This is a genomic window from Citrobacter sp. Cpo221, from assembly GCF_030332345.1.
Lineage (GTDB): Bacteria > Pseudomonadota > Gammaproteobacteria > Enterobacterales > Enterobacteriaceae > Citrobacter > Citrobacter portucalensis.
Genome location: NZ_JAOWIA010000029.1, coordinates 115344 through 173014, shown reverse-complemented (window position 1 = coordinate 173014; position 57671 = coordinate 115344). Strand labels below are relative to the sequence as shown.

The following is a 57671-nucleotide window of genomic DNA, read 5'->3' as shown; positions in this document are numbered from 1 at the left end:
TCAGTCAGTTTAACCATCATTTCGATATGTTCCGGTGCGGCATTAAGCGCCGGAATATACTCATATTGCTTACCGCCAGCCTCAAGGAAAATTTCCCGGTTTTGTACCGCTATCTCTTCCAGCGTTTCGAGGCAATCTGCCGAGAAGCCCGGACACATAACCTGGATATGTTGTGTCCCTTTCTCCGCCAGCATTTTTAACGTTTCGTCGGTATATGGCGTCAGCCATGGTTCGCGACCAAAGCGAGACTGGAAGGTCATCATTACTTTTTCTGGCGGCAGGCCAAGCGCTGAAACCAACTCTCGGGTGGTATCACGACAGCGCTGCGGGTAGTCATCTCCTTCATCGGCGTACCGCTGCGGAATGCCGTGGTAGGAGAGCAGCAGCAAATCAGGTTCACCGTGTTGAGCAAATGAATCCCGGGCACTCTTCGCCAGCGCATCGATGTAGCTGCTGTCATCGGCGTAATCACGAATAAATGAAACGCCAGGAATACCGCGTTTACGCGCTAAGATACGCGCCAGTTCGTCCCAGACGGCCGCCACCGTCGAACAGGAATATTGCGGGTACAGCGGTAACACCACCATGTGTTCAACCCCGCTTGCCAACAGTTCATCGACCGCGCTTTCAAGCGACGGCGAACCGTAGCTCATTCCCAGCGCGACAGGGGTATTTGGTAGGCGTTCTGCCAGGGCCCGCTGTTGTGCCTTGCTATAAACCATCAGCGGGGAACCGTCTTCCATCCAGATTGACTGGTACAGCTTGGCTACGCGTGGCGCACGCAACGGTAAAATCACCCCACGCAGCAGCGGCCACCACAGTGCAGGTGACGTATCAACTACACGTGGATCGCTTAAAAACTGGCGCAGGTAGCGCTTAACGGCTTCGGGGGTTGGGGCATCGGGAGTGCCGAGGTTTGCCAGCAGGATACCGGTTTTCGTCTGACGCATTACCGCCTCTTATCGATTCAAATTGTTGATAATTGTAGCGGAAAAGCGATAAAGAAGAACTAATTGCTGTGAGAGGTAAGACGAGAATTTGCCTGATGGCGCTACGCTTATCAGGCCTGCGCGATAATGGCAGGCCTGATAAGAGGTTTATTACGCGAAAAATTAGCCGAGGATTTTTTCCAGCGCTGCGCGCACGTCAGCAACGGCCTGAGTGCCATCAACTTTCGCGTATTTGGTGTTACCCGCCTGCGCTTCTTTAGAGTAGTAGCCGATCAGCGGAGCTGTCATCTGATGGTATTCCACCAGGCGCTTACGTACAGTTTCTTCCTGATCGTCTTTACGGGTGGTCAGCTCTTCGCCGGTCACGTCGTCTTTACCTTCAACCTTAGGCGGGTTGAATTTGATGTGGTAAACACGGCCAGAAGCAGCGTGTACGCGACGACCTACAATACGGTCAACGATCAGTTCGTCAGGAACATCGAACTCCAGAACGTAGTCCACGTTGATGCCCGCTTCTTTCATGGCGTCTGCCTGCGGAATAGTACGCGGGAAGCCATCCAGCAGGAAACCATTACGGCAGTCTTCCTGAGCAATACGCTCTTTTACCAGCGCGATCACCAGCTCATCAGTCACCAGCTTACCGGCGTCCATGATGTCTTTCGCTTGTTTGCCCAGCTCGGAGCCAGATTTCACGGCGGCACGCAGCATATCACCGGTGGAGATTTGCGGAATACCATACTTCTCCATGATGAACTGAGCCTGAGTTCCTTTACCCGCGCCCGGAGCGCCAAGCAGAATGATACGCATTACGAAAATCCCCTTAAAGGTTGTCGATATTTTTTAAAAAGCGCTAAACGATACCACCATCACGCAATTGGCTCAAGAAAGACGCCCGACGCTGAAACGGTTAACGGTGGGAAAATTAAAAATAAGGCGAGAAAATGCCGGATGGCGGTGGAAACACCGTATCCGGCATACTATTACGAGATGCTGTAGGCCGGATAAGCGTTAGCGCCATCCGGCATTACATTACGGGTATCAGGACACCAGCAACTGGTTCATACGACGGATAAACTGGTTAGGGTCTTCCAGCGTGCCGCGCTCAGCAAACAGCGCCTGATCCAGCAGCAGTTCGACCCACTCTTTAAACTGCGCTTCATCCTGGGTATCCGCCGTGCGTTTTACCAGCACGTGGTCCGGGTTGAGTTCAAAGATATATTTCACTTCCGGTACGGCCTGGCCCGCAGCGGCAAACAGTTTCGCCATCTGGGTGCTCATTTCATCCGCATCGGTGGTGACGATGGCTGGCGTGTCGGTCAGACGGTGAGTCAGACGCACTTCTTTCACGCGGTCGCCCAGCAGGGTTTTCACGCGCTCAACGAACGGCGTCAGCGCTTTTTCCGCTTCTTTTGCCGATTCATCAACTTCATCCGCCAGCTTGTCGATGGACTCGTCAGCTTTAGCAACAGACTGGAATGCCTTACCGTCGAACTCGGTCAGGTAGTTCATCATCCACTCATCGATGCGGTCAGAAAGCAGCAGGACTTCAATGCCTTTCTTACGCAGCAGTTCCAGGTGCGGGCTGCTCTTCGCTGCCGCATAGCTGTCTGCGGTGATGTAGTAGATTTTCTCCTGCCCTTCTTTCATACGCGACACGTAGTCTTCCAGCGACACGGTCTGTGCGGAGGAGTCAGTGTGCGTAGACGCGAAGCGCATCAGCTTAGCGATCGTTTCCTGGTTGGCGTGATCTTCCGCCGGGCCTTCTTTCAGTACCAGGCCGAACTGTTTCCAGAAGGTCTGGTATTTTTCCGCGTCGTCTTTCGCCAGTTTTTCCAGCATCTGCAGTACGCGTTTGGTCAGCGCGCTGCGCAGGTTACGGGTGACTGTGCTGTCCTGCAGGATCTCACGGGAAACGTTCAGCGGCAGATCGTTGGAATCTATCAGACCGCGCACAAAGCGCAGGTAGTTCGGCATGAACTGCTCGGCGTCGTCCATAATAAACACACGCTGGACGTACAGTTTCAGACCATGCTTGTGATCGCGGTTCCACATATCCCACGGAGCCTGGGACGGGATGTACAGCAGGCTGGTGTACTCCTGCTTACCTTCCACACGGTTGTGGCTCCAGGTCAGCGGGTCAGTGAAGTCGTGGGCGATGTGCTTGTAGAATTCGTTGTACTCGTCGTCTTTGATTTCCGACTTGTTACGGGTCCACAGCGCCTGCGCCTTGTTGATCTTTTCCCAGGAAACCACGGTCTCGCCGTCTTTCTCTTCGGATTTTTCGATCTCTACCGGCAACGCGATATGGTCGGAATATTTGCTGATGATGGAACGTACGCGCCAGTCATCAAGGAACTCATCTTCGCCTTCACGCAGATGCAGGGTGATTTCGGTGCCGCGATCGTCTTTGGTGATGTCGGCAACGGTGTACTCACCTTCGCCCGCAGATTCCCAGAACACGCCGTTTTCCGGCTTATCGCCCGCAGCACGGGTACGCACGGTGACTTTGTCCGCCACGATGAACGCAGAGTAGAAGCCCACCCCGAACTGGCCGATCAACTGGCTGTCTTTCGCCTGATCGGAACCCATGGATTCGAGGAAAGATTTAGTACCGGATTTCGCAATGGTCCCCAGATGATCGATAACGTCATCACGGTTCATCCCCACGCCGTTATCGGCAATGGTCAACGTACGCTTATCTTTATCGAAGGAAACACGTACACGCAGTTCACCGTCGCCTTCATACAGGTCCGGGTTAGACAGGGCGCGGAAACGCAGCTTGTCTGCCGCATCCGAGGCGTTAGAGATAAGCTCACGCAGGAAGATTTCTTTATTGGAATACAGAGAATGGATCATCAGGTGCAGAAGCTGTTTTACTTCTGACTGAAAACCACGAGTTTCTTGTCCTTTCATGTAGATCTACCTCAACAATGCCATTTTCAATGGTAAAAACACGTTGAGGGTGAAATGGGGACAAGCGGGAAGGATTTCAAGCGGAAGCCGCCGTCGCGGCCTCCGTTTGTTCAGAATTTAATCTTGTGTCGTCCTGCCAGAGAGTGCGACAGCGTAGTGCCATCGACCATTTCCAGCTCGCCGCCTACCGGAACGCCATGGGCGATACGGCTGGCTTCAACGCCATATTGCATGCAAAGCTCAGCAATATAGTTGGCGGTCGCCTCTCCTTCGACCGTGGGATTGGTCGCCAGGATCAGTTCGTTGATTTGCTCAGACTCCAGTCGCTGTTCGAGACGATCCAGCCCGATATCATCAGGGCCAATACCGTCCAGCGGCGACAGGTGTCCCATCAGCACGAAGTAACGTCCGGAAAACTGCCCGGTTTGCTCAATGGCGTAGATGTCCGCCGGACTCTCCACCACACAAATCTGACCGTTTTCCTGGCGACGCGGGTTCGAGCAAATGTTGCAGACGTCTTGCTCTGTGAAGGTGCGGCAATCGGCACAGTGGCCGATTTCCGACATCGCCTTCGTTAACGCCTGTGCCAGACGCATCCCGCCGCTGCGATCGCGCTGAAGTAGCGTGAACGCCATGCGCTGCGCCGACTTCGGGCCAACGCCGGGCAGACAGCGCAGTGCTTCCATAAGCTGAGTTAACAGCGGGCTGGTTTGCATCAGAACGGCATCTTAAAGCCAGGCGGCAGCTGCATTCCGGAGGAAACAGAGGCCATCTTCTCTTTCTGCGTCTCTTCAATGCGACGCGCCGCGTCGTTGAATGCCGCAGCAACCAGATCTTCCAGCATCTCTTTGTCGTCTTCCAGCAGGCTTGGATCGATCTCCACGCGACGGCAGTTGTGCGCGCCGTTAATGGTCACTTTTACCAGACCCGCGCCAGATTCGCCGGTCACTTCCAGCTTGGCGACTTCTTCCTGCATCTGCTGCATTTTTTCTTGCATCTGCTGGGCCTGTTTCATCAGGTTACCCAGACCGCCTTTACCAAACATAGGCTTCTCTCTCAATCACGTTAAGGGATGACGACCGTCAAACCATTAGGCTGACGATCAAATGGGGCGAATACTCTCTTCGTCCAGCTCCGCATCGAAAAAACGACGCAGCGTCTGGATGTTATTATCCGCAATAATCGACTCACGCGCCTGCGCGAGCTTCTCTTCATAAATGGCCTGACGCCACTCCAGCGGCGTACGCACCGCTGGATTATCATCTTCAACGATGGTCAATTCAACCGTTGACCCAGTTAAGGAACTCAGAGCTTCGGCCAGTTTTTGCTGCGCACCGCTGGAATTTAGGTGTCGCTGCGTGGAACGCAGATGCAGGCAAACTACGTTGCCATTCTCTTCTTTCCAGGCATTAAGCGCCACCTGCTCCACCAGTTTAGGCAGCGAGAGCTGACTCACCTGGGCGGCCCACGGGTCGCGTTCAATGGCTTCAGCCGCAAGCTTTGCCGCCAGTTCCGGCGTTTTTTCATGCTCAAGCGCTTTTTTCAGCGCTTTCGGCGTGGCAACGACTTCTTTAACTTCTGCAACAGGATTGGTCGCTTTCCAGCGATACGCTTCTTTCTTCGCCGGTGCTTTTTCCAGCGCAGAGACCGCCGGACGCGCCTGAACACGTTCCGACACCGAAGCCAGTCTTTCCAGCGCAGCATTATTCACCGGCCGCGCGCGGGAAGCGGCTGCCGGTTCACTCTTTTTTGCTTTGGTTGCTCCCTGAGCGCGTTGCAACTGGCTACGCGCCGCCAACACCTGACTGGTGGCATCGGAGAGCGGCACATTCTGTTGCTGTTGTGCAGGCGCAGGCTGCTGCTGCACCTGCGTCGGGGTCATCACCGCAGTGGGTGCGACCGGGGCAAACGACTGTCGTGGAACTTCAGGTTCCGGGAGCGGCATGCGCGGATGAAAAGCCAGCGCACGCAGCAGCGTCATTTCGACGCCCATTCGCCTGTCCGGCGCATATGGCAGTTCCTTGCGCCCGATTAACAAAGTTTGGTAGTAAAGCTGCACATCGGTTGGCGGAACAATTCGCGCCAGTTCACGCATACGCTGTTCAATGGCGGCCATATCGCTGCCGAGCGCGGCAGGCGAAAGCTGAACCATGGCAATACGATGCAGCAAAGCCGACATCTCAACCAGCAGCGCTTCCCATTCGATACCGCGCGCGGCGGCGTCGTTTACCAGCGCCATCACGCGTTCGCCGTCCGCAGCAACAACCGCTTCAACGAGCGAGAGCGCCTGGTCGTCGTCCAGCGTGCCGAGCATAGTGCTGACCGCCTCGGTCGAGACCTGGCCATCGCCGCTGGCGATCGCCTGATCGGTCAGGCTCAGCGCATCACGCAGGCTGCCGTCCGCGGCGCGAGCCAGCAGTTGCAGTGCACGTGGTTCATGGGCGATATGCTCTTCTTTGAGGATATGCTCAAGCTGATGGCGAATCTGTTCGACATCCAACGCTTTAAGATGGAATTGCAGACAGCGCGACAGGATAGTCACCGGCAGCTTCTGCGGATCGGTAGTCGCCAGCAGGAACTTAACGTGCGCGGGCGGCTCTTCGAGCGTTTTCAGCAAGGCATTAAAACTGTGGCGAGACAGCATGTGCACTTCGTCGATCAAGTAGACCTTAAAGCGACCGCGCGCAGGCGCATACTGGACGTTATCCAGCAGGTCACGGGTGTCTTCGACTTTGGTGCGTGAGGCGGCGTCGATTTCAATCAGATCGACAAAACGCCCCTGCTCGATTTCCCGGCAATTATCGCACACGCCACACGGCGTGGCGGTGATGCCGGTTTCACAGTTTAATCCCTTCGCCAGCAAACGGGCGATAGAGGTTTTCCCGACGCCACGGGTGCCGGAAAACAAATAAGCATGATGAATACGCCCTAACGACAAGCCGTTCGCCAGTGCCGTCAGCACATGTTCCTGGCCGACGACGTCAGCAAAGGTTTGTGGGCGCCATTTTCGGGCTAAGACCTGATAACTCATTGGCAGGCTCTGAAAGGCTGGAGGGTGGATTCACAGGGGGATAATGCTAACACAACCTCGCAGCGACGGCGAGGTTGTGTGTCTCGGTATTCGTCTACCGAGATAAGATAGCCCGACTTAGTGGCCCGGGAATGGAACCAGGCTATAACAGGTCAGCCCCTGTTTTTCCAGACGCTGTTCGCCGCCCAGATCAAACAGGTTAATGATAAAAGCAGCATCGGTAACTTCACCACCCAGACGGCGGATCAGCTTCACAGTCGCTTCAATCGTGCCGCCAGTTGCCAGCAGGTCGTCCACAACCAGCACTTTATCGCCAGGTTTGATGGCATCAACGTGGATTTCCAGCTGATCGGTGCCGTATTCCAGCTCATAGGTCTCAGCAATAACTTCACGCGGAAGCTTACGGGGTTTGCGTACCGGAACAAAGCCGACGCCCAGACCCAACGCTACCGGCGCGCCAAACAGGAAGCCACGCGCTTCGGTGCCAACCACTTTAGTGATACCCGCATTTTTGTAGCGTTCAACCAGCAATTCAATGCTGAGGGCGTAGGCTTTCGGGTCTTCCAGTAAACTGGTGACATCACGAAAGAGAATGCCCGGTTTTGGGTAGTCGTGGATGCTTTTGATGCTATTTTTGAGAAACTCAAGCTGCTGTGCTGTCGCGGTCATAAGTTTGTGCCTGATTAATACAGTATTACTTCACGGCGCACTAAACACTTCATCCTCGACGTATCTTGAATGATTTTGTGTCTATATAAGAGCCAAGGTTACACTTGCTTAACCTTTGACCACCTGCGCCTGTGCTCGAAAACGGTCGAATTTACTGGCTGTGAGAGACAATTGCAACAGCGATTATTGCGCTTTACTGCTTTTGTTGTTTTTCATCAATCACCGGGATCCGCCACATAAAAATCAGTAAACAGGCAAGAATAACCAGCAGCAGGCCGCGCACCCACATCATATTGACCAGCCACAGTGAAATACCAAACGTCACCAGGATCAACAAAACAGCGCGCGGTTTTGCTCCCGGCGGCATCGCACGGTGTTTTTGCCAGTGGCGCAAATACCCGCCGAACCACGAACGGTAAAGCAACCAGTCGTGAAAACGCGGCGATGAGCGGGCAAAACACCAGGCTGCCAGCAGTATAAACGGCGTCGTCGGCAACAGAGGCAATACAACGCCCAGCGTACCTAGCACTACCGCTATCCAGCCAATGATGATTAGAATAATGCGTTGCATAATATGAGTACTTAACACAGAGAATCGCTACTTTAGCATAACGGTTCTCATTTTCATCGGAGTGTTGTTGTGAAAACCGCCATGCTGTTACAGACGCTCGAAAACCAGCTTAACCGCCTGCGACAGCGTTGTGCTCCGCTGGCGCATCACACAACGCTTAGCGCCCGCTTTGACAGGCATCTGTTTCACACGCGCAGCACGTTGCTGCAGGCTTGTCTGGATGAGGCTGACGATAATCTTACTGCCCTGCGCCGTGCCGTTGAGCAGCAGCAACTCCCGCAAATCACCTGGCTTGCGGAACACCTTGCCTCACAGTTAGAGGCGATTTCACGTGAAACCGCCAGTTGGTCCCTTCGAGAGTGGGACAGCGCTTCTCCAGGTCTGGCGCGCTGGCAGCGCAAGCGGGTCCAACATCAGGAATTTGAACGCCGTCTGGTTGAAATGACGCGTGAACGCAAAGAGCGTCTGGCTCAGGCTACCGGCTTTGAAGAACAGCAAAAACTGCATCGTGAAGTAGAAGCATTCGAGGCGCGACTGGCGCGCTGTCGCCATGCTCTGGCAAGAATAGAAAACGTGCTGGCGCGTTTAACCCGTTAATCCCCGGAGAATTTATGTCATTAGAGAACGCCCCGGACGAGGTCAAACTGGCCGTCGATTTGATTGTTTTACTTGAGGAAAATCAGCTACCAGCACGAACAGTGCTACGCGCGCTGGAGATCGTCATGCGTGATTATGAAAACAAACTTAAAACTGCGGAAGGCACCTCGCAAACTGATTAATTGCCCTCTGGTCTGCCATTGGCTTCGGTGTCAGAGTCGTCGCAACATCACGACGATAACGGACAGATCATGGAACGACTCCCCACCACACCCCACGACGCGGTCTTTCGGCAAATGCTGACGCAAAAGGAGGTTGCCCGAGATTTTTTGCAGATCCATTTGCCTGAAGCATTTCTCAATATATGCGATATGGATACATTAACGCTGGAATCAGGCAGCTTTATTGAGGACGATTTACATACCAGCTATTCAGATATCCTCTATTCCCTGCAAACAACACATGGACCCAGCTACGTTTACGCACTGATTGAACATCAGAGTAAGCCCGATAAATTCATGGCCTTTCGCCTGATGCGCTACGCAATTGCCGCCATGCAACACCATCTTAACGCCGGGCATAAGACATTACCTCTGGTCGTTCCTATCCTGTTTTACCATGGTATGGAAAGTCCGTGGCCTTATACCCTTAACTGGCATCACCTGTTTAGCGAACCAAAGCTTGCGAAAGCGCTTTACGGCAATGAATTTACACTGGTAGACCTGACCGTAATGCCAGATAATCAGATCTTGCAGCATCAACGGGTAGCGATGCTGGAACTCCTGCAAAAACATATTCGTCGACGGGATCTGAGTGAGCTATTGGATCAACTGGTCACACTCTTAACACAAGAGCATCTGACAGAATATCAAATCGACGTTTTGATTAATTACATGCTTAAAGCAGGAAATACCACGGAACCCGGCGTACTTGTCCGCCATCTGGCGCAGAGTGCGCCACAGTACAAGGAACAGCTGATGACGATTGCCGAATGGTTGGAAGAAAAAGGCAGAGTGGAAGGCATACAACAAGGGCTGGAAAAAGGGTTAGAAGAAGGTCGGCAGGTTGAAGCGCGTAATATCGCACAAAAAATGCTCGCCCGCGGCCTGGAACTGGAGCTGATTACGCACCTTACAGGCCTGACGCAGGAAGAACTGGTCGCGCTGGCGCACTAAATGCAATCAGGGCGGCAAATATGCCGCCCTGATTGCAACTTAGCCTACCGAAGGCGTCGGATCATCACCTTTAATGATGTCACGCTTAACCTCGGTCACGGTATCACCTTTCGCGTTATGCAGGTGCACTTCGAGCTGGTTAAAGGCGATATCAATGTCGTTTTCACGGCACAAACGATCGACCGCACGGTTCAGTTCATCAACCGTGTGGCTACGATCGCGCAGTTCACGCACGTATAAACGCAGTTCATGATCCAACGTGCTGGCGCCGAAGGCGGTAAAGAACACTGCAGGCTCTGGATCGTGCATCACTTTCGGGTGTTCCATCGCCGCCTGCAGCAGCACTTTCTTCACTTTATTCAGATCCGAACCGTAGGCCACGCCGATGCGGATCACCAGACGCGTGGTGGTATCGGAAAGCGACCAGTTGATCAAACGCTCCGTCACAAATGCTTTGTTCGGGATGATCACCTCTTTGCGATCGAAGTCGGTAATAGTGGTGGCACGGATACGGATCTTGCTGACCGTTCCTGAGAACGTACCGATAGTCACGGTATCGCCGATGCGGACCGGGCGTTCAAACAGAATAATCAGACCCGAAACAAAGTTACCGAAGATTTCCTGCAAGCCAAAACCAAGACCAACCGACAGGGCTGCTGCCAGCCACTGTAGCTTATCCCATGAAACACCGAGCGATCCGAAGACCGTCATCGCACCGATGGCGATGATCGCGTAGTTAAGGATCGTGGTGATCGCATACGAAGCACCCTGACGCATCTTCAGTCGCGACAGCACCAGCACTTCCAGCAGGCCGGGTAAGTTACGGATCAGCGCCCACGCGACCATTGAGGCAATAATCGCAAACAGCAGACTGCCCATGGTGACGTCTTTCACCACCGCAGCTCCCGCTTCGGTGCCGTTGTAATGCCAGAGCGTAATGCTATCGAGATAACTGAACACGGTGATTAGATCGGACCAAATTGCCCAGAACAGAATACCAAACAGGGCAACCATCACCAGCATTGTTATACGCAGCGTTTGCTGGTTAACCTGCTCAAGCGCAATGGTCGGTTCTTCCTGCGGCTCGGCTCCTTCCGCCCCTTCTTTCACCAGGTTCTGACGACGCGCTAAGGCACGGCGCCAGGCGATACGACGTGCCGCCACACTCAATCCACGCAGTACCGTCTGATACAGCAGGTTCCAAAGGATAACCAGATAGACCGTTTCAATCCAACGGCCGGCCAGGCGCAACGTGGTGTAGAAATACCCTGTCGCCGTCAGCACCATTAACGCGATCGGGATAATTGAGAGGACGGTAATAGTGACCAGACGCAGGCCATGTGACTCTTTGTCACGCCAGCTTTCGCGGCACATTGGCCATACCAGGAAGGCGATCAGCAGCAGGTTGAGGAAAATAACTACCTGACCCAGCACATCGTCCATCAAATTAAGCGGCGACAGTTCAGCAATGACCGACCAGAAGTTAAGCGGCAACAGCGCCAGGCTAATACGCACGATCTGGCGGCGCCAGTGGCTGGTCTGCTGCGCTGGCATGCCAAAATGACGTATCGCCACGCCATCTTTTTCCAGCACCTTCCAGCACAGACCAAACACCAGCCAGAAGACTGTCATCTTCTTACTGAACGCCCACAGCAGGTCGCTGATATTCAACTGCATGGTAAGCAGAATCAGGCCCACGGCGAGGATAATCAGGCACGCCGGCAACGCTCTGATCAGATCGATCAGTATCGCTTTTGGCGTATTGAGCTGACTGTCATTACGCAGATTCCCTACTGCGGCGGCTAATTTCGCCTGATACTCTTTCAGCCATTTCAAACGCCAGCGGATTAACCCGGCAATAAGCAGCAGCGGCAGGCCCGCCAGGAACGCAATAAAGACCGCTGGCCAGGCTTTTTCCCAGTTCACTGTGATTTTCATCGACTTAAACTGGTCTTTGAGCGTTTGCGGGAAGGCTTTGATCCAGTCCCAGTCCATCGGACGGTTACTATTAACCCAGAAGATTTGCTGCGTGAGGATCCCTTTCAGGTTCTTCGACACGCTCATTAGCTGCTGTTGATTGATTTGCAGGTTAATCGCCATCATCAACTGGTTGCCCAGCTGCTTGTTCAGCTGATCCAACAGTTCACGGCGCATATCCACAACCTGCAGCAGGGCATCATGGACTTCACCATTCACTTCGTTGCTGTGCCCTTCTTCCAGTTTGGCGACAAACGCATCGTTCTGGAATAGCGCATCGCGCTGCTGGTTAATCTCAAACTGTTCCAGACGCAAATCAGCGATCCGGTTAGTCATATCGGCAAGTTCATCCGCCGACGGCAGTGTTTGTTGTTGCTGATACAGAATACGCGACAGCAGCAGACTGCCTTTCAGGACGGCGATCTGTTCTTTAATATTGCGTTCGGATTGCAGCGCGCGGTCAAGCCAGTTTTTGACTTTGATATTCTGCTGCATCAGGTTGTTGCCGTTTTCGGTCGCGGCAATCAGGCGTTGACTTAGCTGATGGTTAACATCCAGTTCCTGCTTCACTAACGGATTTGACTGAATACGCTCGGCTTCATCCGGCGTTACCGCTTCCTGAGCCGTCTTTTCGGTTAACGTCAGTCGTTTGCTGTTCACCGCTTCTTGCAGAAGCTGGAGCTGATGTTCAAGCCTGTTACTGTTAGCTGTTACGTAGTCACGTTGTTTTTGCAAGGTATCCTGCAAAACAGTATTGCCTTCCAGGCTCTTACGCTGTTGGTCGATCTGCGCATTCAGCAGCGCCTGCTGCGCCTGCAGCAACACCTGCTGGCTGGGGCGTAACGCCGCCTCTCCCACATTGGTGCCATCGAGTCGATTGCGGATTTGCTGCATTTGCTGCGACGCGGTGTACATCGCATTCTGCACACGCTCTGGCTGCGTCTGGAGCGACACCAGTTGGCTGTTGTAAGCGGCAAGATCGTTTTGCGCACTTTGCAGGTCATCCAAAACCTGTGCCACGCGCGACTCAAGCTGTCGCAAGGAGAGTGTACTCAGCGTTTTTCGCGTTTCATCGTCGTTATCGACATCGCTGAGCGAATTTAACGCATCCGTCGCCTGACGCATTTTCTCCGGTGCCTGGGCAACTTTCTGGCGAAGCTGTACGGTCTCATCTTTCACGCGATCGATTTTATCCAACGTGGCGATGGTATCGATGAGATCCTGTTGGACCAGCTTATCCTGCGCGGAGAGATCTTTTTGTTTACTCAGTGCGTCCAGTTGGCTCTGAATATCCGCTTTCGTCGGCAGTTCACCACTCTGTTGCGCCCGCGCAAAAGCAGACGACTGGCAAGATAGCAAGAGAATGAAGAAAAGAATGGTAATAGCAATAAGATGCTGTGAACGTTTATAGAGCTGCAACATAGTCATGAGAATGAACGTTTCTGAACCGGAAAAGTGACCGAAAATAGTCAAGCGGCAAGAATATCACGGCTGTGACCGGCAGAATAGCAGCAGGCAAAACGACCAGGAGAATTCCTGGTACAGGCCCAAAACGTTTAGTGGATTTCCGCCACGCCAAGCCGCAGAGTTGGGCACATAAGGCACATCTCCAGCAGCACAGCCACGTATTCCCGAGCTTCTTTTTTCAGATCAAACGATTCGGGGGCAAATAACCAGTTTTCTATGATTCCGGTAATGTAGCTACGCAACAGGACCGCCACGCGACGGGTGTTCAGGTTTTCCGGCAGCATATTGGCATCCATACAGTGCCGCAATGTTTGTTCGATACGATCGTAATTTTCAATACAAAGATGGCGTTGAGCTAACTGAACAGAGGCCATTTCCCCGACAAATTCGCATTTGTGGAATATAATTTCCAGCAACAAACGTCGGCGTTCTTCTGTCACGGTAGCTTCAAGAACGTAAATTAAAATTTCTCTTAATACTGATAGTGGATCGTCGGGGAATTTTGCCTGATACTCAGTCTCTAACTCATCAATGTTAGGTTTTGCTAGCTCCCAGATTTCACTGAATAAATCCGACTTGTTTTTGAAATGCCAATAGATTGCTCCGCGCGTGACACCAGCGGCTTTTGCGATCTCCGCAAGCGAGGTGGATGATACCCCTTGTTGCGAAAACAAATGCAGAGCAACATCGAGAATATGCTGTCGTGTTTCCTGTGCTTGTTGTTTGGTTTTTCGTGCCATATGTCAGTGAATTTACAGGCGTTAGATTTACATACATTTGTGAATGTATGTACCATAGCACGACGATAATATAAACGCAGCAATGGGTTTATGGGCTTTAAGCCATTGATCAATTTGAAATCGGACACTCGAGGTTTACATATGAACAAAAACAGAGGGTTAACGCCTCTGGCAGTCGTTCTGATGCTCTCAGGCAGCTTAGCGCTAACAGGATGTGACGACAAACAGGCCCAACAAGGGGGCCAGCAGATGCCAGAGGTTGGAGTTGTTACACTCAAAACTGAACCTCTACAGATAACAACCGAGCTTCCGGGTCGCACCAGTGCGTTTCGCATCGCAGAAGTTCGCCCTCAGGTTAGCGGTATTATCCTGAAGCGTAATTTCACCGAAGGTGGTGACATCGAAGCGGGTGTATCTCTCTATCAGATTGATCCTGCGACTTACCAGGCCGCTTACGAAAGCGCAAAAGGCGATCTGGCCAAAGCACAAGCCGCAGCAAATATCGCTCAACTGACGGTTAAACGTTATCAGAAACTGCTGGGTACTAAGTACATCAGTCAACAGGATTACGATAGCGCGCTGGCAGACGCACAGCAGGCAAACGCCGCCGTTATTGCCGCGAAAGCCGCGGTAGAAACAGCACGCATCAATCTGGCCTATACCAAAGTGACGTCGCCGATCAGCGGCCGCATTGGTAAATCATCCGTTACGGAAGGGGCTCTGGTGCAAAACGGTCAAGCGACCGCACTGGCGACCGTTCAGCAGCTGGACCCGATCTACGTGGACGTAACGCAGTCAAGCAACGACTTCCTGCGCCTGAAACAAGAGCTGGCCAACGGCACGCTGAAGCAAGAGAACGGCAAAGCGAAAGTCGAACTGGTAACCAATGACGGCATTAAATTCCCGCAATCCGGTACGCTGGAATTTTCTGATGTGACGGTAGATCAAACCACCGGGTCGATTACGTTACGCGCAATCTTCCCTAACCCGGATCACACCTTACTGCCGGGTATGTTCGTCCGCGCACGTCTGGAAGAAGGGACTAACCCAACTGCATTACTGGTTCCACAGCAAGGCGTTACCCGCACACCGCGTGGCGATGCCAGTGCATTGGTTGTCGGTGCAGACAACAAAGTTGAAACTCGTCAAATTGTTGCCTCTCAAGCGATTGGCGACAAATGGTTAGTCACTGATGGACTTAAATCAGGCGACCGCGTGATTGTCACTGGGCTGCAAAAAGTACGTCCTGGTGCGCAGGTAAAAGCGCAGGAAATCACCGCTGATAACAACCAGCAAGCAGCGAGCGGTAGCCAGCCAGAACAGTCCAAGTCTTAACTTAAACAGGAGCCGTTAAGACATGCCTAATTTCTTTATCGATCGCCCTATATTTGCGTGGGTGATCGCCATTATCATCATGTTGGCAGGGGGGCTCGCGATCCTCAAATTGCCGGTAGCGCAATATCCTACTATTGCACCGCCAGCAGTGACGATCTCCGCGACCTACCCTGGCGCTGATGCCAAAACAGTACAGGATACTGTTACGCAGGTTATCGAACAGAATATGAACGGTATCGATAACCTGATGTACATGTCCTCAAACAGTGACTCCACGGGTACCGTGCAGATCACCCTGACCTTCCAGTCTGGTACTGACGCGGATATCGCACAGGTTCAGGTGCAGAACAAACTGCAGCTGGCCATGCCGTTGCTGCCGCAGGAAGTACAGCAGCAAGGGGTTAGCGTTGAGAAGTCATCCAGTAGCTTCCTGATGGTTGTCGGTGTTATCAACACCAACGGCACCATGACGCAGGAGGATATTTCCGACTACGTTGGCGCCAACATGAAGGACGCTATTAGCCGTACTTCAGGCGTGGGTGATGTTCAGCTGTTTGGTTCTCAGTACGCGATGCGTATCTGGATGGATCCGAACAAACTGAACAACTTCCAGCTGACGCCGGTTGATGTAATCAGCGCCATCAAGGCGCAGAACGCCCAGGTTGCAGCCGGTCAGTTAGGTGGTACGCCACCGGTTAAAGGCCAGCAGCTTAACGCGTCAATCATCGCGCAAACCCGTCTGACCTCCGCTGATGAGTTCAGCAAAATTCTGCTGAAAGTGAATCAGGATGGTTCCCAGGTTCGTCTGCGTGACGTGGCGAAAGTGGAACTGGGCGGTGAGAACTACGACATCATTGCGAAGTTCAACGGTAAACCGGCATCCGGTCTGGGTATCAAGCTGGCGACAGGTGCTAACGCCCTGGATACAGCAAACGCTATCCGCGAAGAACTGAAGAAGATGGAGCCGTTCTTCCCGTCAGGTCTGAAGATCGTTTACCCATATGACACCACGCCGTTCGTGAAAATCTCTATTCACGAAGTAGTAAAAACGCTGGCGGAAGCAATCATCCTCGTGTTCCTGGTAATGTATCTGTTCCTGCAGAACTTCCGCGCGACGCTGATTCCGACTATCGCCGTGCCGGTGGTGCTCTTGGGTACGTTTGCCGTCCTTGCGATTTTCGGCTTCTCGATAAACACCCTGACGATGTTCGGGATGGTACTCGCCATCGGCCTGCTGGTGGATGACGCCATCGTTGTGGTCGAGAACGTTGAACGTGTAATGGCTGAGGAAGGACTACCGCCGAAGGAAGCAACGCGTAAATCGATGGGCCAGATTCAGGGCGCACTGGTCGGTATCGCGATGGTACTGTCAGCGGTATTTATCCCAATGGCGTTCTTCGGTGGTTCTACCGGTGCAATTTACCGTCAGTTCTCCATCACCATTGTTTCTGCGATGGCGTTGTCTGTACTGGTGGCATTGATTCTGACCCCTGCCCTGTGTGCGACCATGCTCAAACCGATTGCTAAAGGCGATCACGGAGAAGGCAAAAAAGGCTTCTTCGGCTGGTTTAACCGCATGTTCGATAAGAGCACGCATCATTACACCGATAGCGTGGGCGGTATTCTGCGCAGCACCGGTCGTTATCTGGCGCTGTATCTGATCATCGTCGTGGGCATGGCCTATCTGTTCGTTCGTCTGCCAAGTTCGTTCCTGCCAGATGAAGACCAGGGGGTATTCCTGTCTATGGCTCAGCTGCCAGCGGGTGCAACGCAAGAGCGTACCCAGAAGGTGCTGGACGAAATGACGGATTACTACCTGACCAAGGAAAAAGCGAACGTTGAATCGGTGTTTGCCGTTAACGGTTTCGGTTTTGCTGGTCGTGGTCAGAACACCGGTATCGCGTTCGTTTCTCTGAAAGACTGGAGTGAACGTCCAGGTGAAGAGAACAAGGTTGAGGCGATTACTCAACGTGCGATGGGCGCATTCTCACAGATTAAAGACGCGATGGTCTTTGCCTTTAACCTGCCAGCGATTGTGGAGTTAGGGACCGCGACCGGTTTCGACTTCCAGTTGATTGACCAGGCAGGCTTAGGTCATGAGAAGCTGACTCAGGCGCGTAACCAGCTGTTTGGTGAAGTCGCGAAGCATCCTGATCTGTTGGTCGGTGTTCGTCCTAACGGTCTGGAAGATACGCCGCAGTTCAAGATCGATATCGATCAGGAAAAAGCGCAGGCTCTGGGCGTTTCCATTAGTGATATTAATACAACACTGGGTGCTGCATGGGGCGGAAGCTACGTGAATGACTTCATCGACCGTGGTCGTGTGAAGAAAGTTTACGTCATGTCTGAAGCGAAATACCGTATGTTGCCGGAAGATATTGGAAACTGGTATGTCCGCGGCAGCGATGGACAGATGGTACCGTTCTCCGCCTTCTCTACTTCGCGCTGGGAATACGGCTCACCGCGTCTGGAACGCTATAACGGTCTGCCTTCCATGGAAATCTTAGGCCAGGCCGCTCCGGGTAAAAGTACCGGTGAAGCGATGGCCATGATGGAGCAACTGGCCAGCAAACTGCCATCCGGTATCGGTTATGACTGGACCGGTATGTCCTACCAGGAACGACTGTCCGGCAACCAGGCCCCTGCCCTGTATGCTATTTCACTGATCGTCGTGTTCTTGTGTCTGGCAGCGTTGTACGAGAGTTGGTCAATTCCGTTCTCCGTAATGCTGGTGGTACCGTTGGGTGTTATCGGTGCATTGCTGGCGGCGACGTTCCGCGGCCTGACCAACGACGTTTACTTCCAGGTAGGCCTGCTCACAACCATTGGGTTGTCGGCGAAGAACGCGATACTTATCGTCGAATTCGCCAAAGACTTGATGGATAAAGAGGGTAAAGGTCTGATTGAGGCGACGCTGGACGCAGTACGCATGCGTTTACGTCCAATCCTGATGACGTCACTGGCCTTTATTCTGGGCGTAATGCCGCTGGTCATTAGTTCCGGCGCAGGTTCCGGTGCACAGAACGCCGTTGGTACTGGCGTAATGGGTGGGATGGTGACGGCAACTGTGTTGGCGATCTTCTTTGTTCCGGTGTTCTTTGTGGTGGTACGCCGCCGCTTTAGCCGCAAAAATGAAGATATTGAGCATAGCCACTCAGTAGAGCATCATTGATACATCTCTAAAGATAAGGCCGCGCAAGCGGCCTTTTTTCTGAAAAAATCATAAAAATCACTTATTGCCATTCCGTTTATTTTCTATCGGATAAATAAGCGATATAATCCTTGCAGCCTTAAAGGCTATTCTTAAAAAAACAGCGAGAGTTCTTATTTACTTTAATAAATATTAAGATTATTCCTATCCACTGGTTCACATTGTCGGTTGTTGCCTTTCGTTGCTAAACCTAAACAAGATAACCCGATGATTGCCCGAAGAATAAAGAAATTGTCCCATTTCGAATAGCGGCATTTATCTGTTAAAATGTAAAAATGACGTAGCATCATAATTTTACATAATTGTAATTTTTCGTGATATGACGATGAAATCTTTTTTAGAGTAGATTATAGTTAAATCATCAGGAGTCGCGGGCAAGTTCCAGGTAGTTGTTGTATCCATCCCGAAAGGTGTTCGGTTAGTTTAAGCCACTAAGAAGGGGATGCGTTATGGATGAATACTCACCCAAAAGACATGATATCGCGCAGCTTAAATTTCTCTGCGAAACTCTGTATCATGACTGTCTTGCAAACCTTGAACAAAGTAACCATGGCTGGGTTAATGACCCTACCTCTGCAACCAGCTTGCAGCTCAATGAACTGATAGAGCATATTGCAACCTTCGCACTTAATTATAAAATTAAGTACAATGAGGACAATAAGCTGATCGCGCAGATAGATGAATACCTGGATGACACTTTTATGTTGTTCAGCAGTTATGGTATTAATACGCAGGATCTGCAGAAATGGCGGAAGTCAGGTAATCGACTGTTTCGCTGTTTTGTCAATGCCACCAGGGCTAATCCTGTTAGTTTGTCTTGTTAAAAATTATTACAATCATAGGTAAGAGTTATGTCCGATAAACCATTAACTAAAACAGATTATTTGATGCGCCTGCGACGTTGCCAGACAATTGATACGCTAGAGCGCGTTATTGAAAAAAATAAATATGAATTGTCCGACAACGAACTGGCTGTATTTTACTCAGCAGCAGATCATCGCCTTGCTGAATTGACCATGAATAAGCTTTACGACAAGATTCCAACTTCTGTTTGGAAATTCATTCGCTAATTGCACTCAAGGGTAAGTCAGGTATAGCGGTACAGTTGTCTGGCTGACCATTTTCGTATTTACAATGGTTATTTAATTCAAATCACGTGACTATGATCACAGCAAAGAAGCGGGAACGTTCCCCTTTCTTGCATTACGTTTTACTGTGCTGAAATAACCTTCAGTACACAGGGAATTCGTAATGCGTAATGAAAAGCAAAAAATGATCGCCGGCGAATACTATCGCCCGGCAGATGAAACGCTGCGCAGTGACCGCCTACGCGCTCGTCAGTTGATCCATCGCTACAATCTCACCGCTCCCGATGAAAAAAATGAGCGTCAGGCAATCCTGCATAATCTGTTAGGTCAGAGTGAGGGGGCCTATATTGAACCCTCTTTCCGTTGTGATTACGGTTATAACATCTATCTTGGTAAAGACTTTTACGCTAATTTCGACTGCGTTATGCTCGACGTCTGTCCAATTCATATTGGCGACAACTGCATGCTGGCACCTGGCGTTCATATCTATACCGCGACCCATCCGCTGGATGCTACCGAGCGCAACAGTGGCCTGGAGTTCGGAAAGCCCGTGACAATCGGCAATAACGTCTGGATAGGTGGCCGTGCAGTAATAAATCCTGGCGTCACGCTGGGTGATAACGTGGTTGTGGCATCAGGCGCAGTGGTCACCAAAAGCGTTCCGGCCAACACCGTGGTTGGAGGCAATCCCGCAAGGATCATCAAAACGCTGTGATGTTAAATGTAACTGTTATGCTAAATTGTGGTTAATCTGTTACTTTCTTCAGAACGTATCCCCTTTTAAAATAGGGCGATCGCACCTGAATTTTGCAGATATCACGAAGGCAAGAGATGACAGAAATACAGCGCCTGCTTACTGAAACAATCGACGACTTAAATATTCGCGAGAAGCGCGACAACAAACCGCGCTTTAGCATCAGCTTTATTCGCAAACATCCAGGGCTGTTTATCGGCATGTATGTTGCGTGGTTTGCCACGCTGGCGGTGATGCTACAGTCAGAAACGTTAGTCGATTCAGTATGGCTGCTGGTGGTACTGTTCGTTGTGCTCAACGGCTTTTTCTTTTTCGACGTTGCGCCACGATACCGCTTTGAAGATATCGACGTTCTGGATTTTAGAGTTTGCTATAACGGAGAATGGTACAACACGCGCTTTGTCCCCTCCTCACTCATAGATACTATCCTGCACTCGCCGTCCGTGGACAGCGAACATAAAGCGCAGCTGCAAAAGATGATATCGCGCAAAGGCGAACTCTCGTTTTATGATGTCTTTACGCTTACCCGCGCCCAGACCAGCCAGTAACGACATCTCAGCACAGATAAAAAAAGTGCGTTCCTGCGAAGGTAACGCACTTTAATCCCTGAAATGCTGGCAAAGAAACTAACGTCTTTTTTTACGCCCCTGTACTGCTTTAAAGCGCGGATTCGTTTTGCAGATAACGTACAAACGCCCTTTGCGTTTTACTATCTGGCAGTCAGGATGGCGCTGTTTTGCGCTGCGAAGTGAATTGAGTACCTGCATTTTAACCCCGCTTAACGCCAATAAAATGACCAAAACGTTTTTGGAAACGTGCTGCACTACCTTCATTATCAAAGGTTTTTTGTTTCCCGGTATAGTACGGATGCGATTTGGAAGAGATATCGAGGGTCACGTACGGGTACATTTCCCCCTCAAACTCAATCTCACGCTCAGTCTTGATGGTCGAACCGACCTTAAAGAATTCATTGGCACTGGTATCGTGAAACACCACGGTACGGTAAAAAGGATGAATATCCGGTTTCATGGCAACCTCAATTTGTTACGTTATAACATAACCAACAAAATACACCACTCTTGTACAAATCACAACCTGATTTACACGACAGGGAGTCAAACGGGATGATAAGTGGCCGTAAATATATGATGCCAATCGAATAGCTTTTTGGGGTTTCGGATATACTTTCCCTACGCTGTGTAAATAAGGATATCACTGTGACAACACGACATCTGATAAGCCTGGTGACTGGGGTACTGTTCCTTTCCATCCTCGCGCCTGTAGGTTTAAGCCTGTGGCTGGCACATCGTCAGGTCGAAACGAAATTTATCGATGAGCTCGACATGTTCTCAACGCGAGTCGCATTACGTACGGAACGCGTAGGCGAGCAGGCGAAAAAAGCATTGCGCCATATTGAAGCATTTCAGGGGGTGCCTTGTAGTGAAGAGCATCTGCTGGAAATGCGTCGTTTGTCATATAGCTATCGCTATATTCAGGAAGTGCTGTACCTCAAAGATAGCGTTCCGCAATGCTCATCTCTGGAAAAAAGAAGCCAGGCTGACGCATTTCCACCCGCAATGAAAGTCACGCCTGATGGATATCGCGCATGGCTTACCACGCAAAATGATTTGGGCATCAAGCGTTTTATGGCAGCATTAGGCAGCGAACATTATGTTGTGATGGTCGATCCGGGTTCTTTCATTGACGTCATCCCGTTTGGCTCATGGCCGATTGAAGTGACTATCATTGGCACCGTGCGCAACGTCGTGGTTGCCAGTAGCGCCGATCTGCCATCGGACGTTTTGCAGCATGTACAGCAAGAACGATCGATTACTCATTTTAAAAAAGATGGCAGCATTTATAACGCCCGCCCCTTTCCTGAGTTGGGTATCACGATCGTAACCTGGGCTTCCACCCTGCCATTGCAAAAAACCTGGCACCGGCAAGCACTGATCTGGCTCCCGGCAGGCATTCTTATCGGCTTACTCACCGCCGCCTTTGTTTTGCGTATTTTGCGCCGCTTACAGTCGCCCCATCACCAGTTGCAGGACGCTATCCAGCATCGGGATATCAAAGTCCACTATCAACCAATTATCTCGCTCAAAACGGGGAAAGTGGTTGGGGCAGAGGCGCTGGCTCGCTGGCAGCAGGCCGACGGAAGCTATCTGTCGCCGGAAATCTTCGTCGCGCTGGCGCATGAAACCGGGATGACAGAGTCCCTCACCCGGTTGATCATTGAAAGCGTATTTGAAGATTTAGGCAAATGGCTGCGTCAGCATCCGGAGCAGCATATATCCATCAACCTTGAGTCAGCCGACCTGTCTTCCGAAACGCTTCCTGCCCTGTTAGGCCAGAAGGTGAACCACTGGCAACTGAAGCCTGCGCAAATCGCGCTGGAGCTAACTGAACGCGAATTTGCCGACCCAAAAAACAGCGCGCCGTTTATTGCCAAATACCGCCAGGCGGGTCATTCAATCTATATCGATGACTTTGGTACCGGCTATTCCAGCCTGAGCTATTTGCAGGATCTGGATGTAGACATCCTGAAGATAGACAAATCGTTCGTCGATGCGCTGGAGTACAACAACGTCACACCTCATATCATCGAGATAGCAAAAACGCTGAAACTTGAGATGGTGGCGGAAGGTATCGAAACCGAGAATCAGGAAACCTGGCTACGCCAGCACGGCGTGCAGTACGGTCAGGGCTGGCTTTACAGCAAAGCGCTGCCGAAAGCGGAATTTATTCTGTGGGCAGAAAAACGGCTTTAACATGGCTGTTGATGTTGAGATGGCTGGCGGCACGCCGCACAGCCAGTCACATCACTCTTCCATAATGGGCGCAAATCCACCGTAGATCATTCGCTTGCCATCAAATGGCATAGATTCACCGAATTCCTTCATACGGGGATCGGACATCATCTTCTGATTCGCCGCATCGCGGACCTCTTTGGATGGATATTCAATCCAGCTGAATACCACTTCTTCATGATCCTGCGCTTTCACTGCCATGCGAAAATCGGTCAACTTGCCGTCGGGGACATCATCTGCCCAGCACTCCACCACGCGCAATGCACCGAACTCCTTGAAAAGCGGAGCTGCTTTTGCCGCCATCGCAATGTACGCCTCCTTGTTTTCAGCGGGTACGGCAACCACAAAGCCATCAACATACTTCATGAGAAAAACCTCCGAAGTGTACTGCGCGGCAAGCCGATTCCGGCCGCGTCAGTCGAGGTTAAGTTTAGTCGCCAGCAGACGATCGCGCCCCAGGCGTATTCTTGATGCGAATACGTGCCTGCGGCTGATGCCGAAACCACGGCAGGCAAAGCTGAATGAGCGGCCCGATTGCCAAGGCATACAGCACCGTACCAACCCCCACGGTTCCTCCCAGCAACCAGCCGATAAGCAGCACCGACACTTCGATTGCGGTTCGAATTCGTCGTACTGGCCAGCCGGTACGCGCGTGGATACCGGTCATCAGACCATCACGCGGACCGGCGCCAAAACCGGCGCCAATGTACAGGCTGGTTGCTAACGCATTCAATATTACCGCTGACACCAGCAGCCCGCTGCGCGCCAGCAGAGATTCAAATCCTGGAATCACCAGCAGCGCGGCATCTGCCGCCAGTCCGATCATAATCACGTTACTCAACGTGCCAAAGCCAGGACGCTGGCGCAGCGGTATCCATGCCAGCAGCACCAACACGCCCACGGCAATAATCACCACGCCGATATTCATTGACAATAAATTGGCTACACCCAGGTGAAACACGTTCCAAGGATCGGCCCCTAAATCAGCACGGACAAACATCGCCGTCGACACACCGTACAGCACCAGCCCGATATATAACTGAAGTAAACGACGCAGCATGCTTTTCCCCTCTCACTCTCAGATAACTTTCATCTTCATCGCAATTGGCACTATGATTAATGTCCAGTTTTCAAAAAGTGGACTGCTATGTCATCTCGCCGTTATGGAAGTCAGTCTTTGCAACGCCTGCTCGGACACTGGCTGGAAAGCCCCTCGCGAACGCCCATCTGGCGACAGCTGGCAGAAGCGTTACGTCTGCTTATTCTCGATGGTCGACTGGCGCTGGATAGCCGTTTACCGGGTGAACGCGAGCTCGCCGTCGTCCTGCAAGTAAGTCGAACTACCGTCGCCAGCGCTATGGCGCAACTGCGTGAAGAGGGATATCTGGAAAGCCGTCATGGTAGCGGATCACGGGTGATCCTGCCGGAACATATTCGCCATGTGCCAACCCGGACCAGTACCGGCACAGCACTTGATTTGTCCACGGCGGCGCTAAGTGCCGGACCCGAAATTCATCAGGCTTACCAACAGGCGCTGTTCGCCATGCCACAGCATCTGTTGAGTTCCGGGTATCTGCCACAGGGACTGTCGGTATTGCGTGAATCCATCGCTCAGCATTATTGCGATCGCGGGCTCCCGACGCAGCCCGATGAAATCATGGTCGTGAATGGTGCTGTCAGCGGCCTGGCGCTGATCCTACGTTTGCTCACCGGCCCCGGCGATCGCGTAGTGGTAGATCACCCTACTTATCCGCTGGCGATTGCCGCGATTCAAGGCGCATCCTGTCGCCCCGTCGGCGTGTCGCTACCCGAGCACGGTTGGGATACCGCGGGTCTGGTCGCCACCCTCGCGCAAACCGCACCGAGAATGGCCTACCTGATGCCGGACTTTCACAACCCGACCGGGCGTTGCATGGACGCTGCAACTCGCCAGGTCGTGGCGGATATTGCCGAACGAACCCGCACTACCCTGGTGGTCGATGAGACGATGGTGAACCTGTGGTATGACGCCCCGCCGCCGCCGCCACTTGCCGCATTCAATCGCGACGCGCCGATCATTCTATTGGGTTCGGCCGGGAAAAGCTTTTGGGGGGGATTACGTCTGGGCTGGATCCGGGCGTCGGCACGAACCATTGCGGCGCTGGTACAAACCCGCGACACCTTCGATTTAGGCTCCCCGGTGCTTGAACAACTCGCCACCAGTTGGCTGCTGGATAACGCCCCTAACTTTCTTCCTGACAGAAGACGCCTGCTCACATCGCGGCGAGATCTGTGCTCGGACCTGATGAACTCACATTTCCCGGAATGGCAGTTTACCCAGCCACAGGGAGGACTCTCTTTCTGGGTTGAACTGCCCGATACGCTGGCGACGCTCTTTGCCACACGCGCCGAAAGTGCAGGCATTCAGCTGGGTACCGGTACGCGGTTTGGCCTTGATGGCGCATTCGATCGCTTTTTGCGTATGCCCTTCACGTTACCGGATGACACAGCGCGTGCTGCTTTCAGAGTGTTGCAACCCATTTGGGATAACCTGCGATTGCAGGCCAGCAGCGGAAAAATGCGTAAAATAATCTAAGCGACGAGTCAAAAGACCCGCCATTGAATACCGTGATGGACAAGGAAGTCCCAGCAATATTACTGTTGAGGAGGAACCGGGAATCCCTTCAGGGAAATTACGAAATTCTCACCGTCTTTCTTAATTTTTGCCCCGGCATCACACCAGTCGGAGGCAATACGGAAGAACTCATCGCTGCCGACATTCCAGCTCAGACGAACATGTTTCACATAACCGGAACGCAGCATTTCACAAGCTTCGCCGTAATTACAGGCGGTTGAGAGCGGTTGTTGTTTCATTTTTTCTTCTTCAGTAGTCTGCGCAACGCTTTGATTTCTTTAGGAGTCAGTGCTTCAACTACGGACTCTTCCGTATGCTGGCTATCGATATCCTCAGCGGAGACTCCCGCCTCTTCAACGGCGGTAAACGCAATCAGCAGCAGTTTTTCCGTCGCAACACTTAAATTTTCGTTATGCACTTCAGCGTAATGGCGAAGCTTTTCTTTTAGCGCCTCATCAATTTTGACATTCAATACAGCGGTCGACATCGTAGAAAATCCTTGTGGTCAGCCAAAACACACCGAATGTAAGACTCTGTCGTTACAGTGCGATGGCGGCGGCAAAAGCATCAAATAACATCCCCGAAACACATTGACAGCATTTGATGACAATAAAATGACAATACGATGACAAAGAAAAGAAGATAAGCAGAAGGGAAATTGCCGGACGGCAGAATTGGGTGGGGGCCCTGCCAGCTACATCCCGGCACACACGTCATCTGCCTTGGCTGCTTCCTTCCGGACCTGACCTGGTAAACAGAGTAGTGTTGCGGGAGAACCAACAGAGCCCCCATTGAGAGCGTTGTTAACCAACGCGCAGGCGCATTATCACTGCTGCACCCTGTAATTGCAACCCATCCAGCATCGGATGCTGTTTTCTTGTGCAATGCAGCTTCACTCCTTCGCCATTCAGCATTATGCTGGAGGATTAGCGCAGGAATAAATAATGGATATACAAGACTCTTTCCCCCAACGCGTCTGGCAAATCGTCGCGTCAATCCCCGAAGGTTTCGTCACTACGTATGGCGATGTTGCCAGGCTTGCCGGTTCGCCGCGTGCTGCGCGCCAGGTAGGCGGCGTGCTTAAGCGTCTCCCCGAAGGCAGCACTCTGCCCTGGCATCGGGTGGTCAATCGCCATGGTACCATTTCGCTGACCGGCCCCGACCTGCAACGGCAGCGTCAGGCGTTACTGGCAGAGGGAATTGTGGTTTCTGGAAGCGGACAGATCGATTTACAGCGTTATCGCTGGGTGTACTAACCCTCTCCAGGCGGAGAGGGTTACGACTACCTTAGTACTGCGTGGGGGCAGGAACGGCAGAAGACGGATTCACCTGGGTTGGTGACGTTGACGGCACCGTGGTGGCAGCCCCACCGCTCGCCTGAACCGGTACTGCCGTTTGCTGTACAGGGACCAGCGTCAGGTCAGCTTTTGTACCACCCTGATTAATGACCGTCTGAACGGTATCAGTAATAAAGACCAGTTTGTCATTAACCGTAATTGCCGCACTCAGCAGAATACGAGCGTTAGGCTGAATATCTGCTGGATTAAACGGTAATACGAAGCTGAATGGCGCCTGCTTGCCTTCAGTACGGACCGCTTTTTGCGACAGCACTTTTGACGGCGCATCGGCCAGCGACGCATCTGACAGCGTGACGGTCAGCACCGCATCGGGTGGCAAGGCCACTTTCTGGCGGATCCATACCGTACCAGAAACATTTGGCTGTTGAATTTTAGACTGTGTGTCAGCAATTGACGTATTAGGGCTTGGCGCAGGTGTCTGAATATCTGCACTTTTATCAGCACAGGCCGCCAGAGCGACCGCAACCGCTAAACCACTTACCATGTGCACGAGTTTCATTAAATTCTCCTTATCATCTATGCACCAGCGAGAACTTTCCTCGCCAGAAGAGTGGTTAACAAAAACATAACGTGACTAAGTGTGGCACAAGACAGCTGTTTTTGCCTGTAATAGGCCTTTAATTCAGACAATTGCACCCATCGGACCACTTTCAAAATTGCGTTATACTCTGCCTACCTCGCTGCGAGAACGATATAACCTGGAGAGCACGTATGAGTCTGGCGCTGAAAAATTTGCTGACATTGTTAAATCTGGAAAAAATTGAAGAAGGACTCTTTCGGGGCCAAAGTGAAGACTTAGGGTTGCGTCAGGTTTTTGGGGGACAGGTTGTCGGTCAGGCGCTGTATGCCGCCAAAGAAACCGTACCGGAAGAGCGTCTGGTCCACTCTTTTCACAGCTATTTTTTACGCCCCGGCGATAGCCAAAAGCCCATCATCTATGATGTTGAAGTCTTGCGTGATGGTAACAGCTTCAGCGCGCGCCGCGTTGCCGCAATTCAGAATGGTAAACCCATTTTTTACATGACCGCCTCTTTCCAGGCACCGGAAGACGGATTTGAACATCAGAAAACCATGCCGGATGCGCCGGGTCCCGATGAGCTGAAATCAGAAACGGAAATTGCCCGTTCAGTGGCGCATTTACTGCCGCCGCTGTTGAAAGAAAAATTTATCAACGATCGTCCGTTGGAAGTGCGCCCGGTTGAGTTTCACAACCCCTTAAAAGGTCACGTCGCACCTCCGGCGCGCCAGGTATGGATCCGCGCAAACGGCGAGCTGCAGGACGATCTGCGCGTCCATCAATATCTGCTTGGCTATGCCTCAGACCTGAACTTCCTGCCTGTTGCACTGCAGCCATACGGGATTGGTTTTCTGGAAAAAGGGATTCAGATCGCCACCATTGACCATTCAATGTGGTTCCACCGTCCGTTCAATATTAATGAGTGGCTGTTGTATAACGTCGAGAGCACTTCGGCCTCCGGTGCCCGGGGTTTTGTACGCGGGGAGTTTTATACCCAGGACGGCGTACTGGTCGCCTCTACCGTGCAGGAAGGGGTAATGCGTAATCGCAATTGAGAATTACCGGATGGTGGCGCAAAAGCGTTGCCATCCGGCAGATTGAAACATCAAGCGTTGTAGGCGTTTTCGCCGTGACTGTTCACATCCAGACCTTCGCGTTCCTGCTCTTCCGGTACGCGCAGACCCACCGTCATATCTGCCAGCTTATAGCCAATGAAGGCCACCACGCCGGACCAGACGATGGTGATCGCCACGCTTTCCAGTTGCACCAGCAGCTGATGCCCCATGGTCACGCCCTCGGCAAAGCCCACGCCGCCCAGAGAGCTGGCAGCGAAAACGCCGGTCAGGATGCAGCCAACAATACCGCACACGCCGTGCACGCCAAACACATCACACGGATCGTCCACGCGCAGAAAACGCTTCAGCATGGTCACTCCCCACAGGCCAGCCAGCCCCGCAACGACACCGATAATCAGCGCTCCTCCGACACCAATGTAGCCACATGCAGGTGTTACGCCCACCAGACCTGCAATAGCACCAGAACAAGCGCCCAGCAGAGACGGTTTGCCACGCAGCGCCCATTCACCGAAGATCCATCCGAGGATGGCGGCAGCGGTGGCGACCACGGTATTGACGAAGGCCAGTGCGGCAATTTCATTCGCCGTTCCCGCTGAACCGGCGTTAAAGCCAAACCAACCAATGTAGAGAATAGCGGTACCGGTGAAGACCATCGGCAGGTTATGCGGTTTAAAGGCTTCTTTGCCAAAACCGACGCGTTTGCCAATCAGATACGCACCAACCAGACCAGCAATCGCTGCGTTGATGTGCACGACCGTCCCGCCGGCAAAATCCAGTGCGCCGTGAGAAGCCAGTAAGCCGCCGCCCCAGACCATATGGGCAATGGGGATGTACGACAACGTTAACCACACCACCACAAAAATCAGCACCGCAGAGAAACGAATACGCTCAGCAAGAGCCCCGACAATCAGCCCAACGGTGATGCAGGCAAAAGATCCCTGAAAAGCAACGTGAATGTATTGGTAGAAGCTCCCCGTGACCGCCGTCAGCTCGATGTTCTTCAGCAATACCCAGTTGAAGTTGCCGAAGAAATTATTCCCTTCGCCAAAGGCCAGTGAGTAGCCATAAACCACCCATAGAATACAAACCAGAGCGAATGTCACCGTCACCTGAGTCAGCATCGACAGCACGTTCTTACCGCGAATCAAACCGCCGTAGAACAACGCAATGCCAGGGATAGTCATAAACAGCACCAGCGCGGTACAGATCATCATAAAAGCGTTATCTGCTTTATCCGCAACCGCCGGTGCCGCCATCGCCAGTCCCGGCAGTAGCGCCAGTGAAGCAATACCTGTTTTCATCGTTGCTATCTTCATTTTTTGGTTTCCTATCACTGTGTGCCAGAAGTTACAGTGCGGCTTCGTCGGCTTCGCCGGTACGAATACGAATCACACGTTGCAGCTCGGCGACGAAGATTTTGCCGTCGCCAATTTTTCCGGTGTATGCCGCCTTACTGATGACATCAATCACGCCATCCAGTTGGTCGTCGGCAATCGCCACATCAATCTTCACCTTTGGCAGAAAATTGACGCTATATTCAGCCCCACGGTACAGCTCAGCATGACCTTTCTGTCGGCCAAACCCCTTCACTTCGGTGACGGTCAGCCCCTGAATACCAATAGACGACAGTGCTTCACGGACGTCTTCCAGTTTGAACGGTTTGATTACCACGGTAACCAGCTTCATAGATCCCCTCCAGTCAGAATTCAGTAGTGGCTGCAGATACACGAGAGGAATATTGCAAGGGGTGTGCCAGGAATGAAAAACGCGGAATGATTCAGGTTCGCCGGGTGCTGCCGGGAGAGAAACAGAAAAAACGCACTATAACGGTGCACAGTGCGTTACATTTTTGCACCAGATTGTTGATTGCCGGATGGCGGCGTAAACGCCTTACCCGGCCTACGATACCGCGTGGCCGGATAAGCACTGCGCCGTCAGGCGATAACAGAATCCTCTTGCGTGCTGGCGGCTAACTCTTCGCCCGCCAGCTGCAGCTGATACATCTGCCAGTAACGGCCTTGCGCCGCCAGTAATTGCTGGTGCGTACCACGCTCAACCGCCTGACCGCGATGCAGCACCAGAATGGTATCCGCATCGACAATCGTCGATAACCGATGCGCAATCACCACCAGCGTAGTGTGTTCACGGACCGCCGCCAGCGCGTGCTGAATGGCCTGTTCAGTACCGGAATCAATACTGGCTGTGGCTTCATCGAGGATCAGCACCTGCGGCGTTTCAACCAATACCCGCGCCAGCGCCAGCAGCTGTTTCTGCCCAACGGAGAGATTATTGCCCTGCTCGCCCAGCCGGGTATGAATCCCCTCGCTCAAACCCCGAGCCAGTTCTGCCAGTTGCACAGTCTCCAGCGCCTGCCAGACCCGCTCTTCTGAGATATCGCGACCCAGCGTGACGTTTGCCAGGAAAGTATCCGCCATCACCACCGGATCCTGCTGCACCATCGCGATGCCCTGACGTAACGCACCGTGGCTCAGAGAAGACAACGGACGTCCGTCAAGGCGGATTTCCCCCTGCGTCAGCGGGTAATATCCCATCAGCAGGCTGGCCAGCGTGCTTTTGCCGCTGCCTGTGTGTCCGACCAAAGCCACAAAGCTGCGCGAAGGCACGGACAGACTGATGTTTTGCAGCACCAGATTGTCGTCGCGATAGGCAAATGAAACGTTATCCACCTCAATGTCTCCGCTTTTGAGCGGGCGATCGTCTTCACCATAGCGCTGACGAGGCCCGTCCATCAGTTCGAACACTCGCTCACCGGCGACAACCGCCTGCTGCAGCATTGATTGCTGAGTGGTCAGCTCGATCAGCGGTTCGTTCAAACGGCCGAGGTAGCTGATGAACGCGTACAGCACGCCAACCTCGATGGAGGTGCCAGAGGTAAAACTGAACAGCATCAGCAAACCGCAGAGGATTAGCGCCGAGAAAAGGCTTAGCAGCGGACGCAGCAAAAAGCCATCCAGTCGCAGGGTCTGCATTCGCGCCATATAGTGCGAGCGGCTGGCCTCCCCCATTCTCTCGCCAAACCTTGCCTGCTGGCGGAACTGCTGGATAACGCTCATGCCGTTGATGACTTCGTTAAAGCCATCGTTAATATCCGCCAGATAAGCGCGCACCCGACGCACAATCGGGGTGCTGTAGCGTTGGTAAATCACCATCACCACCAACACGGCCGGGAAAATGGCCATCGCCACCAGCGCCATACGCCACTCGAGGCTGAACATCGCGACCAGCATGGCACCAATTAAGGCCGCGCTGCGCAGAACCGTTGCGACCACCGTCACGTACAGGTCACGAATCACTTCGGTGTCATTGGTCACGCGGGAGATAAGCTGCCCGACGGGCTGAGTATCAAAGGCGCTGAGCGGCTGGCGCAGCGCAGCGTCCATTACGTCGGTACGTAACTGTTGTACTACGCCAACCGCCGCCTGGTTAAACAGTAACGACTGCGCGTAATGCAGCCCTGCCGCCAGCAGTTGCAGACCGACATAGGCGGCAACCAGCCCGGCAACCATCGCCAGCGGCAGATTGTTCTTCGCCACCATGTTATCGATAAAATAGCTAATCAGCAGCGGGCCGCTGACTTCCGCCGCCGCCGCCACCCACAGCATGACGACCGCAATCGCTAACTGTTTTCGCCATGGGGAACCATACGCCAGCAGTCTTTTCAGAGTCGGCCATAATTGCCCGAAACTACGCATTAGCCGCCTCCTCGTTTATCTCTGGCGCATCAGACAGCGCCGCTTCCAGTTGCTGATAGCGGTACATATCGCGATACCAGCCAGGCTGCTGCACTAAAGATTCATGCTCACCGCGCTGGGCAATATGCCCATGCTGCATCACGATAATCTCGCTGGCTTCCGTCAGAGCCGACAAACGGTGTGCGCTAATAATCACGGTTCGGCCTTCGCCCCACTGGCGCAGGTTATGCAAAATCTGATGTTCGGTACGACCATCTACCGCCGACAACGCATCATCCAGAATCAGGATTTCAGCGTTCAGCAGTAACGCTCGAGCGATAGAAATACGCTGTTTTTGCCCGCCAGACAGCATCACCCCGCGTTCGCCCACTTCGGTGTCGTAGCCCTGCGGAAGACGTAAAATATCCTCATGAACGCTGGCAAGACGCGCCACATGCTCGATCTCTTCCTGCGTGGCCTGCGGGCGTCCTAAGGCGATGTTATTGCCGACGGTATCGGAAAACAGAAATGGCGTCTGGCTGACAACCGCCAGTCGGCTACGCCAGCTATCCAGCTGTAAGCGCGTTAATGGGATATCATGAAAGCGCACATCGCCCTGGGTGATATCAAAATGACGCTGGATCAGCGACAGCACCGTACTTTTTCCCGAGCCGGTCGGACCACAGATGCCCAGCATCTGTCCAGGTTTGAGCTGGAAATTCACATTTTCCAGCGCCGGGTGAGTGGTTTGCGGGTAGCAAAATTCGCGAATCGCCACCGCCAGCTCGCCGCGTCCTTCCGGCACCGGTTCAGTACCGTCATCCACTACCGGCGCTTCTGCCAGCATGGCGCGAATTCGGCTATACGCGGCGCTGCCGCGTTCGACGATGTTAAACATCCAGGCCAGCGCCAGCATCGGCCAAATCATCAGACCGAGATACATCATAAAGCTGGTGAGCTGCCCGAGCGTCAGCGAGCCGTGTACCACCATCCAGCTTCCCCCGGCAATCGCCAGCAGGTTAGCCATACCAATGGCGATATAAATCGTGGGATCAAAGCGGGCGTCAATGCGCGCCACGCGCAGGTTTTTCTTACCGGTATCTTCAGCATCAGCGGCAAATAATGCCGACTGTCGATCCTCCAGACCAAAGGCCTTGATCATACGAATACTGGTCAGGCTTTCCTGAGTACGATCGTTGAGACTGGAAAACGCCGCCTGCGCCAGCTTAAAACGGTTATGGAGTCGATCGCCGTAACGTTTGATCATCAACGCCATCACCGGCATCGGCAGCAGCGCAATCAACGTCAGTTGCCAGCTTATCTGCGTTGACATCACGATCAGCACCGCACACCCCATGACCAGCGAATCCACCAGCGTCAGCACCCCTTCTCCGGCGGCAAATACGACGCGATCGACATCGTTGGTTGCCCGCGCCATCAGATCGCCCGTACGGTGCCGCAGATAAAATTCTGGATGCTGGCGACTCAACTGACGGTAATAATCTTCCCGCAGCTCAACCGCCAGTTGGTAGGATGCGCCAAACAGCAGCACGCGCCAGACATAGCGCAGCAAATAAACCACCACGGCAATCAGGGCAATTGTCCCCACCCACATCAGCAGCCGCTCGGTGGTGAAACGTTGAGTCGTCACGCCATCCACAATGATCCCGACCACTTTCGGCGGAATAAGCTGAAGGATAGCGATGATGATAAGCAAGGCCACTGCCCCGAGGTAGCGACGCCACTCCCGGCGGAAGTACCAGCTTAATTGAGCAAATAATCGCACGCGTTATGTCCTGACAAGATTTCCGGCAATAAGCGCCGGGAGAATTATTCAATAGGTAGAGCAGTTGTGTATTTAATCTGTTCCATGGCAAAGCTGGAGGTGACGTCAGACAGGCCCGGTACGCTATTCACCAGGCGCTTATAGAATTCATCATAGCTTTTCATATCAGCAACCTGCACTCGCATCAGGTAGTCATACTCCCCTGCCATACGCCAGAACCCCAGAACCTCGGGCATTCCGGTCACTTCAGTGACAAAGCGGCAATACCATTCGCTGCTGTGATGCTGAGTTTTGATCAGCACAAACGCGGTGAGTCCCAGCCCCAGTTTTTCTGGATCCAACAGGGCGACTCTGCCCAGCAGGATACCGTCATCCTCAAGTCGTTTGAGACGTTTCCAGCAGGGGGTGGTAGTCAGATTAACGGCATCTGCTAATGCCTGCAAAGAAAGGGTGCAGTCCTGTTGCAGCAAGCCGAGTAGCTTGCGGTCAATTTTGTCTAACATATCCACTCCACAGAGAAGAATTTTCTCCTTACATTCTATTTTAAAGGCTAAATGGCAACAATTTTTTCCGTGCTTTTCGCTATTCTGGGCACAAAATGACAAATGGATATCTATTAATGATGAATAGCTCCTGGGTTAAAAACGCCATCAATGAAATCAACGCGGATTATCAGCGTTCTGCGGATACGCATCTCATTCGCCTGTCGCTACCGGCGTTCCCGGGCATTCAGCTCTATTTAAAAGATGAGAGCACGCATCCGACCGGGAGTCTGAAGCATCGTCTGGCGCGCTCACTGTTTCTGTACGGATTGTGCAATGGCTGGATCAAAGAAGGCACCACCATCATTGAATCATCGTCCGGTTCAACGGCGGTCTCTGAGGCTTATTTCGCTCGACTGTTAGGGTTGCCATTTATTGCCGTCATGCCTTCCTGTACGGCAAAACGTAAGGTTGAACAGATTGAATTTTACGGCGGTCGCTGTCATTTCGTGGAAAGCGCCTGCGAAATCTATGCGGCCTCTGAGCAACTGGCGCGTGAGCTGAACGGTCATTACATGGACCAGTTCACTTACGCTGAGCGCGCCACCGACTGGCGCGGCAATAATAATATCGCCGACAGCATCTTTCGTCAGATGCAGTGCGAGCCCAACCCCGTTCCCCGCCATATTGTGATGAGCGCCGGAACCGGTGGCACCTCAGCAACCATTGGCCGCTATATCCGTTGTCAGGGCTACGACACTCAACTGATGGTAGTGGACCCGGAAAACTCGGTCTTTCTGCCCTTCTGGCAGGATCGCGATGCCACGTTACGCAGTCCGGTAGGAAGTAAAATTGAAGGCATTGGCCGCCCGCGTGTCGAACCGTCTTTCATTCCTGACGTGGTCGATGAAATGCTGCGCGTGCCGGATGCCGCAAGCGTGGCCACCGCACACTGGCTGGAAACGCAGTTGGGCCGTAAAGTCGGCGCCTCTACGGGTACCAATATGTGGGGAACGCTGCAACTTGCCGCCCGTATGCGCGATGCCGGAGAAAGCGGCTCACTGGTGACGCTGTTGTGTGACAGCGGCGAACGCTATCTGGAAACCTACTACAACCCTCAGTGGGTCGATGCGCACATCGGTGATTTAACGCCGTGGAAAGCGGAGCTCGCCCGACTACTGAACACCCATTAATGGGATAAAAAAAAGCCAGACGCGAAGTCTGGCTTGCTGGAAGGGATCTCTCATTCGGGGGAATAAGGTAGATGTGGATTGTCCAGCCAATGCGTCAAAAAGTGTGACACTGCCTGATTACGGCAATGCCCAATCACCGATAAATGAGGCAGTTCAGCAATCAGTTGCGGCATCGCGTTACCCATAATCAGGCCGCGCCCAACGCTGCCTAACATTTCGCGATCGTTCATAGCATCGCCAAACGCCATACACTCGGCCATTGAATAACCTAAATGGTCGCTCAACACCGCCAATGCCGATCCTTTATTACAGCCCAGCGGCAGCACCTCAAGGCAATCAAACGCGGAAAAACAGAGATTCGCCTGTTCACCCAGCGCTTCATTCAGTTGAATTCGCAATTGGATCAAAGAGTCATGATCGCCGCAGAAACAGACTTTCGTGACCTGATGCGCCGGAATACGTTTTACATCGACGATCTGGTAGCGAAATCCACTATACACATGCGCCTGCAGCAGCGAGGGGATCTCTTGTCCGGTGAACCAACCGTTGTCATTAAAGACATGCATGCTGGCGGTAGTGTCCCACTTCTGATGCAACACAATATCCGCGACATTCGGATCCAGATCCTGACGGTGTAACACATCGCCCTCAAGAGAGTGAATACGCGTGCCATTACCCGTGATCAAAAAGGCGTCCAGTGAGATCGAGCCTAAAATATGGCGCATCTCAAGCACATGTCGGCCGGTAGCAAATGTCAGAGTAATATCGCGTTCACGCAGGCGCGACAGCGTTGAAAGCGTTTCGTCACCTAAATGGTGATTCGGCATCAAAAGGGTGCCATCCATATCAAATGCAGCCAGACGAGCCATTTCTTTCTCCACACTTTGACGCGGTTAACTTGTGATCCAGTATCACCTGAGATATACGGAAGTAATAGTGAATAGATAAAATGAATTGTTCCGGGTTTCTCTACGCATAAACCGTTAACGGACATCCTGAAGGAAAAAGTATCAATGCGTCTGCTTAATCGCCTGAACCAGTACCAACGCCTGTGGCTGCCCTCGAACGGCGAACCGCAGTCGGTGACCGTCGGGGAACTGGCCGAACGCTGTTTTTGTAGCGAACGCCATGTGCGTACCCTGCTAAAGCAAGCGCAGGATGCGGGCTGGCTGGAGTGGCATGCCCAGTCGGGGCGCGGGAAACGCGGGCAACTGCGGTTTTTAGTGACGCCAGATTCACTGCGCAACACCATGATGGAACAGGCGCTGCAAAAGGGAGAGCAGCTTAGCGTACTGGAACTGGCTCAGTTGGCTCCGGGCGAATTAAGAACACTGCTACAACCGTTTATGGGCGGTCAGTGGCAAAACGACACGCCAACCCTACGTATCCCCTATTACCGCCCGCTCGACCCCTTGCACCCCGGTTTTCTCCCTGGTCGCGCGGAGCAACACCTCGCCGGACAAGTTTTCTCTGGCCTGACCCGGTTTGACAGCACTACGCAACGTCCTTGTGGAGACTTAGCCCACCACTGGAATATTTCCGCTGACGGCCTGCGCTGGGATTTCTATATTCGTTCCACCCTGCATTGGCATAACGGTGATACGGTAAGCAGCTCACAGCTACATCAGCAGTTGCTGAAGCTGTTAGAACTCCCCGCGCTGAATAAGCTGTTTATCAGCGTAAAGCGCATTGAGGTGACGCATCCCCAGTGTCTGACCTTTATTCTGCATCGTCCCGACTTCTGGCTGGCGCACCGTCTGGCAAGCTACAGCAGTCACCTGGCGCATCCTGAGCACCCGTTTGTGGGTACCGGCCCGTTCCGGTTGACGCTGTTTACTCCTGAGCTGGTGCGTATCGAGAGCCATGATCACTACCATCTGAGTCATCCGCTGCTAAAAGCCATTGAATACTGGATAACCCCACAGCTCTTCTCCCAGGATCTGGGCACCAGCTGTCGCCATCCGGTGCAAATTGCGATTGGTAAACCCGAAGAGTTGCCTATGCTAAGCCAGGTAAGCAGCGGGATCAGTCTTGGTTTTTGCTATCTCACGCTCAGAAAAAGCGCGCACCTGAATACGCAGCAGGCCCGTAGACTGATCAATATCATCCACCGTTCTTCCCTGCTACAAACGCTTGAAGTGGATGAAAATCTGATCACGCCAAGCAATGCACTGCTCCCCGGATGGACTATCCCACAATGGGATGAACTCGATGAGGTGGCATTACCGGAAAAGCTGACGCTGGCTTATCACCTGCCGGTAGAACTTCACGCTATGGCTGAACAGCTTCGCCAGGCGCTGGCGCTGCTCGGCTGTGAATTAACGCTTATTTTTCATAATGCTAAAAACTGGGATGGCGATCATCCCTTAGCCCAGGCCGACCTGATGATGGGCGACAGGCTGATTGGTGAGGCACCTGAATATACTCTCGAACAGTGGTTGCGCTGCGATCAGCTCTGGTCACATGTATTGAATGCGCCAGCATACACACATTTGCAAACGACCCTGGATGCCCTTCAAATCCAGGCCGATGAGGACGATCGCCACGCTGCTTTACAACAAGTTTTCGCCACGCTAATGCATGACGCTACCCTGACCCCACTGTTCAATTATCACTATCGCATCAGCGCGCCACCGGGCGTGAACGGCGTACGCCTGAATCCTCGTGGCTGGTTCGAGTTTACCGAAGCCTGGCTGCCACCTCCTTCAGTGTGAAGAAGCTGGTCGACGGCACGTCCAGGCGCTACCATAAGGGCTTCGTTATTTTGTCAGGAAAAGCCATGAAACGTGCCGTTGTTGTATTCAGTGGAGGTCAGGACTCCACGACTTGTCTGGCGCAAGCGCTGTATCAGTATGATGAAGTGCACTGCGTGACCTTTGATTATGGTCAGCGCCATCGCGCTGAGATTGATGTCGCACGTGACCTGGCCTTAAAACTTGGCGCGCGGGCGCACAAAGTACTTGATGTCACATTGCTCAGTGAACTGGCTGTCAGCAGCCTGACCCGCGATAACATTCCGGTACCCGATTACGAACCGGATGCGAACGGCATTCCCAATACCTTTGTGCCAGGACGCAATATTCTGTTCTTAACGCTGGCAGCAATTTACGCGTACCAGGTGCAGGCAGAAGCGGTCATTACCGGCGTTTGTGAGACCGATTTCTCCGGCTATCCGGACTGTCGCGATGAGTTCGTTAAAGCCCTGAACTATGCTGTAAGCTTGGGGATGGCGAAAGATATTCGCTTTGAAACCCCACTGATGTGGATCGATAAAGCCGAAACCTGGGCACTGGCCGATTATTGGGGCAAGCTGGACCTGGTACGCGAAGAAACGCTGACCTGCTATAACGGCATCAAAGGTGACGGTTGCGGTCACTGTGCGGCGTGTAATCTGCGTGCCAACGGCCTGAACCATTATCTGGCGGATAAACCGGCAGTGATGGCGGCAATGAAGCAGAAAACCGGGTTAAAGTGATTGTATTGCCGGATGGCGCTTTGCTTATCCGGCCTACAGGTACTCAATGCCACTACTGCACCATCTGCTCCAGTTTTTCCCGTAACTCCCCTTCCAGCGGCAGCGCTTTTTGCGTTTTCAAATCAATACAGACGAACGTAATCAGCGCGTCTGCCACCACCTGCCCTTCCGGCTCCAGGGTAATGGTCTGGTTTAACACGCCACTTTTGCCATTTAACTGTTGAACCTGACTGGTGATGGTCAGCAGGTCGCTCAGCACCGCGGGACGGCGGTAGTTGATATTAATATTCACGACCACAAAAGCGATGTTGTGTGCGGTCATCCACTGAAAGCTGTCGCTGTTTTCCAGACCATCCCAGCGGGCTTCTTCCAGAAACTCCAGATAGCGGGCATTGTTAACGTGCTGATAGACATCAAGATGAAAACCACGAACTTTGATTTGTGTTTGCATAGCGCAGGGGCCTTACGTTGTTTTTATAGGAACAGACTTTAGGGTAAAGAGGTCATAACTGGTATGACCTCTACAGTCTGGCAAACTTTCAGCGCTCTGCAAGTTATTAAAGTGTTAAAACTGCCAGGTTACGCTCAACCAGCGAACTACCCATGCCCGGCACCTGTTTTAAATCGTCCACCGTTTTAAACGGCCCGTACTCCTCACGATAGCTCACAATCGCCTGCGCTTTCTTTAGACCCACGCCATTCATGACTCGCGCTAAATCCTCCGCAGAAGCGCTATTGATGCTTACCCTGGTGCCTTCATCGTCGCTTGCTTTAGCGGGCAGTGTGGCTTTGCTCTGTGCCACCCCTGAGTTTTCCGCTTTGGTTTGCGTCGCCTGGCTTTTGGCGACAGGTTCAGCCGCCAATGCGGTTTGGGCCATACCAGCGCAGGTCAATGAAAGAGTGATAAGCAGGGCTTTGATTCCATGTTTCATACTGTTTTCTCCTTGTTTGTTAACAGTGGAATCACGATAGCGAGGTGCAGAACGGCAGACAAACGGCAAATATCAGAAATGGAAAAGGCCGCGAAAGCGGCCTTTGGTAGATACAATTTTTTGCAATTTTTTGCGAACTGCCTCGGTTATTGCTGCTGTTCCAGCGCATCACCGATTTTAATTTTTGCGGCTTTACGCAGGTTGCTCATCAGCGCTTCGAAGACAATCTGCGCGTTGTTCTGAGTGATCCCCTGAACCATCGCTTTCTTCTGCGCTTCAGGCATAGAACCAGCTTTCACCTCGTCCAACGCCAACAGAACAACGTTACCCTGCATGTCGTTCGCGACGCCGTAGCTCGGTTTGTCTTTCGCCGGCAGGCTCAGACCAAAGGCAGCCTGGCTCAGCGGATCCTGACCCGTACGGCTCAGCGTTTTCGCCTCGCCAAAGCTCAGACCCGCCGCTTTCATCGCTTCATCGCCTTTACCGGCTTTCAGATCAGCCAGCAGTTTATCGGCATCAAGCTTCGCCTGCTGCTCTGCTTTATTGTGCTTAACAAGCGCAGTTACCTGATCTTTCACTTCAGCCAGTGGCTTCACGGCTTCGGCTTTGTGCTCTGCAATACGCAGTACAAACGCGCGATCGCCATCCACGGTGATGATGTCGGAGTTACTGCCAGGCGTACCGTTTTCGCCAACCAGACCACCATTGAAAATAATGTCAGCGACCGGTTTGAAATTCAGTTCTTCCGGCAGGCTGTCACGGCTAAACCAGCCCGTTTCAACCGCTTTCATACCCGCAGCCTGCTCTGCACCCGCCAGAGATTCGTTATCGTTGCTGGCCGCGTCGCTGACTTTCTGCTGCAGCGCATAGTAGGCATCCAGCGCTTTTTCCTGCTTCACTTTTGCCGCAATCTCGTCACGGGCTTCGCTCAGCGGTTTAACTTGCGCAGGCTGTACGTCGTCAAGACGCGCAACGAGGAAACCAACGGAAGACTTAATTACGCCAGACAGTTGGCCTTTTTCTTTCAGACCAGCATTTTTCAGCTCATCCGGGGTAGTGGAATCTTCCAGCCATCCCATATCACCGCCTTTACGAGCAGAGATGATATCGGCAGATTTTTCTTTCGCCAGCGCAGCGAAGTCACCGCCTTTGTTCAGCTCATCCAGTACCGCTTTGGCTTCATCTTCCGTTTTGGTCTGAATGATGCTGTAGCGGTTACGCTGCGGCTGAGTGAACTGATCCTGATGCTGGTCATAGTAAGACTGAATATCAGCATCGCTGGCCGTCTCCTGCATAGCAGCAGCGTCCAGCTTGATGTAGCTCACGCGGAACTGTTCCGGCGTCATAAAGTTGTTTTTATTCTGCTCGTAGTAGCTGGCAACTTCCTGCTCGGTAACAGACTGCTTCGCGGCCAGTGCGTTAACGTCAATCGTCGCCTCGCGCACGATACGCTGCTGTGCGACCAGCGCCGCCAGTTCATCCGTTTCGCCTTTCAGCATGAAGTCCGTACCGGCAACACCGTTAATCAGCTGCTGTGTCGTGAGCTGATTACGTAATGCCTGTGCGTACTGGTCTGCAGTCATTCCCATTTGATTGACAATCGCGTTGTAGCGGTTGTTATCAAACTTGCCGTCCACCTGGAACGCAGGCGTGGCGAAAATGGCCTGTTTAACCTGATCGTCGCTGATGTTGAGCTTAAGCTCGCGGGAATACTGATCCAGCAGCGCTTCGTCAACAAGACGATTCAGCACCTGCTGACGCAGCGTTTTCATATAACCTTCGTTCGCGGCCAGCTCGGAGTATTGATCGCCCAGCTGTTGCTGCATGCGGTTACGTTCGCTGTTGAACGCATTCTCGAACTGCCCGCGGCTGATCTCCTGGCCATTCACTTTGGCGGCGAAGTTATTGCCCCCGCCAATCAGGTAACCACTCACGCCGGTCAAAATGAACGACACGATAATGATACCGAAAATAATCTTGAGCACGAGACTGTTAGCAGCCGTGCGTAAGCTGTCCATCATGGTGTAACCACACTCCGCTGTAGATGACTATACGCGTTATCCTCTATGCTGCCCCCGCGTTGATGACAACAACGGCAACAAGGATTTTGAGTATATATGCTTCACGCAGCATAGCGTTTCCTGAACGCTGCGCACAAAGGTCTATTGTGACAAGAAACAGGGGCAATTGTCAGCCCACAACGCGTAGAAAGTACCGGAATTACAAATAAAAAAGGCACATCAGTCGATGCGCCCTTGTACTTCGTCACATCCCCAAAGGGGAAATCACTTAGTTTACCGCGTCTTTCAGTGCTTTACCTGCACGGAAGCCCGGTACTTTAGCCGCGGCGATGGTGATCTCTTTACCTGTTTGCGGGTTGCGACCAGTACGGGCAGCACGCTCTTTAACGGCAAAAGTACCAAAACCTACCAGCGCTACGTCATCACCTTCTTTCAGAGATTCGGTAACAGAAGCAATAATTGCATCTAACGCACGTCCAGCCGCAGCTTTAGAGATATCAGCCCCTGCAGCAATTTTGTCGATCAGTTGAGATTTATTCACTCTTCTCTTCCTCTTTATAATTTATATCGCACCTGAATCCTTCAAAGTGCGACCGCGCAGCAGTTATATCAGGCCTGCCATGCCCTTACAACACCCGTTAATGATGGCAAGCCTAATCCGTTATCTAAATTAGCTATACAAAAAAAGGCTGGCAAGCCCGAAATGGCCTGCCAGCCCTGTTTTTATTAATGCTCTTTGCGCGAGGTCACTATTTTGCCGTCACAACCTGCATTCCAGAGGGTTCATTTTGCAACGCAAGAGTCAGAACTTCCTCAATACGTTTCACCGGGTGAATATTAAGATCGGCAATTACGTTGTCCGGAATCTCTTCCAGGTCACGTTTGTTCTCATCGGGAATTAAGACCGTCTTAATGCCGCCACGGTGTGCCGCCAGCAGTTTTTCTTTCAAACCACCGATAGGCAGAACCTGACCACGCAGGGTGATCTCACCCGTCATCGCTACGTCGGCGCGAACTGGGTTACCGGTAAGACAAGACACCAGCGCAGTACACATAGCAATACCCGCACTTGGACCGTCTTTCGGCGTCGCCCCTTCAGGTACGTGAACGTGGATGTCGCGTTTTTCGTAAAAGTCCGGGTTAATACCCAGTTTTTCCGCACGCGCGCGCACCACAGTCAGCGCAGCCTGAATCGACTCCTGCATGACTTCACCCAGAGAACCGGTGTAGGTCAACTTACCTTTACCCGGTACGCAGGCGGTTTCGATAGTCAGCAGATCGCCGCCAACTTCCGTCCACGCCAGACCCGTCACCTGACCAACGCGGTTTTCGTTGTCCGCGCGGCCATAGTCAAAGCGCTGTACACCCAGATAGTCGTGCAGGTTGTCGCCATTGATCTCAATATGTTTCAGCGATTTATCCAGCAGCAGCTGTTTCACCGCTTTACGGCACAGTTTAGAGATTTCACGTTCCAGACTACGCACGCCTGCTTCACGAGTGTAGTAACGAATAATGCCCACAATGGCGCTATCGTCGACCGTCAGCTCACCTTTTTTCAGCGCATTACGCTCAATCTGTTTCGGCAACAGGTGACGTTTGGCAATGTTCAGCTTTTCGTCTTCGGTATAACCGGACAGACGGATCACTTCCATACGATCCAGCAACGGTGCCGGAATATTCATGGAGTTAGAGGTCGCAACAAACATCACATCGCTGAGATCGTAGTCCACTTCCAGGTAGTGATCGCTGAACGCCACGTTCTGCTCTGGATCCAGCACTTCGAGCAGTGCGGAAGCCGGATCGCCACGCATGTCGGAAGACATTTTGTCGATCTCATCAAGCAGGAACAGCGGGTTTTTAACGCCCACTTTGGCCATTTTCTGGATCAGTTTACCCGGCATAGAACCGATATAGGTCCGGCGGTGACCGCGAATTTCGGCTTCATCACGCACGCCGCCCAGCGCCATACGGATGTATTTACGCCCAGTTGCCTTAGCGATGGACTGCCCCAGAGAGGTTTTACCTACCCCCGGCGGTCCAACCAGACACAGGATCGGCCCCTTGATTTTATTTACACGGCTTTGAACCGCGAGATACTCAAGAATACGGTCTTTGACGCGCTCCAGACCATAATGGTCGGTATCGAGGATTTCCTGCGCCTGACGTAGGTCTTTTTTGACCTTGCTACGCGCATTCCACGGCACCTGTACCATCCAGTCGATGTAGCCACGCACCACGGTCGCTTCCGCCGACATAGGAGACATCATTTTCAGCTTCTGCAGCTCTGCTTCCGCTTTCTCTTTTGCCTCTTTCGGCATTTTCGCCGCGTCGATTTTACGCTTCAACGCTTCGTTTTCGTCCGGTGCATCGTCCATCTCACCGAGTTCTTTCTGAATAGCTTTCATCTGCTCGTTCAGATAGTACTCGCGCTGAGATTTTTCCATCTGCTTTTTCACGCGGTTGCGAATGCGTTTCTCAACCTGCAGCAGATCGATTTCAGACTCCATCATCGCCATCAGATATTCCAGACGTTCGTTAACGTCGGACATCTCCAGCACGGACTGCTTGTCAGCCAGCTTCAGCGGCATGTGTGCAGCGATGGTATCCGCCAGACGTGCAGGATCGTCAATGCTGTTCAGCGACGTCAGCACTTCTGGTGGAATTTTCTTGTTCAGCTTGATATAGCCTTCGAACTGGCTGATAGCGGTACGCACCAGCACTTCCTGTTCGCGCTCATCAATAGCAGGCGAGTCAAGGTACTCTGCTTTCGCAGAGAAATGCTCGCCGTTGTCAGACAGCGCAGAAATACGCGCACGCTGTAACCCCTCGACCAGCACTTTTACGGTGCCGTCAGGCAGTTTCAGCATCTGCAAAATAGAGGCCACGGTCCCGACGGTGAAAAGATCGTTTACACCCGGCTCATCCGTTGACGCTTCTTTCTGTGCGACCAGCATGATTTTTTTATCATGGTCCATAGCCGCTTCCAGACAACGGATAGATTTTTCCCGCCCTACAAATAAGGGTATGACCATGTGCGGATAAACCACCACATCGCGCAACGGCAATACGGGGATTTCAATGCGTTCAGAACGCTCAGGATTCATAGAGCTCTCTCTTAGTTTAGTTTCCGCCAGGTAATCAGGTGGTACGACTGTGCTTCACACCACCTTTAACATGTATGTCAGTATATGGGGATGTTTCCCACACATTCAACGCCATGTTTACGGAAAAATAAAAGGGGAGATAAAATCCCCCCTTTTTAATTAAATGTCTGTATGAATTGATGAATTATTCGCCAGATGCCTGCTGCGCTTCCGGCTTACCGTAAATCAGCAATGGCTTGCTCTGACCGCCAATCACCGACTCATCGATCACCACTTTTTCGACGTCTTCCATAGAAGGCAGATCGTACATGGTGTCGAGCAGCGCGGCTTCGACGATAGAACGCAGACCACGAGCACCGGTTTTACGCGCCATCGCTTTCTTAGCGATCGCATCCAGCGCTTCCTCACGGAATTCCAGATCGACACCTTCAAGATTGAACAGCGCCTGGTACTGCTTGGTCAGGGCGTTTTTCGGCTCTTTGAGGATCTGGATCAACGCTTCTTCGCTCAGCTCGCTCAGCGTTGCCACAACCGGCAGACGACCGATGAACTCAGGGATCAGACCAAACTTGATCAGATCTTCCGGTTCAACCTGCGACAGCAGTTCACCTTCGCTGGCTTTATCAGACTGCGCTTTTACCGTTGCGCCAAAACCAATGCCGGAGCCGGTTTCAACACGGTTAGCAATCACTTTATCCAGGCCGGCAAAGGCACCACCGCAGATAAACAGGATCTTGGAGGTATCAACCTGCAGGAATTCCTGCTGAGGATGTTTACGACCACCCTGCGGCGGAACGGCAGCAACCGTCCCTTCGATCAGTTTCAACAGCGCCTGCTGTACGCCTTCGCCGGAAACGTCACGGGTAATAGATGGGTTATCAGACTTACGTGAAATCTTGTCGATCTCATCGATATAGACGATCCCACGCTGTGCTTTCTGCACGTCGTAATCGCACTTCTGCAACAGCTTCTGAATAATATTTTCAACATCTTCACCCACATAACCGGCTTCGGTCAGCGTGGTGGCATCAGCCATGGTGAACGGAACGTCCAGCAGGCGCGCCAGCGTTTCAGCCAGCAGCGTTTTACCGGAACCCGTCGGGCCAATCAGCAGGATGTTACTTTTGCCCAACTCAACACCATTGCTGGTGTCGCCGTTGCGCAGACGTTTGTAATGGTTGTATACCGCGACCGCCAGCACTTTCTTCGCCTGCTCCTGACCGATAACGTAATCGTCCAGGTGGTTGCGAATTTCATGTGGCGTCGGCAGCGCACTGCGTTCACGGTGCGGTGCTACTTCCTTAATCTCTTCGCGAATGATGTCGTTGCATAAATCAACACATTCGTCGCAGATATACACGGATGGACCGGCAATCAGCTTACGCACTTCATGCTGGCTTTTGCCGCAAAAAGAGCAGTACAACAATTTGCCCGAGCCATCTTTGCGTTTATCTGTCATGGGTCAAAACCTCTTCTTTGTTCTTTGTGCCGCACACGACGACGCAAATGCCATTCTCAGGCGCAAGACGCTAGTCAGCGTTGTGCCGCTCCAGGTAATTATAGCGGCACACCTGCGCACTGGGCATTAATTACGATGGGTCAAAATCGAGTCGACCAGACCGTACTCTACCGCTTCAGAAGCGGAGAGGAAGCGATCGCGCTCGGTATCACGTTCAATCTGCTCAAGAGATTGACCCGTATGATGCGCCATAAGTTCGTTCATGCGCCCTTTTACCTTCAGGATTTCACGGGCATGAATTTCAATATCCGTTGCCTGGCCCTGGTAACCGCCCAGAGGCTGGTGGATCATGACGCGAGAGTTAGGCAGGCAAAAACGTTTGCCTTTCGCCCCGGCGGTCAGCAGGAACGCACCCATTGAGGCCGCCTGGCCCATACAAATGGTGCTGACGTCCGGCTTAATAAACTGCATGGTGTCATAGATAGACATCCCGGCAGTGATCACTCCACCAGGGGAGTTGATGTACAGGTAGATATCTTTTTCTGGGTTTTCTGCTTCCAGGAACAGCATCTGCGCCACGATCAGGTTAGCCATATGGTCTTCGACCTGGCCGGTCAGAAAAATGACGCGTTCCTTAAGTAGACGAGAATAGATATCAAAAGAGCGCTCACCACGTGAGGTCTGTTCAATGACCATCGGCACCAGCGCCATATGGGGTGCAAAGTTATCTCGTTCGCCGCTGTATGACATTTCCGTCTCCTGGATAAAATTTGAAAAAACCTGCTGTGCTGATTGTAACCTTATGGACGGATTATCAGCTAGTCCCTCAGTAATGGGTACGACATCGCCATAATTCAAGCATAACAATCTTTTGTTGTAACGCTAACACTGAAACGCTGTTTTCGCACTCTTCCCATGCAAAATGCGTGACAAAAAAAAACCCGCCACCAAAAGGTGACGGGCTTGCGTACGAAATTCGAGCTAAAAAAGCGACGAATTACGCCTGCTGGTTCATCAGTTCGTTGAAGGAAGTGGCTTTTTCAGTCACTTTCGCTTTCGCCAGAACGGCTTCAACAGCCTGCTCTTCCAGAGCGACGTTACGCATGTTGTCCATCAGCTCTTTGTTTTTGCTGTAGAACTCAACAACTTCTTTCGGATCTTCGTAAGCAGAAGCCATCTCTTCGATCAGGCCTTTAACGCGATCTTCGTCAGCTTTCAGTTCGTTGGTACGAATCACTTCGCCCAGCAGCAGACCAACAACTACGCGACGCTTAGCCTGTTCTTCGAACAGTTCACGCGGCAGTTCCAGAGCTTGTTTCTCGTTGCCACCGAAACGCTGTGCAGCCTGACGACGCAGAACGTCGATTTCGCTGTCGATCAGTGCAGCCGGAACGTCGATGTCGTTAGCTTTTACCAGACCTTCGATCGCCTGAGACTTAACGCGGTTACGCACAGCGCCTTTCAGCTCGCGTTCCATGTTTTTACGGACTTCAGCGCGCAGACCTGCTACGGAACCATCTTCAACGCCGAAACGTTTGATGAATTCTTCAGTCAGTTCCGGCAGTTCGCGTTCTTCAACTTTCTTCAGGTTGATAACGAACTTCGCAGCTTTACCTTTCAGGTTTTCAGCGTGGTACTCTTCCGGGAAGGTCACGTCGATAGTGAACTCTTCGCCAGCTTTGTGGCCTTTAACGCCTTCTTCAAAGCCCGGGATCATACGACCCTGGCCCATCGCCAGTACGAAGTCAGACGCTTTGCCGCCTTCGAACTCTTCGCCGTCTACAGAACCGGTGAAGTCGATGGTTACACGGTCTTCGGCATCAGCAGCGCCGTCTTTGTCTTTCCAGGTAGCCTGCTGCTTGCGCAGGGTGTCCAGCATTACGTCAACGTCAGCGTCGGTAACTTCAACAACCGGTTTTTCAACTTCGATTGCTTCCAGGCCAGTCAGCTCAACTTCCGGGTAAACTTCGAACTCTACCGCGTAAGTAAAATCTTCACCCAGTTTGTATTCGCCCGGAACGTAGTTCGGTGCGCCAGCCGGATTGATTTTTTCTTTGATGATCGCGTCAACGAAGTTGCGGCTCATCAGGTCACCCAGAACGTCCTGGCGAACAGACGCGCCATAACGCTGAGCAACAACATTCATCGGTACTTTTCCTTTGCGGAAACCGTCAATACGCACTTTCTTCGCTACGTTGACCAGCTCGCTTTTCACAGCGGTCTCGATGCTGTCAGCAGCGATAGTAATCGTTACACGGCGGCCAAGGCCTTGAGTGGTTTCAACTGAAACTTGCATCTTGTTACCTCAAAAAATCACAGTGCTCGGTCAACTCTTCTCCGCAAGCACAGGTTGTTGGCTTCGCGGAACTGGGATGTTCTCATAAGCAATCACATTCCCTGTCGTCAGAATCATCCCGAAGACATTCCGAAAAATAAGACGCGCATTATAGCGGCATCACTTTTATGAGTCGAGAACGGTTATCGCGCGTTGCTGCGGCTTTTTTCACAATTCCCGGCTAATTTTTGTCTGAATACTGTACGACTGCCCCAGAATTCAGACAAAACAAAACGGCCCGCAGGCCGTTTTCACATAATCTGTAGCAACATACTGGAAAAGCGTCGGTTGTTGCAAATCCGTTTTTACGCGATGCTTCCCGCTCCACGACACGGAGGCGATGCAAAAATCGTATCCTGCAACGCTTCCCACTCCTTAATAGTGTAGGTATGCAGGGCAAGCGCATGAACGGTTGTGGAAAGTTCCGCCGTTAATGTGCTGTAAATCATCCGATGACGATTAAGAAAACGTTCACCTGTAAAGCGATCGCTAACCAGTACAACCTTAAAGTGGCTTTCAGAACCAGCCGGGACATTGTGACGATAGCTTTCATCCACAACTTCGAGGAACACGGGTTCGAACGCTGCCCTTAATTTTTCTTCTATTTGCTCACGAATCATCATGAAATTTTTCCTCCGACAACGCTGAGATGTCACCCATCCCTTTAAATACTAGCCGCTTTTACCGTTTTCATTACACCTTAGCAACAAAAAATTAGCGCTTGTCTGATTTTCTCATTCAAACGGATGAAGTTCACTGATTCCTCACTCCAATTTATTGCAAAAAGTCCGTTTATAGTCTCTACAAAGTCATAAAACGGACAACACAATGAATTTACATGCGTTACCCACTTCCCCTCATCGTTGGCGATGTTATGATGGCGGGAATTTTCTCTAACCATACAATTTAGATTCGCTGAGAGCCCTGGCATGTTTAAAAAAATCCTCGTCCCGTTTGTCGCACTGTTTATGTTAGCTGGATGCGCAACGCCGCCGACCACTATTGAAGTCTCCCCGAAAATTACCCTGCCGCAGCAGGACCCGAGCCTGATGGGTGTGACCGTTAGCATCAATGGTGCCGACCAGCGCCAGGATCAAGCGCTGGCAAAAGTCACCCGTGACAACCAACTGGTTACCCTGACCGCGTCCCGCGATCTGCGTTTCCTGCTGCAAGAAGTGCTGGAAAAACAGATGACTGCACGTGGTTATATGATTGGACCAAACGGTGCAGTCAACCTGCAAATCATTGTTAACCAGCTGTATGCTGACGTGTCTCAGGGTAGCGTGCGCTATAACATCGCTACCAAAGCAGACATCGCCATCATTGCAACTGCCGCCAACGGTAACAAGATGACCAAAAACTACCGTGCAAGCTATTCTGTTGAAGGTGCTCTGCAGGCCTCTAACAAAAATATCGCTAACGCCGTTAACAGCGTACTGACCGACACCATCGCTGATATGTCTCAGGACACCAGCGTTCACGATTTCATCAAGCAGAACGCTCGTTAATTTCTGCCCATATGGCCCGGCGTTCGTCGGGCCTATAGAAGCCCATGTCCAGTCATTACTTACGTATTTTTCAGCAGCCACGCTCAGCTATCCTGCTCATTCTGGGGTTCGCCTCCGGTTTACCGCTCGCGCTCACCTCCGGTACGCTCCAGGCGTGGATGACGGTCGAGAATATCGATCTTAAAACCATCGGTTTCTTTTCCCTGGTCGGTCAGGCCTACGTATTTAAGTTTCTCTGGTCCCCGTTGATGGACCGCTACACGCCACCGTTTTTAGGTCGACGTCGCGGCTGGCTGCTGGCGACCCAGGTGCTGTTGTTAATTTCTATCGCCGCGATGGGCTTTCTGGAGCCTGGCACACAGTTACGCTGGATGGCCGCACTCGCAGTAGTAATCGCTTTTTGCTCGGCATCGCAGGATATCGTCTTTGATGCCTGGAAAACCGACGTATTGCCCGCAGAAGACCGCGGCACCGGCGCGGCTATCAGCGTACTGGGCTATCGATTAGGGATGCTGGTTTCAGGCGGACTGGCCCTGTGGATGGCCGATCGCTGGCTGGGCTGGCAAGGGATGTACTGGCTGATGGCTGCGCTGTTGATTCCCTGTATCATCGCCACCCTGTTAGCGCCCGAACCGACTGACACCATTCCGGTGCCTAAAACGCTGGAACAGGCGGTTGCGGCTCCACTGCGAGACTTCTTTGGTCGTAATAACGCCTGGCTGATCCTGCTGCTTATTGTGCTGTATAAGCTCGGGGATGCCTTCGCCATGAGCCTGACCACCACCTTTTTAATCCGCGGTGTTGGGTTTGATGCGGGTGAAGTTGGCGTGGTGAATAAGACACTGGGGCTACTGGCCACCATTGTTGGCGCGCTGTACGGTGGGATCCTGATGCAGCGCCTTTCTCTGTTCCGCGCATTGCTTATTTTCGGCATCCTGCAAGGAGCGTCGAATGCGGGCTACTGGCTACTGTCCATCACTGACAAACACATGTTCAGCATGGCGGCCGCCGTCTTCTTTGAAAACCTGTGCGGTGGAATGGGCACGGCGGCGTTTGTCGCCTTATTAATGACGCTGTGCAATAAGTCCTTCTCAGCGACCCAGTTCGCTCTGCTCTCCGCGCTTTCAGCCGTTGGTCGCGTTTACGTTGGCCCGGTAGCGGGTTGGTTTGTCGAAGCACACGGCTGGCCGACATTTTATCTGTTCTCCGTGTTTGCCGCGATCCCCGGCCTGATACTGCTGCTGGTATGTCGCCAGACCCTGGAACATAGCTGGCAAAATGAAAGCTTTATTCCACGCACGGAATTTCGTGGAGCGTACAGTCTGGCATTAATGACGCTGGTTGCGGGCTGCTGCCTGTTGCTGGTTTGGCTGCTGCTGTTAACCATGAACGCGCTGGATTACACCAACTTCTCCTTCCTGTCGGAACTGCTTGAAGTCTCGGTGGTGGTCGCGGTCTGCGGGGTCGTTTTTGGTGGATTGCTGGATTATCTGGCACTGCGTAAAACGCGTCTGGCGTGATGTTGCATATTTATGCTCTAAATAATTCGAGTTACGGGAAGGCGGCGACGCAGCAAATCCCCAGGAGTTTACATAAGTAAGTGACTGGGGTGAGCGAGGAAAGCCAACACACCCGTAGCTTGAAGTATGACGAGCATATTTGGTCGTTGTAATCACCCTGCGTAATTATAACGGCGAAATAAGCAACAACTGCTAAAAATAATATTTGTTATTTTGTGCGCCAAAGAATTTGGAAATTATTGACGCCTTTTATATATACTATTTTCCTTACTCGATTCAGCCAAGAAAGATTTATTTTTTGTTCCTCAATTGTCCGTTTATTGATAATCAATTGTTAAGCAATTGTTTTATTTTCGTATTGGTTATACCAATTGCCCTCAGTACGCCCCCCACCTGCCCGCTTTCGTTATAACGTGATGTTGCAACAGGTTCTTAAAGCTAAAGCGACATATATTGCAACATATGTGACATGCACGGCAGAACCCAGTAACACAGATCTAGAGATGTTTACAGTAATGTAACCTTCCCGTAAAATGCCCTCACACTTTAAACGCCACCCGGTCCCGTGGAATTGAGGTCGTTAAATGAGACTCAGGAAATACAATAAAAGTTTGGGATGGTTGTCATTAATTGCAGGCACTGCATTACTCAGTGGCTGTAATTCTGCGCTGCTTGACCCTAAAGGACAGATTGGACTGGAACAACGGTCATTGATACTGACGGCATTTGGCCTGATGTTGATTGTCGTTATTCCCGCCATCTTGATGGCTGTTGGTTTTGCCTGGAAGTATCGTGCAAGCAATAAAGATGCGAAGTACAGCCCGAACTGGTCACACTCCAATAAAGTGGAAGCTGTGGTCTGGACGGTGCCGATCTTAATCATCATTTTCCTTGCCGTTCTGACCTGGAAAACCACTCACGCTCTTGAGCCAAGCAAACCGCTGGCGCATGACGAGAAGCCCATTACCATCGAAGTGGTTTCCATGGACTGGAAATGGTTCTTCATCTATCCGGAACAGGGTATCGCTACCGTGAATGAAATCGCCTTCCCGGCGAATACTCCGGTTGAATTCAAAGTGACTTCCAACTCCGTGATGAACTCCTTCTTTATCCCGCGTCTGGGTAGCCAGATTTATGCCATGGCCGGTATGCAGACTCGACTGCATCTGATCGCCAACGAAGTCGGTACTTATGATGGTATCTCCGCAAGTTATAGCGGACCAGGCTTCTCCGGTATGAAGTTCAAGGCTATCGCAACAAAGGACCGCGCCGAATTCGACCAATGGGTTGCTAAAGCTAAACAGTCCACGAACACCATGAGCGACATGGCAGCGTTCGAGAAAGTGGCTGCGCCAAGCGAATACAACCAGGTGGAATACTTCTCCAACGTGAAACCGGATTTGTTTAAAGACGTTATTAACAAATTTATGGCTCACGGTAAGAGCATGGACATGACCCAACCCGAAGGTGAGCACAGCGCACACGAAGGAATGGAAGGCATGGACATGAGCCACGCGGAATCCGCTCACTAAGGGGCCGAGGAAGAATACGATGTTCGGAAAATTGACGCTGGATGCAGTTCCGTTCCATGAACCTATTGTCATGGTTACGATTGCTGCCATTATCATCGGTGGTGCGGCCTTACTGGGCCTTATCACTTACTTCGGTAAGTGGACCTACCTGTGGAAAGAGTGGCTAACCTCGGTTGACCACAAACGCCTTGGCATCATGTATGTCATCGTCGCAATCGTCATGTTGATTCGTGGCTTTGCCGACGCCATCATGATGCGTAGTCAGCAAGCGCTGGCTTCTGCAGGTGAAGCGGGCTTCCTGCCTCCTCACCACTACGACCAGATCTTCACGGCTCACGGCGTGATTATGATCTTCTTCGTGGCAATGCCATTTGTTATCGGTCTGATGAACCTGGTGGTTCCGCTGCAGATCGGCGCACGTGACGTTGCATTCCCGTTCCTGAACAACCTGAGCTTCTGGTTCACCGTTGTCGGCGTAATCCTGGTTAACCTTTCTCTGGGCGTGGGTGAATTCGCGCAGACCGGTTGGCTGGCGTATCCGCCACTTTCGGGAATAGAGTACAGTCCAAGCGTCGGGGTCGACTATTGGATATGGGCAGTCCAGTTGTCCGGTATTGGTACAACCCTGACCGGTATCAACTTCTTTGTGACCATCATTAAGATGCGTGCACCAGGAATGACCATGTTCAAGATGCCGGTGTTTAGCTGGGCATCTCTGTGCGCGAACATCCTGATTATCGCCTCTTTCCCAATCCTGACGGTTACCGTCGCGTTGCTAACCCTGGATCGCTATCTGGGCACCCATTTCTTTACCAACGATATGGGCGGCAACATGATGATGTACATCAACCTGATTTGGGCCTGGGGCCATCCGGAAGTGTACATTCTGGTTCTGCCAGTCTTCGGTGTGTTCTCCGAAATCGCGGCAACCTTCTCGCGTAAACGTCTGTTTGGTTACACCTCGCTGGTGTGGGCAACCGTGTGTATCACCGTTCTGTCGTTCGTTGTTTGGCTGCACCACTTCTTCACCATGGGTGCAGGCGCTAACGTAAACGCCTTCTTCGGTATCACCACCATGATTATCGCCATCCCGACCGGGGTGAAGATCTTCAACTGGCTGTTCACCATGTATCAGGGCCGTATCGTATTCCACTCAGCAATGCTGTGGACGATTGGCTTTATCGTCACCTTCTCAGTCGGCGGCATGACCGGTGTACTGCTGGCGGTGCCGGGTGCGGACTTCGTTCTGCACAACAGTCTGTTCCTGATCGCGCACTTCCATAACGTTATCATCGGCGGTGTCGTATTTGGATGCTTCGCTGGTATGACCTACTGGTGGCCAAAAGCGTTTGGCTTCACGCTGAACGAAACCTGGGGTAAACGCGCATTCTGGTTCTGGATCATCGGCTTCTTCGTAGCATTTATGCCACTGTACGTGCTGGGCTTCATGGGTATGACCCGTCGCCTCAGCCAGCAGATTGATCCACAGTTCCATCCGATGCTGGTCGTTGCCGCCTGCGGCGCCGCGCTGATTGCACTGGGTATCCTGTGCCAGCTGATTCAGATCTTCGTTTCTATTCGCGACCGCGAGCAGAACCGTGACCTGACCGGTGACCCATGGGGTGGTCGTACGCTGGAGTGGGCAACCTCTTCCCCGCCTCCGTTCTATAACTTTGCCGTTGTGCCGCACGTTCACGAGCGTGATGCCTTCTGGGAAATGAAAGAAAAAGGTGAAGCGTACAAGCAGCCTGCGCACTATGAAGAAATTCATATGCCGAAGAACAGCGGTGCCGGTATCGTCATTACCGCCTTCGCAACACTGTTTGGTTTCGCCATGATCTGGCATATCTGGTGGCTGGCGATTGCAAGCTTCGCAGGCATGATCATCAGCTGGATTGTGAAAAGCTTTGATGAAGACGTGGATTACTACGTGCCGGTCCCGGAAGTCGAAAAACTGGAAAACCAGCATTTCGATGAGATTACTAAGGCAGGGCTGAAAAATGGCAACTGATACTTTAACGCACGCGACTGCCCACGCGCACGAACACGGGCACCACGATGCAGGCCAGACCAAGATCTTCGGATTCTGGGTCTACCTGATGAGCGACTGCATTCTGTTCTCTATTCTGTTTGCAACCTATGCCGTTCTGGTGAACGGCACCGCAGGTGGCCCGACAGGTAAGGACATTTTTGAGCTGCCGTTCGTTCTGGTTGAAACATTCCTGCTGTTATTCAGCTCCATTACTTACGGCATGGCAGCGATTGCCATGTACAAGAACAACAAGAGCCAGGTTATCTCCTGGCTGGCGTTGACCTTCTTGTTCGGTGCCGGATTCATCGGGATGGAACTCTATGAATTCCATCACCTGATTGTTAACGGTATGGGCCCGGATCGCAGTGGCTTCCTGTCTGCGTTCTTCGCGCTGGTCGGCACGCACGGTCTGCACGTCACCTCCGGTCTTATCTGGATGGCTGTGCTGATGGTGCAAGTTGCTCGTCGCGGCCTGACCAGTACTAACCGTACCCGCATCATGTGCCTGAGCCTGTTCTGGCACTTCCTGGATGTGGTGTGGATCTGTGTGTTCACTGTTGTGTATCTGATGGGGGCGATGTAATGAGTCATTCTAACGAGAGCGGCGGCGCATCCCATGGCAGCGTAAAAACCTACATGACAGGTTTTATCCTGTCGATCATCCTGACGGTCATTCCGTTTTGGATGGTGATGACAGGTTCTGCCTCACCGGCCGTCATTCTGGGAACTATTCTGGCAATGGCAGTGGTACAGATTCTGGTGCACCTGGTGTGCTTCCTGCACATGAATAGCAAATCTGATGAAGGTTGGAACATGACGGCCTTTGTCTTTACTGTGCTAATCATCGCCATCCTGGTTGTGGGCTCCATCTGGATTATGTGGAACCTTAACTACAACATGATGATGCACTAAGAGCGGCGATTATGATGTTTAAGCAATACCTGCAAGTAACGAAACCAGGCATCATCTTTGGCAACCTGATCTCGGTGATTGGGGGATTCCTGCTGGCCTCGAAAGGCAGCATTGATTATCCCCTGTTTATCTACACGCTGGTTGGGGTGTCACTGGTTGTGGCGTCGGGTTGTGTATTTAACAACTACATCGACAGGGATATCGACAGGAAGATGGAGAGGACCAAAAACCGCGTGTTGGTTAAAGGTCTGATTTCCCCTGCGGTCTCGCTGGTATACGCCACCCTGCTGGGTATTGCTGGCTTTATGCTGCTGTGGTTTGGCGCGAACCCTCTGGCCTGCTGGCTGGGGGTAATGGGCTTCGTGGTCTATGTGGGCGTTTATAGCCTGTACATGAAGCGCCATTCCGTTTACGGCACGCTGATTGGCTCACTTTCCGGCGCTGCGCCGCCGGTGATTGGCTACTGTGCCGTAACCGGTGAGTTCGATAGCGGTGCGCTGATTCTGCTGGCTATTTTCAGCCTGTGGCAGATGCCGCACTCTTACGCGATTGCGATTTTCCGCTTCAAGGATTATCAGGCTGCCAACATCCCGGTGCTGCCGGTGGTGAAAGGTATTTCGGTCGCGAAGAACCATATCACGCTGTACATCGTGGCGTTTGCTATCGCCACGCTGATGCTAACCCTGGGCGGCTATGCAGGTTATAAATACCTGATTGTTGCCGCGGCGGTGAGCGTCTGGTGGTTGGGCATGGCGCTGCGTGGTTATAAAGTGGAAGATGACAGAGTCTGGGCGCGCAAGCTGTTCGGTTTCTCCATCATCGCCATTACCGCGCT

At 52.3% G+C, this 57671-nt stretch carries 55 protein-coding genes, 1 other RNA gene and 1 other annotated feature (2 of these 57 cut by a window edge); of the genes, 23 read left to right on the top strand and 33 right to left on the bottom strand.

Translation table 11 applies throughout. The features are described from left to right. The 8 genes from hemH to OGY72_RS01990 all read right to left on the bottom strand — a co-directional run. Positions 1-950, bottom strand: the 5' portion of a protein-coding gene (gene hemH / locus OGY72_RS02025; RefSeq protein ID WP_003831052.1) for a ferrochelatase. The gene continues 13 nt to the left of window position 1, outside the view; 950 of the gene's 963 nt are visible here — the first part of the coding sequence; the start codon lies at positions 948-950; its stop codon lies off the left edge, out of view. Between the two features lie 162 nt (positions 951-1112). Continuing rightward, positions 1113-1757 (bottom strand): adenylate kinase, encoded by a 645-nt coding sequence (gene adk, locus OGY72_RS02020; protein ID WP_003021773.1) that lies wholly within the window; start codon positions 1755-1757, stop codon positions 1113-1115. A gap of 231 nt (positions 1758-1988) precedes the next feature. Further along, positions 1989-3863 carry a molecular chaperone HtpG gene (gene htpG / locus OGY72_RS02015; RefSeq protein WP_032942554.1) on the bottom strand — a complete coding sequence of 625 codons (1875 nt, stop codon included), beginning with the start codon at positions 3861-3863 and terminating at the stop codon, positions 1989-1991. Positions 3864-3973: 110 nt separating this feature from the next. Continuing rightward, positions 3974-4579: a recombination mediator RecR gene (recR, locus tag OGY72_RS02010; RefSeq protein WP_003831050.1), complete on the bottom strand. Its 606-nt coding sequence runs from the start codon at positions 4577-4579 to the stop codon at positions 3974-3976. Further along, positions 4579-4908, bottom strand: coding sequence for a YbaB/EbfC family nucleoid-associated protein (locus OGY72_RS02005; protein ID WP_003021764.1), 330 nt, complete (start codon positions 4906-4908; stop codon positions 4579-4581). Before OGY72_RS02005 ends, recR begins: the two co-directional genes overlap by 1 nt. Positions 4909-4965: 57 nt before the next feature. Then, on the bottom strand, positions 4966-6894 hold the full coding sequence (gene dnaX, locus OGY72_RS02000) for a DNA polymerase III subunit gamma/tau (RefSeq protein ID WP_003831049.1): 1929 nt from the start codon (positions 6892-6894) through the stop codon (positions 4966-4968). Beyond that, positions 5569-5633: a sequence feature (DnaX frameshifting element), on the bottom strand. It overlaps the preceding gene by 65 nt. Positions 6895-7011: 117 nt before the next feature. Continuing rightward, positions 7012-7563, bottom strand: a complete 552-nt coding sequence (gene apt / locus OGY72_RS01995; RefSeq protein ID WP_003021759.1) for an adenine phosphoribosyltransferase — start codon at positions 7561-7563, stop codon at positions 7012-7014. Between the two features lie 193 nt (positions 7564-7756). Continuing rightward, positions 7757-8134 (bottom strand): DUF454 family protein, encoded by a 378-nt coding sequence (locus OGY72_RS01990; protein WP_032934350.1) that lies wholly within the window; start codon positions 8132-8134, stop codon positions 7757-7759. Positions 8135-8203: 69 nt separating this feature from the next. Between OGY72_RS01990 and priC the strand changes: the two genes are divergently transcribed. From priC to OGY72_RS01975, 3 genes are all read left to right on the top strand, one after another. Further along, entirely contained in the window at positions 8204-8731 is a 528-nt protein-coding gene (gene priC, locus OGY72_RS01985; protein ID WP_175310247.1) for a primosomal replication protein N'', read from the top strand. Positions 8732-8745: 14 nt separating this feature from the next. After that, positions 8746-8913 carry a pleiotropic regulatory protein RsmS gene (gene rsmS, locus OGY72_RS01980; protein ID WP_065772037.1) on the top strand — a complete coding sequence of 56 codons (168 nt, stop codon included), beginning with the start codon at positions 8746-8748 and terminating at the stop codon, positions 8911-8913. Between the two features lie 69 nt (positions 8914-8982). Beyond that, a complete protein-coding gene (locus OGY72_RS01975) occupies positions 8983-9906 on the top strand; it encodes an Rpn family recombination-promoting nuclease/putative transposase (protein ID WP_048214781.1) in 924 nt (307 codons plus the stop codon). Positions 9907-9945: 39 nt separating this feature from the next. On the opposite strand, the gene mscK is transcribed toward OGY72_RS01975, so the two are convergent. Continuing rightward, on the bottom strand, positions 9946-13311 hold the full coding sequence (mscK, locus tag OGY72_RS01970; protein WP_286546472.1) for a mechanosensitive channel MscK: 3366 nt from the start codon (positions 13309-13311) through the stop codon (positions 9946-9948). Between the two features lie 128 nt (positions 13312-13439). Then, positions 13440-14090, bottom strand: a complete 651-nt coding sequence (gene acrR / locus OGY72_RS01965; RefSeq protein WP_003831045.1) for a multidrug efflux transporter transcriptional repressor AcrR — start codon at positions 14088-14090, stop codon at positions 13440-13442. A gap of 141 nt (positions 14091-14231) precedes the next feature. Between acrR and acrA the strand changes: the two genes are divergently transcribed. The 6 genes from acrA to OGY72_RS01935 all read left to right on the top strand — a co-directional run bounded on the left by acrA (position 14232) and on the right by OGY72_RS01935 (position 21026). Next, positions 14232-15425 (top strand): multidrug efflux RND transporter periplasmic adaptor subunit AcrA, encoded by a 1194-nt coding sequence (gene acrA, locus OGY72_RS01960; protein WP_286546470.1) that lies wholly within the window; start codon positions 14232-14234, stop codon positions 15423-15425. A 22-nt stretch (positions 15426-15447) separates the two neighbouring features. Continuing rightward, positions 15448-18597 (top strand): efflux RND transporter permease AcrB, encoded by a 3150-nt coding sequence (acrB, locus tag OGY72_RS01955; RefSeq protein ID WP_063941319.1) that lies wholly within the window; start codon positions 15448-15450, stop codon positions 18595-18597. Positions 18598-19085: 488 nt separating this feature from the next. Further along, positions 19086-19460 (top strand): Hha toxicity modulator TomB, encoded by a 375-nt coding sequence (gene tomB, locus OGY72_RS01950; RefSeq protein WP_003021733.1) that lies wholly within the window; start codon positions 19086-19088, stop codon positions 19458-19460. A 27-nt stretch (positions 19461-19487) separates the two neighbouring features. Then, positions 19488-19706 carry a hemolysin expression-modulating protein Hha gene (gene hha / locus OGY72_RS01945; protein ID WP_002892050.1) on the top strand — a complete coding sequence of 73 codons (219 nt, stop codon included), beginning with the start codon at positions 19488-19490 and terminating at the stop codon, positions 19704-19706. A gap of 181 nt (positions 19707-19887) precedes the next feature. Then, positions 19888-20439: a maltose O-acetyltransferase gene (gene maa / locus OGY72_RS01940; RefSeq protein ID WP_286546466.1), complete on the top strand. Its 552-nt coding sequence runs from the start codon at positions 19888-19890 to the stop codon at positions 20437-20439. A 116-nt stretch (positions 20440-20555) separates the two neighbouring features. Then, the gene (locus OGY72_RS01935) at positions 20556-21026 is read left to right on the top strand and encodes a YlaC family protein (protein WP_020996574.1); all 471 of its coding nucleotides are present in this window, start codon (positions 20556-20558) and stop codon (positions 21024-21026) included. A 78-nt stretch (positions 21027-21104) separates the two neighbouring features. Here OGY72_RS01935 and ykgO read toward each other — a convergent pair whose 3' ends face one another. Both ykgO and OGY72_RS01925 read right to left on the bottom strand, forming a co-directional pair. Continuing rightward, on the bottom strand, positions 21105-21245 hold the full coding sequence (ykgO, locus tag OGY72_RS01930) for a type B 50S ribosomal protein L36 (protein WP_005125190.1): 141 nt from the start codon (positions 21243-21245) through the stop codon (positions 21105-21107). A 1-nt stretch (position 21246) separates the two neighbouring features. Beyond that, a complete protein-coding gene (locus tag OGY72_RS01925; RefSeq protein WP_003021719.1) occupies positions 21247-21507 on the bottom strand; it encodes a type B 50S ribosomal protein L31 in 261 nt (86 codons plus the stop codon). Between the two features lie 188 nt (positions 21508-21695). Between OGY72_RS01925 and pdeB the strand changes: the two genes are divergently transcribed. Further along, the gene (gene pdeB / locus OGY72_RS01920; RefSeq protein ID WP_286546461.1) at positions 21696-23249 is read left to right on the top strand and encodes a cyclic di-3',5'-guanosine monophosphate phosphodiesterase PdeB; all 1554 of its coding nucleotides are present in this window, start codon (positions 21696-21698) and stop codon (positions 23247-23249) included. 51 nt (positions 23250-23300) lie between these two features. On the opposite strand, the gene OGY72_RS01915 is transcribed toward pdeB, so the two are convergent. Together OGY72_RS01915 and yczE are read right to left on the bottom strand one after the other, a co-directional pair. Then, a complete protein-coding gene (locus tag OGY72_RS01915; protein ID WP_003831033.1) occupies positions 23301-23654 on the bottom strand; it encodes a DUF1428 domain-containing protein in 354 nt (117 codons plus the stop codon). Between the two features lie 64 nt (positions 23655-23718). Next, positions 23719-24348, bottom strand: coding sequence for a membrane protein YczE (gene yczE / locus OGY72_RS01910; protein WP_126319008.1), 630 nt, complete (start codon positions 24346-24348; stop codon positions 23719-23721). Between the two features lie 87 nt (positions 24349-24435). On the opposite strand from yczE, the gene yczR reads away from it, so the two are divergent. Further along, positions 24436-25863 carry a MocR-like transcription factor YczR gene (yczR, locus tag OGY72_RS01905; protein ID WP_003831031.1) on the top strand — a complete coding sequence of 476 codons (1428 nt, stop codon included), beginning with the start codon at positions 24436-24438 and terminating at the stop codon, positions 25861-25863. Positions 25864-25922: 59 nt separating this feature from the next. Here yczR and OGY72_RS01900 read toward each other — a convergent pair whose 3' ends face one another. From OGY72_RS01900 to ffs, 3 genes are all read right to left on the bottom strand, one after another. Next, complete coding sequence (locus tag OGY72_RS01900) at positions 25923-26141, bottom strand: hypothetical protein (RefSeq protein WP_003831030.1); 219 nt, start codon at positions 26139-26141, stop codon at positions 25923-25925. Next, a complete protein-coding gene (locus OGY72_RS01895) occupies positions 26138-26389 on the bottom strand; it encodes a hypothetical protein (RefSeq protein WP_003831029.1) in 252 nt (83 codons plus the stop codon). The genes OGY72_RS01900 and OGY72_RS01895 overlap by 4 nt, the downstream gene beginning before the upstream one ends. A gap of 198 nt (positions 26390-26587) precedes the next feature. After that, an RNA gene (gene ffs, locus OGY72_RS01890) (signal recognition particle sRNA small type) lies at positions 26588-26684 on the bottom strand. 162 nt (positions 26685-26846) lie between these two features. On the opposite strand from ffs, the gene OGY72_RS01885 reads away from it, so the two are divergent. Further along, on the top strand, positions 26847-27158 hold the full coding sequence (locus tag OGY72_RS01885; RefSeq protein WP_003831028.1) for an MGMT family protein: 312 nt from the start codon (positions 26847-26849) through the stop codon (positions 27156-27158). 31 nt (positions 27159-27189) lie between these two features. Here OGY72_RS01885 and OGY72_RS01880 read toward each other — a convergent pair whose 3' ends face one another. Beyond that, complete coding sequence (locus tag OGY72_RS01880; RefSeq protein ID WP_003021666.1) at positions 27190-27759, bottom strand: YbaY family lipoprotein; 570 nt, start codon at positions 27757-27759, stop codon at positions 27190-27192. Between the two features lie 212 nt (positions 27760-27971). On the opposite strand from OGY72_RS01880, the gene tesB reads away from it, so the two are divergent. Further along, entirely contained in the window at positions 27972-28832 is an 861-nt protein-coding gene (gene tesB, locus OGY72_RS01875; RefSeq protein ID WP_003831027.1) for an acyl-CoA thioesterase II, read from the top strand. A gap of 50 nt (positions 28833-28882) precedes the next feature. On the opposite strand, the gene amtB is transcribed toward tesB, so the two are convergent. From amtB to decR, 5 genes are all read right to left on the bottom strand, one after another. After that, entirely contained in the window at positions 28883-30169 is a 1287-nt protein-coding gene (gene amtB, locus OGY72_RS01870; RefSeq protein WP_126319016.1) for an ammonium transporter AmtB, read from the bottom strand. A gap of 31 nt (positions 30170-30200) precedes the next feature. After that, the gene (gene glnK, locus OGY72_RS01865) at positions 30201-30539 is read right to left on the bottom strand and encodes a P-II family nitrogen regulator (RefSeq protein WP_003021657.1); all 339 of its coding nucleotides are present in this window, start codon (positions 30537-30539) and stop codon (positions 30201-30203) included. Between the two features lie 248 nt (positions 30540-30787). After that, positions 30788-32566 (bottom strand): SmdB family multidrug efflux ABC transporter permease/ATP-binding protein, encoded by a 1779-nt coding sequence (locus OGY72_RS01860; RefSeq protein ID WP_008783952.1) that lies wholly within the window; start codon positions 32564-32566, stop codon positions 30788-30790. Next, the gene (locus tag OGY72_RS01855) at positions 32559-34331 is read right to left on the bottom strand and encodes a SmdA family multidrug ABC transporter permease/ATP-binding protein (protein ID WP_286546452.1); all 1773 of its coding nucleotides are present in this window, start codon (positions 34329-34331) and stop codon (positions 32559-32561) included. Before OGY72_RS01855 ends, OGY72_RS01860 begins: the two co-directional genes overlap by 8 nt. A gap of 44 nt (positions 34332-34375) precedes the next feature. Then, positions 34376-34834: a DNA-binding transcriptional regulator DecR gene (decR, locus tag OGY72_RS01850; RefSeq protein ID WP_003831023.1), complete on the bottom strand. Its 459-nt coding sequence runs from the start codon at positions 34832-34834 to the stop codon at positions 34376-34378. A gap of 116 nt (positions 34835-34950) precedes the next feature. Here decR and OGY72_RS01845 point away from each other — a divergent pair, with 116 nt between their 5' ends. Then, positions 34951-36006 carry a PLP-dependent cysteine synthase family protein gene (locus OGY72_RS01845; RefSeq protein ID WP_122984023.1) on the top strand — a complete coding sequence of 352 codons (1056 nt, stop codon included), beginning with the start codon at positions 34951-34953 and terminating at the stop codon, positions 36004-36006. A 50-nt stretch (positions 36007-36056) separates the two neighbouring features. On the opposite strand, the gene cof is transcribed toward OGY72_RS01845, so the two are convergent. Continuing rightward, the gene (gene cof, locus OGY72_RS01840; protein ID WP_048235970.1) at positions 36057-36875 is read right to left on the bottom strand and encodes an HMP-PP phosphatase; all 819 of its coding nucleotides are present in this window, start codon (positions 36873-36875) and stop codon (positions 36057-36059) included. Between the two features lie 144 nt (positions 36876-37019). Between cof and OGY72_RS01835 the strand changes: the two genes are divergently transcribed. Both OGY72_RS01835 and queC read left to right on the top strand, forming a co-directional pair. Then, positions 37020-38720, top strand: a complete 1701-nt coding sequence (locus OGY72_RS01835; protein WP_166465385.1) for an SgrR family transcriptional regulator — start codon at positions 37020-37022, stop codon at positions 38718-38720. A gap of 65 nt (positions 38721-38785) precedes the next feature. Beyond that, a complete protein-coding gene (queC, locus tag OGY72_RS01830; RefSeq protein ID WP_286546445.1) occupies positions 38786-39481 on the top strand; it encodes a 7-cyano-7-deazaguanine synthase QueC in 696 nt (231 codons plus the stop codon). A gap of 52 nt (positions 39482-39533) precedes the next feature. Here queC and fadM read toward each other — a convergent pair whose 3' ends face one another. The 9 genes from fadM to bolA all read right to left on the bottom strand — a co-directional run bounded on the left by fadM (position 39534) and on the right by bolA (position 49955). Continuing rightward, positions 39534-39932 carry a long-chain acyl-CoA thioesterase FadM gene (fadM, locus tag OGY72_RS01825; RefSeq protein ID WP_003021636.1) on the bottom strand — a complete coding sequence of 133 codons (399 nt, stop codon included), beginning with the start codon at positions 39930-39932 and terminating at the stop codon, positions 39534-39536. 106 nt (positions 39933-40038) lie between these two features. Beyond that, on the bottom strand, positions 40039-40413 hold the full coding sequence (locus OGY72_RS01820; RefSeq protein WP_286546444.1) for a helix-hairpin-helix domain-containing protein: 375 nt from the start codon (positions 40411-40413) through the stop codon (positions 40039-40041). 146 nt (positions 40414-40559) lie between these two features. After that, positions 40560-42434, bottom strand: coding sequence for a peptidylprolyl isomerase (gene ppiD / locus OGY72_RS01815; RefSeq protein ID WP_149384064.1), 1875 nt, complete (start codon positions 42432-42434; stop codon positions 40560-40562). A 268-nt stretch (positions 42435-42702) separates the two neighbouring features. Beyond that, positions 42703-42993, bottom strand: coding sequence for a nucleoid-associated protein HU-beta (gene hupB, locus OGY72_RS01810; RefSeq protein ID WP_219352570.1), 291 nt, complete (start codon positions 42991-42993; stop codon positions 42703-42705). A 190-nt stretch (positions 42994-43183) separates the two neighbouring features. Further along, entirely contained in the window at positions 43184-45538 is a 2355-nt protein-coding gene (gene lon, locus OGY72_RS01805; RefSeq protein WP_003831014.1) for an endopeptidase La, read from the bottom strand. 184 nt (positions 45539-45722) lie between these two features. Further along, positions 45723-46997 carry an ATP-dependent protease ATP-binding subunit ClpX gene (clpX, locus tag OGY72_RS01800; RefSeq protein ID WP_003831013.1) on the bottom strand — a complete coding sequence of 425 codons (1275 nt, stop codon included), beginning with the start codon at positions 46995-46997 and terminating at the stop codon, positions 45723-45725. A gap of 126 nt (positions 46998-47123) precedes the next feature. Beyond that, the gene (clpP, locus tag OGY72_RS01795; protein WP_003021624.1) at positions 47124-47747 is read right to left on the bottom strand and encodes an ATP-dependent Clp endopeptidase proteolytic subunit ClpP; all 624 of its coding nucleotides are present in this window, start codon (positions 47745-47747) and stop codon (positions 47124-47126) included. 247 nt (positions 47748-47994) lie between these two features. Beyond that, positions 47995-49293, bottom strand: a complete 1299-nt coding sequence (gene tig, locus OGY72_RS01790) for a trigger factor (RefSeq protein ID WP_003021622.1) — start codon at positions 49291-49293, stop codon at positions 47995-47997. A gap of 344 nt (positions 49294-49637) precedes the next feature. Beyond that, positions 49638-49955 carry a transcriptional regulator BolA gene (gene bolA / locus OGY72_RS01785; protein ID WP_003021619.1) on the bottom strand — a complete coding sequence of 106 codons (318 nt, stop codon included), beginning with the start codon at positions 49953-49955 and terminating at the stop codon, positions 49638-49640. Between the two features lie 306 nt (positions 49956-50261). Here bolA and OGY72_RS01780 point away from each other — a divergent pair, with 306 nt between their 5' ends. The 7 genes from OGY72_RS01780 to cyoE all read left to right on the top strand — a co-directional run. After that, a complete protein-coding gene (locus OGY72_RS01780; protein WP_032941838.1) occupies positions 50262-50840 on the top strand; it encodes a lipoprotein in 579 nt (192 codons plus the stop codon). A 44-nt stretch (positions 50841-50884) separates the two neighbouring features. After that, a complete protein-coding gene (gene ampG / locus OGY72_RS01775; RefSeq protein ID WP_286546437.1) occupies positions 50885-52360 on the top strand; it encodes a muropeptide MFS transporter AmpG in 1476 nt (491 codons plus the stop codon). A gap of 584 nt (positions 52361-52944) precedes the next feature. Then, on the top strand, positions 52945-53892 hold the full coding sequence (gene cyoA, locus OGY72_RS01770) for a cytochrome o ubiquinol oxidase subunit II (protein ID WP_032942534.1): 948 nt from the start codon (positions 52945-52947) through the stop codon (positions 53890-53892). A 19-nt stretch (positions 53893-53911) separates the two neighbouring features. Next, the gene (gene cyoB / locus OGY72_RS01765; protein ID WP_003831008.1) at positions 53912-55903 is read left to right on the top strand and encodes a cytochrome o ubiquinol oxidase subunit I; all 1992 of its coding nucleotides are present in this window, start codon (positions 53912-53914) and stop codon (positions 55901-55903) included. Beyond that, on the top strand, positions 55893-56507 hold the full coding sequence (locus OGY72_RS01760; RefSeq protein WP_003831007.1) for a cytochrome o ubiquinol oxidase subunit III: 615 nt from the start codon (positions 55893-55895) through the stop codon (positions 56505-56507). The genes cyoB and OGY72_RS01760 overlap by 11 nt, the downstream gene beginning before the upstream one ends. Then, positions 56507-56836 carry a cytochrome o ubiquinol oxidase subunit IV gene (locus tag OGY72_RS01755; RefSeq protein ID WP_003831006.1) on the top strand — a complete coding sequence of 110 codons (330 nt, stop codon included), beginning with the start codon at positions 56507-56509 and terminating at the stop codon, positions 56834-56836. Before OGY72_RS01760 ends, OGY72_RS01755 begins: the two co-directional genes overlap by 1 nt. Positions 56837-56847: 11 nt before the next feature. After that, a protein-coding gene (gene cyoE / locus OGY72_RS01750) for a heme o synthase (protein ID WP_003831005.1) crosses the window boundary here: on the top strand, positions 56848-57671 show its 5' portion. Its footprint extends 67 nt past the window's final position; only the first 824 of its 891 coding nucleotides appear in the window; the start codon lies at positions 56848-56850; its stop codon lies off the right edge, out of view.

Bases quoted from the DNA above. Each gene is read 5' to 3' on its own strand.
- rsmS (WP_065772037.1), top strand. From the start codon at position 8,746: ATGTCATTAGAGAACGCCCCGGACGAGGTCAAACTGGCCGTCGATTTG.
- ykgO (WP_005125190.1), bottom strand. From the start codon at position 21,245: ATGCAGGTACTCAATTCACTTCGCAGCGCAAAACAGCGCCATCCTGAC.
- OGY72_RS01990 (WP_032934350.1), bottom strand. From the start codon at position 8,134: ATGCAACGCATTATTCTAATCATCATTGGCTGGATAGCGGTAGTGCTA.
- OGY72_RS01760 (WP_003831007.1), top strand. From the start codon at position 55,893: ATGGCAACTGATACTTTAACGCACGCGACTGCCCACGCGCACGAACAC.
- fadM (WP_003021636.1), bottom strand. From the start codon at position 39,932: ATGCAAACACAAATCAAAGTTCGTGGTTTTCATCTTGATGTCTATCAG.
- OGY72_RS01885 (WP_003831028.1), top strand. From the start codon at position 26,847: ATGGATATACAAGACTCTTTCCCCCAACGCGTCTGGCAAATCGTCGCG.
- maa (WP_286546466.1), top strand. From the start codon at position 19,888: ATGCGTAATGAAAAGCAAAAAATGATCGCCGGCGAATACTATCGCCCG.
- OGY72_RS01755 (WP_003831006.1), top strand. From the start codon at position 56,507: ATGAGTCATTCTAACGAGAGCGGCGGCGCATCCCATGGCAGCGTAAAA.
- OGY72_RS01880 (WP_003021666.1), bottom strand. From the start codon at position 27,759: ATGAAACTCGTGCACATGGTAAGTGGTTTAGCGGTTGCGGTCGCTCTG.
- OGY72_RS01835 (WP_166465385.1), top strand. From the start codon at position 37,020: ATGCGTCTGCTTAATCGCCTGAACCAGTACCAACGCCTGTGGCTGCCC.
- lon (WP_003831014.1), bottom strand. From the start codon at position 45,538: ATGAATCCTGAGCGTTCTGAACGCATTGAAATCCCCGTATTGCCGTTG.
- OGY72_RS01845 (WP_122984023.1), top strand. From the start codon at position 34,951: ATGATGAATAGCTCCTGGGTTAAAAACGCCATCAATGAAATCAACGCG.
- OGY72_RS01900 (WP_003831030.1), bottom strand. From the start codon at position 26,141: ATGAAACAACAACCGCTCTCAACCGCCTGTAATTACGGCGAAGCTTGT.
- OGY72_RS01895 (WP_003831029.1), bottom strand. From the start codon at position 26,389: ATGTCGACCGCTGTATTGAATGTCAAAATTGATGAGGCGCTAAAAGAA.
- acrB (WP_063941319.1), top strand. From the start codon at position 15,448: ATGCCTAATTTCTTTATCGATCGCCCTATATTTGCGTGGGTGATCGCC.
- cyoB (WP_003831008.1), top strand. From the start codon at position 53,912: ATGTTCGGAAAATTGACGCTGGATGCAGTTCCGTTCCATGAACCTATT.
- decR (WP_003831023.1), bottom strand. From the start codon at position 34,834: ATGTTAGACAAAATTGACCGCAAGCTACTCGGCTTGCTGCAACAGGAC.
- cyoA (WP_032942534.1), top strand. From the start codon at position 52,945: ATGAGACTCAGGAAATACAATAAAAGTTTGGGATGGTTGTCATTAATT.
- clpX (WP_003831013.1), bottom strand. From the start codon at position 46,997: ATGACAGATAAACGCAAAGATGGCTCGGGCAAATTGTTGTACTGCTCT.
- acrA (WP_286546470.1), top strand. From the start codon at position 14,232: ATGAACAAAAACAGAGGGTTAACGCCTCTGGCAGTCGTTCTGATGCTC.
- OGY72_RS01780 (WP_032941838.1), top strand. From the start codon at position 50,262: ATGTTTAAAAAAATCCTCGTCCCGTTTGTCGCACTGTTTATGTTAGCT.
- ampG (WP_286546437.1), top strand. From the start codon at position 50,885: ATGTCCAGTCATTACTTACGTATTTTTCAGCAGCCACGCTCAGCTATC.
- dnaX (WP_003831049.1), bottom strand. From the start codon at position 6,894: ATGAGTTATCAGGTCTTAGCCCGAAAATGGCGCCCACAAACCTTTGCT.
- OGY72_RS01935 (WP_020996574.1), top strand. From the start codon at position 20,556: ATGACAGAAATACAGCGCCTGCTTACTGAAACAATCGACGACTTAAAT.
- OGY72_RS01915 (WP_003831033.1), bottom strand. From the start codon at position 23,654: ATGAAGTATGTTGATGGCTTTGTGGTTGCCGTACCCGCTGAAAACAAG.
- glnK (WP_003021657.1), bottom strand. From the start codon at position 30,539: ATGAAGCTGGTTACCGTGGTAATCAAACCGTTCAAACTGGAAGACGTC.
- ppiD (WP_149384064.1), bottom strand. From the start codon at position 42,434: ATGATGGACAGCTTACGCACGGCTGCTAACAGTCTCGTGCTCAAGATT.
- OGY72_RS01860 (WP_008783952.1), bottom strand. From the start codon at position 32,566: ATGCGTAGTTTCGGGCAATTATGGCCGACTCTGAAAAGACTGCTGGCG.
- recR (WP_003831050.1), bottom strand. From the start codon at position 4,579: ATGCAAACCAGCCCGCTGTTAACTCAGCTTATGGAAGCACTGCGCTGT.
- bolA (WP_003021619.1), bottom strand. From the start codon at position 49,955: ATGATGATTCGTGAGCAAATAGAAGAAAAATTAAGGGCAGCGTTCGAA.
- clpP (WP_003021624.1), bottom strand. From the start codon at position 47,747: ATGTCATACAGCGGCGAACGAGATAACTTTGCACCCCATATGGCGCTG.
- OGY72_RS02005 (WP_003021764.1), bottom strand. From the start codon at position 4,908: ATGTTTGGTAAAGGCGGTCTGGGTAACCTGATGAAACAGGCCCAGCAG.
- tesB (WP_003831027.1), top strand. From the start codon at position 27,972: ATGAGTCTGGCGCTGAAAAATTTGCTGACATTGTTAAATCTGGAAAAA.
- yczR (WP_003831031.1), top strand. From the start codon at position 24,436: ATGTCATCTCGCCGTTATGGAAGTCAGTCTTTGCAACGCCTGCTCGGA.
- queC (WP_286546445.1), top strand. From the start codon at position 38,786: ATGAAACGTGCCGTTGTTGTATTCAGTGGAGGTCAGGACTCCACGACT.
- htpG (WP_032942554.1), bottom strand. From the start codon at position 3,863: ATGAAAGGACAAGAAACTCGTGGTTTTCAGTCAGAAGTAAAACAGCTT.
- adk (WP_003021773.1), bottom strand. From the start codon at position 1,757: ATGCGTATCATTCTGCTTGGCGCTCCGGGCGCGGGTAAAGGAACTCAG.
- tomB (WP_003021733.1), top strand. From the start codon at position 19,086: ATGGATGAATACTCACCCAAAAGACATGATATCGCGCAGCTTAAATTT.
- yczE (WP_126319008.1), bottom strand. From the start codon at position 24,348: ATGCTGCGTCGTTTACTTCAGTTATATATCGGGCTGGTGCTGTACGGT.
- OGY72_RS01820 (WP_286546444.1), bottom strand. From the start codon at position 40,413: ATGAAACATGGAATCAAAGCCCTGCTTATCACTCTTTCATTGACCTGC.
- tig (WP_003021622.1), bottom strand. From the start codon at position 49,293: ATGCAAGTTTCAGTTGAAACCACTCAAGGCCTTGGCCGCCGTGTAACG.
- OGY72_RS01925 (WP_003021719.1), bottom strand. From the start codon at position 21,507: ATGAAACCGGATATTCATCCTTTTTACCGTACCGTGGTGTTTCACGAT.
- apt (WP_003021759.1), bottom strand. From the start codon at position 7,563: ATGACCGCGACAGCACAGCAGCTTGAGTTTCTCAAAAATAGCATCAAA.
- hha (WP_002892050.1), top strand. From the start codon at position 19,488: ATGTCCGATAAACCATTAACTAAAACAGATTATTTGATGCGCCTGCGA.
- OGY72_RS01975 (WP_048214781.1), top strand. From the start codon at position 8,983: ATGGAACGACTCCCCACCACACCCCACGACGCGGTCTTTCGGCAAATG.
- amtB (WP_126319016.1), bottom strand. From the start codon at position 30,169: ATGAAGATAGCAACGATGAAAACAGGTATTGCTTCACTGGCGCTACTG.
- acrR (WP_003831045.1), bottom strand. From the start codon at position 14,090: ATGGCACGAAAAACCAAACAACAAGCACAGGAAACACGACAGCATATT.
- cof (WP_048235970.1), bottom strand. From the start codon at position 36,875: ATGGCTCGTCTGGCTGCATTTGATATGGATGGCACCCTTTTGATGCCG.
- mscK (WP_286546472.1), bottom strand. From the start codon at position 13,311: ATGACTATGTTGCAGCTCTATAAACGTTCACAGCATCTTATTGCTATT.